Genomic DNA, 54,742 nt, shown 5'->3' with positions numbered 1-54,742 from the left:
CACGATCTGTTTAATGATCGTGACTGCGATGCTTCCTTATATCTTCCTGAACTTAGGTTTCCCACTAGGTCGTCGCTTTAAGATCTTCATGGGTGATGCAGGCAGTATGTTCATCGGCTTTACCGTGGTCTGGATGCTAATTCGCGGCACGCAAGAACCAGGAGCGGTAGCCTTCAAGCCAGTCACAGCACTGTGGTTAATAGCTTTACCGTTGATGGACATGGCAACCATTATGATCCGTCGTATTCGTAAAGGTCAGTCACCATTCCAACCAGACAGAGAACATCTACACCATATTTGTCAGCGTATTGGGCTTTCTCCAGGTGCAACGTTAATTTTCATCTGTTCGATGGCATCAATTTGTGCTGCTATCGGTTTGTGGGCTGATTTTGTTGGTATTGGTGAATCAATAATGTTTATTGCTTTCTTGATTTTGTTTGCATGCTATTTTTCGGTCATTAGCCATATTTGGCGCATTTCTTCTAGGTTCAATAAGCTATTTCATACTTTAGGACTTCAGTTTACGTCTAAGTAGAAGTTAATAGCCTATTGGGTTATAGAAACCCAAGTAGATAAAATCAAATAATTGCAAGTAGTTAGTAAGGATTTGTAGTCTCAAATTGAATCAAAACTGTTTCAAGCTCATCCGAAGTCTGATATGGAATGTGGAAAGATCTCACGATTTAAGTTTAAGAGTTATATGGATCGCTGGAAAAGCCGCTTCAATAGCACAGGCGGTGATGCGATTTAGCGCAGACCAAAATTAGATAAGAAAAATTCTGGTTACAAATACCAACTTTGTTAAAGCTGATGCGTTCATTGTACGTGTCTCGTGTTGATAAATATAAATCATTATATGTCCCTTATATCTAGGGACATTAAGTTGTCTAGGAAAAAATATGAAATACTTAGTAACAGGCGCTGCTGGATTCATTGGCAGTGCTGTGGTCGAGCGCCTGACAGAAATGGGTCACGATGTCATTGGTATAGATAACATTAACAACTATTACGACGTTAACTTGAAGCACGCTCGGTTAGAGCGAATCGAACACCCTTTATTTAAGTTTATCAAACTGGATATTGCCGACCGTGTGGCCATCCCAGAGCTATTTGCCAACGAGCAATTTGATCGCGTTATCCATTTAGCAGCGCAGGCAGGTGTACGTTACTCTTTGGATAATCCGCTTGCTTATGCCGATAGTAATTTAGTGGGACACCTAAATATTTTAGAAGGGTGTCGCCATAATAAAGTTAAACACCTCGTTTACGCCTCATCAAGCTCGGTTTATGGTCTAAATGAAAAAGTACCTTTCAGCACAGATGATTCAGTTGACCATCCAGTCTCTCTATATGCTGCGACCAAAAAGTCTAACGAGTTAATGGCGCACACCTATTCTCACCTTTACGACATTCCAACTACCGGATTACGTTTCTTTACTGTTTATGGACCATGGGGCCGCCCGGATATGGCCTTGCTCAAGTTCACCCATAAAATCGTAAAAGGCGAAACCATTGATATCTATAACAATGGCGATATGAGTCGAGATTTTACTTATATTGATGACATAGTAGAAGGTATTATTCGTATCCAAAATGTTATACCTGAAAATAACATTGCTTGGACTGTAGAAGACGGTTCGCCTGCAACCAGTTCTGCTCCTTATCGCGTGTACAACATTGGTAACGGTCAGCCGGTGAAACTGATGGATTATATTCAAGCATTAGAAGACACACTAGGAATTGAAGCGAAAAAGAACTTTATGCCGATGCAGCCTGGCGATGTATACCAAACCTTTGCAGATACGAAAGCGCTGTATGAAGCAACTGGATACAAACCTGAAATAGATGTGCGAAAAGGTGTGGCGGAGTTCGTCAAATGGTTTAATCATTTTTATAGAAATCAGTAATAATAAAGTTGTGTTATATAATGAAATTATTAAGGATTGTAGATTTTTTAAAATTGAAATTATCCATAAAACGTGGATTGAAACTAGGAAAAAATTGCAGATTAATGAAGGGAATTAACTTTGGAAGTGAGCCTTTTTTAATCTCAATATCAGATGAAGTGACGGTTTCATTTGATGTTACATTTATTACACATGATGGAGCTACTTGGGTTTTTAGAGATAAAGATTGTTCATTAACTAAGTTTGGCTATATAAAAGTAGAGGAACGTGCATTTATTGGTGCAAAAAGTATATTGTTGCCAGGTGTAACAGTTGGGAAGCGAAGTGTAGTAGCTGCAGGATCTGTTGTCACACGCAGTATACCTCCTGGTGAAGTATGGGGGGGGAATCCAGCACGCTTCATATGTAGCGTGGATGATTATTACGAAAAGACCAAGTTGTTAGAACAAAATAAAAATGCTACCACGTAAAATTATAAATGGAATATTTTCTCTCCAAGCATTGAAGGTATTTGAACTTATCGTTCCACTTCTCACGCTGCCTTTGGTTATTAAATCAATTGGCTTTGAAGATTATGGATATATAGCATTTTCTCAAGTGATCGCACAATATTTGATCATGGTTATTGAGTGGGGGTATTCTTCATCTGCAACTAAGTATTTGGCAATTGAAAAAAACATACAGATAAAAAAATATTTCTATCTATGGTCCTCTTTTTTTAAGTTGCTTGCTTTTCTTATATTTACATATCCACTATGTTTTGTTTTGAAAAAAAATGGCGTTGATAATGATGTTATAATTTTTACACTGGCATTTGTTTTATTTTCTTCACTGAACGGAATATGGGTACTACAAGCGGAATATAAGCTTTACTGGCAAGCAATTATAATGGCAATTGGTCGTTTGGTATTTCTTATTTCAGTTGTATTATTTAATGATTCAGTGCACTTTAAATATATATATTTGTTCACCTTATACAGCCCTCAGTTTTTAATGTTTATATTCTCAAATTTACTTATCTTAAAACTTTACGCTTGTGATGTTGAGGTGGTTTTCAGGGATTCATTTCATTTGGTATCAAAAGAATTGAATAAACAACGTTGTGAAGGATGGAGTATATTGTCATACAGATTGATAAGTAGTGCTGCAAATCCATTTTTAGTGCTGATGTTAAATAATTATGTTGGAGGAGCGTCGGGAGTAACGATCCTTAATATCTTACAAAAAATGAATTCAGCTGTTACAGGGGTTATAATGCCGGTAATTCAATCAGCATACCCATATATGGCAGAAAAAAAACATGAAGCATTAGATAAATATTCTAAATTAAAGAAAAAGATTTATATTATTTTAATCTTTCTTTCAGTTTCGGCTTGTTCGGTGCTTATTCTTACATCTGGTTATATTCAAGAATATTTAAATATACCGCAATCAATTAATTTCACACTGTTAGTGTCAATTTTTTGCTTGAATATACCACTATCAACCCTATCGAGTCTTACATCTCATACGATTATACTTGGAAATATGGCTGAGAGAATCAAGTATGCCACAATGACTGGAATGATAGTGTTGATATCTACTTCACTTTTTCTTTCTGAGTATTTGGATTTGCTATTTCTGATTAAAATATACCTATTTTCACAATTTATAATCTATCTGATTCTTTTAAGGATAAAAATCAAATGCTGTCCAGATTGATGAAAATTTTATTGAAAAGGAAAATAAAAAGGTTTAACAGAAGTGCAATAGTGTCTGTTTATGGTTATTTTGAAATAATAAAACCAGAAAACCTTATTTTAAACGGAAGGTTATCAGTAAACGCATTTTGTTATATCAATGCAAGTGAAAAAATCATAATTGGAGATAATGTTTCACTTTCATCAGGATCTAAGTTGATTACAACAACGCTAGATAAAAATAATTTAGAAAGTTATAAACACATCCACTCAGGAATTGAAGTCGGTAATAATGTGCAAATTGGCGCAAACGCTATAGTACTTCCTGGAGTAAAAATTGGCAACAACGTTATTGTTGGTGCGGGGGCAGTAGTTACGAAAAACATTGAAGATAATTGTATTGTTGCAGGTGTGCCGGCAAAAATAATAGAGAGATTATGTACAAAGTAAGTTTGATTATGGCTATATATAAAGAGCCAATATCTTGGGTTATCTCATCACTAAATTCTTTAAAGAACCAAACTTGTCAAGACTTTGAATATATTATAGTTTTGGACAATCCAAAGAGAAAAGAAGAAATTTCGCAATTGATTGATGAACTAGATATAAGTTCAGATCGTCTTGTTTTAATTTGTAATGAGGTCAATTTAGGGTTGACAAAGTCTTTAAACATAGGTTTGAAATGTTGTCGAGGAAAATTCATAGCGAGACTTGATGCTGATGATATCTCAAAAGAAGAACGTTTTGAGAAACAGATTGATTTTATGGAATCCAACCCTAATTTGGTTGTCAGTTATTCATTAGTTACTTATATAAATGAAGTTGGGGACGTATTATTTGATTCATGGTTACCTAAGAGTTCTGGAAAGGTTTTGGATTCTTTGGATAAAATTAATCTTATAGCACATCCATCAGTAATGATGAGAAAAGATTATTTGATAGATAATAATGTAAAATATAATGAAGACTATGTAAGGGCTCAAGACAAGGCTTTATGGAAAGAGCTTGTTAGTAAGGGAGCTGATTTTGGTATGATAAGAGAGCCTTTAATATTCTATAGATTAAATCAACAAAGTGTCAGCACTAAAGACGAGTTCATTTATGAGAGGAGGCTAATCAATAGTGCACTTTTTTGTGGAGAAAACAAATTTGCTAGAAAATACATATTAAGTAATTTTCGCTTAACATTTATTGTATCGTTATTTAAAAGTTTTATCCCCGCTAAAATTCGAATCGCGATCAATGAAGCGAAACTATCATGAATATCTATATTATATCTCATGAATTACCACCGATTGGGGGTGGTGCTGGAACAATAGCTAAAACTCTTTACTCAGAAATGTTTTCAATCTCTGATGATAAAAAAAACGTTTACTTGATGACCAATAACAAAGCAGAAATTGAAAACGATATAATAACTAATGTGATAAAAGTAAAAGCTAGTAGATTTAAGCCTATAAAATATTTGTATAAAGTTTTCTTAAATAGAAAGAATGCAGACTTTTTTATATTAAATGATTTAAGGGCACATTTAGCTATGGCTTTTTTTCCGTTTAAAAAATATCAGAGTAAAGCTATATTGATAATACACGGCTCAGAGCCTGAGATGATAATTAGTTCTAAAATTATCTTTGTCAGACAAGCTTTAGTCTACTTGTATAAAAGGTTGATAGCTAATTCTAAGAATGTTGTTTTTGTTAGTGACTATGTCAAAAATAGGTTTTTGAACAAGCTTGAAATAATGCCTGAAAGTAAATTTATAGTTATTAATAATGGAGTTCCGAGTCTAGAGCTTAACTCTAAAACTAACCGTAGTTCTAACGTTATCTCAATACTAAGTGCTAGCCGTATAGTGGAAGGAAAGGGCTACGTAAAAATGTACAAATACTTAAGTGAACTTAGGAAGGATTTAGCTATTCAATGGCATATAGCAGGAGATGGCCCATTTCTTAAGAAGTTTAAAGATATAACGATCAATGATGAGTGGATAACATTCCATGGTAGGCTAAATAGTGGCTCACTACAAAACCTCATGGCTGCGTCTGATTGTTTTATTTTATTATCCGAATTGACAGAGGCACATCCATTATCTTACATGGAAGCCGCTATGGTAGGATGCCCAAGCATTGGCTACTCAAGGTATGGCACTTTAGATTCAATTATATCTGGTAAGACTGGTTATTTTGTTGATTATGAAAGTAGTCATGAAGGCTTACTCTCATCATTAAAAAAATCATTACTATTAGATCGTAACGAAATAGCAAACGTTGCAAGAAGTGAATTTAACATGAAAAATATGATCGACAAGTATCTTAAGCTAGTGGATTAGTCATGAATGAAATATTGGAATATCAAAGCTATTATATATTTTTAAATGCTTTTACATTAGTTTATTTTCTATTTAGAAAGTCTGAAATTAGACTTTATTCTGTATTTGTTCTTTCTTTTTTCCTTTATCACTCTCCTTTCCTTTTTGGTGAATCTATTTGGAAGGTCAGTGGTATTTCCTATGAGATATCATTTTCTGAAGCATCATATCTAATTCTTTGTTTTAATTCAACTTTCTTGTTGTTAATGCTTTTGCTCAGTGATTTATATTATAAGAGTGAACGATCCGTAAGTTACTCCTATGATTTAAGTAAAGCAAATGTCCAATTTTTTTGGATAATGTTGTTTTTTACGTTAATGTTAATACTAACATACTATATTTCTAGTGACTTTGAAGCTTTGAAAGTTTCAACGAAAGTTGTTCCGAAGTCACATGCTTTCAAGTTGGCTGTCCCTGCACTTATTATGGCTACTATTATGTCATTCTGGTATAGAAATAAGCTTTATATTTTTCTCTTGCTCTTATGCCATTTTTCTATTTTTATTGTAGGGAACAGATTACCAATTGTGATATCAATAATAGCTATATCATACCTTTATCTATCTGGAACAAGAGTTCGATTTATAAATAAGTGGAAGTTTTTATTAGTCTCATTGTTTTTCTTAATGGTAATTATTCATTTTAAAATACTTTACCATGCGTTTGTTCATCAGAAATATGATATGTTAATTGCCGTATTAAATGGCGAGTTCTTAATGTATTCTATTCAGAATGCAGAACCAACGCACGTTAGCGCTGTATATAATGAAGTAGTTACAAATGAATTCAAAATTAGTATAGGTTATTTGTTTCAATTAATATTTGTGTTAATTCCATTTATTCCATCTCTATTTGGTTTTAAGCCAACATCGTTTGCTAGTTTATATAAGGGCTACCTGTTTGGTAATGAGGGTGATTCATTCGCAAGTAACTTTTGGGCTGTTGGTTACTCCTTGTTTGAAGTGTATGGAATATTTATCTCCTTATTTATGGTTGTAGCTCTTGTTTTATATATTGATATGTTACAAAAGCGATTTATATCAACTTCATCTTTAAAGAAGTTGACCCTAGTATTGTCTTTCTCATGTACTCTTGTATTTTACATTCATAGGAATGATTATACCTTTATAATATCATTGTTAAGGTCATTCTTTATTGTTTGGTTCATGGCTTATCTTGTTCATTATATTGTTTTAAAGTTAGGAAGTAAAACTAATTGATGTGTTAGAACAGTGTTCAAAACAGTATTACAAGATATAGTTAAAACAGCATGCCGGTATTATTTCTTGGTGTGGTTAATAATTTTATTTAAGTTAGGTTGAGAATTAAAATGACAAAAGCAATACTTATTAATGACCTACGTAATGGTGGCGCAGAGAGAGTTGTTGCTAATATCGTTAACAATTCCACTGAAGAAGTTTTACTTATAAAGATTTGGCCCGATGAATTTAATAAAATAAATTCAATTAATAAGCTCAATCTATTAAAAAGAAAAAGGTTTTTACCTCTAGATCTGATAATTGCATTTTTTAGACTGATAGTTTTGATTAGAAAAGAAAAGTTATCAACTATAAATAGCCATTTGTTTTGGGCTAACTACTTAAATGTTTTTGTATCATTGTTTTTAAAGCAAAAAACCATATGTACACATTGTGTGTCATTGGAGTCAAAATTCGAAAAAAATAAAAATTTAAAAGCATTCCATTCGTTCCTTGTGAAAAGGTTATTAAAATATGCTTCATTTCATACTTACAAATCCCTTGATATGAAAAGAGAATATGAAGAAGGCTTATTTCTTACGAATGGAAGTGTTATATATAATCCTTTAGATATTGACAAAGTTAATATTCTTTCTAATGAATACGAAGCTTTTGATTTTAAAAATGACACGATATATGTTTTAGTCGTAGGTAGATTTCACAAGACTAAAAATCAAATAGCAATAATCGAGTCTATTCCTAAGATGCCTGACGGTGTTGTATTTCTGTTTCTAGGTGATGGTGAAGAGTTGGATAAATGCAAAAAAAAATGTGTTGAATTACAAATTGAAAGTAAAGCTTTTTTTCTTGGTCAGATTGAAAATCCATATCCTTTTTACAAGAGGTGCAGATATTACTTGTCTGTTTCTAATTCAGAAGGATTTCCCAACGCTCTTATTGAAGCAATAAGTTTAGACTGTTACCCTATTCATTTAGATTGTAAGACAGGGCCAAGGGAAATATTAAGCTGTCTTTATAGTTCAAATGATTTTGAAAGGTTTGATTTTTGGGAAAAATATAAACTAGGAATACTTTTGAATAGTGATTCAATTGAGTCTATATCATCCGTAATTGATTATTGTATTTCAAGTGATCCTATTATAGATGCTAAGGATAAGACACGTTTACTAGGAGAGATTACTAATAATATTATAATTAGTAAATACATTGGTGTTATGGATTGAATATGTGGTGTTAATTTTATCAAACAATTTTCTTCTTTTTATTTGTGGTGTTTTAATAAATGTCAATAGTAGCTATAACATCTAATACAAGTTGGTATCTTTATAATTTCCGAAAAAATACAATTATTTCTTTGCTTAACGAAGGATATCAAGTCATTGCTATTGCTCCGCAAGACGAATATTCAAAGAAGTTAGAAGGTATAGGTGCGCGTTATATTAATATTAATATTGATCAAGGTGGAACTAATCCTATCAAAGATTTAAAAACACTCTTTTTCTTTTATCGGATTTTTTCAAAAAATAATGTAGATATAGTGCTAAACTTTACTCCTAAGAACAACATATATGGTACTTTAGCTGGGCATTTTGTCGGGGCTAAGTCAGTGAATAATATTGCTGGTTTGGGTATGGTTTTCATTAATGAATCCATTACGGCAAAGTTAGCTCGTTTTCTTTACAAAGTTAGTCAACGCAAAGCCTATAAGATATTCTTCCAAAATGAAGATGATAGGGAGTTATTCTTAAATAACAAACTTGCAGATGTTTCTATTACTGATAGGTTACCAGGCTCAGGTGTAGATTTAACTCGTTTTACTCTCAAGCCTGCTGCTGACGACGGAGTTGTTCGGTTTCTATTAATTGCTCGTATGCTCTATGACAAAGGCATTGGTCATTACGTCGATGCTGCGAGAAAACTTAAAGCTAGTTATGGCGACGGTGTTGAGTTTCAACTGCTTGGTTTTGTTGGAGTAAATAATCCATCAGCTGTCACCGAATCTGAAATGCAAGCATGGGTTGATGAAGGCATCGTAAATTATCTTGGCACTTCTGACTGTGTCGAAGAGGAGATTGCGAAGGTAGATTGCATGGTGCTTCCTTCATTCTACCGAGAGGGAGTACCTAAATCGTTACTTGAAGCGGCGGCAATGGGGAAACCCATAGTAACAACTGACAATGTTGGTTGTCGTGAAACGGTTGACGATGGCGTCAATGGTTATTTATGTGCTCCTCGCTCGACAGAGAGTTTGATTGAAAAACTGGATTTGGTGATTAACCTCACTCATCAAGAAAGGTTAACAATGGGACAATTCAGTCGTCAAAAAGTTGAACGAGAGTTTGATGAGCAGTTAGTCATACAAAAATACTTGGACGCAGTGGAAGATTGCTTTCAAAAAGAAAAAACTCAAGCAGAAGGCCTAAGTGCCAGCTAGCAAAACTAAATAAAATAAAGAGTTATGATCAAAAAGATTTCAGTGGATGAAGTAACGATAATTACCCTATCGTTGGCTTTTAGTTGTGGCGTCGCGGCAAACGAATTGCAGACGCTAAATTCTAACCAAAGCTTTAGTGGACTGGTTTTTAACCCTAATGCTCAAGTGAAAGAGTATGGCGACTTTGGTGTATCTTTTGCCCAAGGGCGCCCTTGGCTTGACGAGGTGCAAGGTTTAGATTCTATAAAAGTATCTTTCGGCCTCATTGAAGGGTTAGAGGCTCATGGTAGTATCGTTACTTATGATTATAACTCGAACTGTTTTAAAACAGGCTGTGGCGGTATTCGAGATTTATCACTATCACTGAAGTATCAGGTTCCCAATTTTTGGGGGAATGAGAACTTAGATTTTGCTTTAGGTATGCAAGATGTCGGTGGTGCTGCAACTAAGCTCATGACTAATTTTGCCGTCGCTGATTATACGTTTAATGTACTTCCCTTAAGGGTTTCTGCTGGTTTCGGTCAGTCAGAAGAGCGTTTGATGGGTGTTCTAGATGGCCCTTTTGGTGGCTTTGAATACCAACCTTTTGACTTTGTTCAACTAGTAGGAGAGTACGATTCAGTAGAATTCAACTCTTCTATAAAAGTGTTTACTCCCGATAATTTACTGCCTAATGATATAACCGCCTCATTAAGTTACCAGATTTATTCTGGTCATGAATCGGATGGTTCAAGCGTTTGGAGTGCTGCACTCTCGATGCCATTGATAACGGAATACTCTCGCTCTCGCGACTACGCGAAGAATAATATGACGTTAATGGATCGTTTAGTCGTTGAGCAAAACAAAGCGCAACAAGCGTCAATTTCCTCTTTGGTTAGTGCGTTAAAAAATGAAGGCTTCGTTAATGTTCAAGTGGGCGTATCAAATGACAAAGTTGTGGTGGCTGTAGAAAACCGCCGCTACAACCATAACCAAGTTGACGGACTAGGTGTCGCTCTGGGTATTGTGTCGAGTCATTTAGGTCAAAATGCGGCGCAAGATATAGGCGCTGCATCGGATCAATTTGAACTTGTGATGCTTGCCAACCAAAAACCAGTGGTCAGCGTTTTGTCTGACGCTAACTGTTACCAAAGTTTTGTCAATGGTAGCGCAGCTTGTGATGACATTCAGTTTATCACGCGCGATTTACCGGAAAGATTAGACATGGTTGATTGGAAAACGGAGCGAGTTAATTCAGGCACTTTAGATTCGCAGATCGTGCTTTCTCCTATGGTAAGGCATGGTTTTGCAACCGAGTACGGTGTGTATGATTACTCTTTTGCTATGTCTAGCAACTTATACACCTACCTATGGTCTGGCGCGGCAATTGATGTTCGTCATATTTTACCTTTAGCAGAAAGTGACGATTTTGAAGAAGGTGGGTATTTCGAAGACAGCGCGTACGAGAACGAGATTGATCGTGCAATGGTGCATCAGTTCTTCCGTTTACCATATGTCGATATTGCTAACCAGGTCTCTCTAGGCTTGGTTAAGTCGGATTATATCGGTGCGCGCAGCGAATCAGCTTGGTTCTCTCAGTCGGGCAACCATGAGTTGGGACTAGAGATGAGCTACTTCCAACATCAAGACGAAAAAGACAAAAATGGTTATGCGAATCCAGACCGCCAAACCTTTTTAACTCGTTACACATTCTCTATGCCAGAGTGGGATTGGCAGTTTAACGCAACTGCTGGCGAGTTTTGGAAAGGGGATGTTGGCGCAAAATTCACGACATCACATTGGTTTGAAGACATAGAAGTATCAGCAAGTTATCAGGTGACAAAGTTTAATGATACAGACGAAGAGCAGTTTGTCACTGTGTCAGTAAAGCTGCCATTAACGCCATGGCGTGATATGTCACCGGGAGTGATACAAGTTCGTGGTAACGAGGCTTATGATTTCAACGTTACGACACGAGTTGGCAACGATACAAACTATTTGGCAGCAGGCCAGGGTGATGAACTCGTGATGGATAATAGTATGCTTCGCCGCTACTTTAACCGAGGCCGTTATGGTCAAGAGTACTTTGAGCAGAACAAGCTGCGCATTCGCAATGCTTATTTGCGTTACTTGGGTACTCAATTAAATTAAGTTGTGTTGCTAGTTAGGCTTTTAGTTAATCACCGCACTCTACCGAGAGTGTCGGTGTTTTGATATGCTAGCGTCAGTTAAATAATAGGAAATAAAAATGAAAATTGCTGTAGCAGGCACGGGCTACGTCGGTTTGTCCAATGCCATGTTATTGTCACAAAACCATGAGGTTGTGGCGGTTGATATTATCCAAGAAAAAGTGGACTTGTTGAATGACAAGAAATCTCCAATTGTTGATGCGGAAATCGAACATTTCCTTGCAAACAAAGAACTCAACTTTGTCGCGACGCTAGATAAAGAGCGAGCTTACAAAGACGCAGAGTTTGTTGTTATTGCCACACCAACGGATTATGACCCTCAAACGAACTACTTTAACACCTCTTCAGTTGAAGCAGTGATTAAAGATGTGATGACGATTAACCCAGATGCGGTTATGGTCATTAAGTCGACTGTACCTGTGGGTTATACTGCGCGTATTAAAGAGGAGCTCGGTTGTCAGAATGTTATGTTCTCTCCAGAGTTTCTTCGCGAAGGCAAAGCTCTTTACGATAACCTACACCCGTCTCGCATTATCGTTGGTGAGCGTAGCGAACGTGCAGAGAAGTTCGCTAACCTTTTAGTTGAAGGTGCAGTAAAAGAAGACATCTCGGTTTTGTTTACTGACTCTACAGAAGCAGAAGCGGTTAAGTTGTTTTCAAACACGTACCTTGCGATGCGCGTGGCTTACTTCAACGAATTAGATTCTTATGCTGAAGCACATAACCTTGATGCGCGCCAAATTATTGAAGGTGTAGGCTTAGATCCTCGTATTGGCAACCACTACAATAACCCTTCATTTGGTTACGGTGGCTACTGCTTACCAAAAGATACCAAGCAATTGTTGGCAAACTACCAAGAAGTTCCTAATAACATCATTGGTGCTATCGTTGATGCAAACCGCACTCGTAAAGATTTTATTGCCGACTCCATTATCAAACGTCAGCCAAAAGTAGTGGGTATTTACCGCTTAATTATGAAAGCTGGTTCAGATAACTTCCGCGCTTCGTCTATTCAAGGCATTATGAAGCGTATTAAAGCGAAAGGTATTGAAGTAGTGGTTTACGAGCCGGTACTGCAGGAAGATGAGTTCTTCCATTCTGCCGTTATCCGCGATATTGAAGAGTTCAAACAAATGTCAGATGTCATTGTTTCTAACCGCATGGTTGAGGAACTTGCTGATGTGGCTGATAAAGTTTACACCCGTGACCTGTTTGGTAGCGATTAATTCGTCTTTATATTCAAAATAATATAACAGGCTCCCTCAGAGGAGCCTTTTTTTAGTTGGTAATGGTTATGATTAAAAAATGTTTATTCCCTGCTGCGGGTTACGGTACACGTTTCCTTCCTGCAACTAAGTCGATGCCGAAAGAAATGATGCCAGTGGTGAACAAGCCATTGATTGAATACGGTGTTGAAGAAGCGATTGAAGCCGGTATGGACGGTATGTGCATCGTCACTGGTCGTGGTAAGCACTCGTTAATGGATCACTTTGATAAAAACTACGAGCTAGAGCATCAAATTAGCGGTACAAGTAAAGAAGCGCTGCTTGATGATATTCGTTCTTTGATTGATTCTGCGAGTTACACTTACATCCGTCAGCGTGAAATGAAAGGCTTAGGTCACGCTATTCTTACGGGACGTGAATTGGTCGGTGATGAACCGTTTGCTGTAGTGCTTGCGGATGACCTTTGTGTGAATGAGGACAAAGGCGTTCTAGCGCAAATGGTTGAGCTGTACAAACAGTTCCGCTGTTCAATCGTTGCGGTACAAGAAGTGCCGGAATCAGAAACGCATAAATACGGTGTGATTGCTGGCGAGATGATCAAAGATGATATCTTCCGTATTGATAACATGGTTGAAAAGCCAGAGCCAGGCACTGCACCTAGCAATCTAGCGATTATTGGTCGCTATATTCTGACCCCCGATATCTTTGAGCTGATTGAAAATACAGAGCCGGGTAAAGGTGGCGAGATTCAAATCACCGATGCGCTGATGCAACAAGCTCAATCTGGTTGTGTTTTGGCATACAAATTTAAAGGTCAGCGCTTTGATTGCGGTAGTGTAGAAGGCTACATTGAAGCCACAAATTACTGCTACGAGAACCTTTATAAGAAGGATTCCAGTGCGGAGCTCGCGAAAAAACCAACCGTGAAAATTGCTGAGCCAGCATAATTCAGAACTTCCTATCGGTGTACTCCGAGTGGATAACACGCAAACAAAAAGGGATGCATGATGCATCCCTTTGTTATTTCTACTCTCAGTAAAAACGAGATTAAGCTTTTGCTTTAGCCGCTGCTTTAGCGATTGCCGCGAAGCTTTTCGCGTCTAGAGAAGCGCCGCCAACTAGAGCACCGTCGATGTCTGGTTGTGAGAAGTAAGCTTCAGCGTTTTCTGGCTTAACAGAACCACCGTATTGGATGATTACTTGTGCTGCAACTGCTTCGTCTTTCGCAGCGATAAGTGCGCGGATAGAAGCGTGGATGCGTTGTGCATCTTCAGCGGTTGCTGCTTTACCAGTACCGATAGCCCAGATTGGTTCGTAAGCGATGATTGCGCCGTTTAGAGCTTCAACACCGTAAGTGTCGATAACTGCGTTGATTTGACGTGCACATACAGCTTCAGTTTCGCCAGCTTCGTTTTGCGCTTCAGATTCACCGATACAGAAAACAGGAGTTAGGCCGTTTTCTTTTAGGAAGTTGAATTTCTTAGCGATAAACTCGTCAGATTCGTTGTGGTATTCACGACGCTCTGAGTGACCGATGATGATGTGAGTAGCACCGAAATCTTTCAGCATTTCTGGAGACATATCGCCAGTGAACGCACCGCTGTTGTTTAGGTCAGTGTTTTGAGCACCTAGGATGATCTTGTTACCGCCTTCAGCGATTACTCGCTCTGCTAGGTCGATGTAAAGTGCTGGTGGAGCGACTGCTACGTCAACACCTTCAACGCCTTCAAGTTCTGCGTTAAGACCAGTTAGCAGCTCAGTTACCATTGCTTTGCTGCCGTTTAGTTTCCAGTTACCCATCACTACAGGACGACGCATAGGAATATCTCCCTTATCTTTAATGTAAATAGTCAATTAATGTAAAAAATCTACGTAGGAATATAACAGAATAATGTGAACAGATCATGATTGGCGTCATGTCTTGTCCGGCTTTCTTTACTGATTCGACCAAGCATCGATCCTGTTATTTTTGTCAAAAGCAATCGATTGGTGATCACGTAGACAGAATGATAGTTCATTCCTCGGAAATTGCTGCTGAGATTGGTATTACTACGCGCTGGAATTAATTGTTGTAGAAAGGAATCAAAATGCCAAATCTCGTTTTAGAGTATTCAAACTCGGTGGAAGAGCGCGTCAACATTCAGGGATTGCTGGAGGATTTACATAAAAAGGCATTAGAGAGTGGTCTTTTTGAGCTCGCGTCAGTGAAATCTAGAACGCTCAGGTGCCACAATTGGTTAATTGGGGAAGAGGGCGATAGCCTCGACTTTATCCATATCAACTTTGATTTGCTATCTGGCCGTTCCCAAGAGCAGAAGCGAGAACTGTCACGAGCCTTGATGGCGACACTTCAAGAGCAAGCCAGTCACGTGCACAGCTTAACGGTCAACATCCGAGACATGGACGTAGACAGTTTCCAGAAGGTAGTGAATTAGGTTAAACCGAGTTTCTTGAGAATAGCGAGCAGGGTTAAGCACCGTGAGATGCAAGGGAGCTGAAAGCTAATAGGCCTTATCGAGAGTTTATCGTTGCTTGAGCTTAGTCGTGCTCTGCTTGTTATAACGGCGTTGTTGGCGCTTACACTGCCGGTGTGCTTTCCAAACCATATCGACTCGGCTAATCTATAACCTTTCTACTTTGGGGTAAAATTTGATGTCGATTAAAGAGTTACTGTTTTCTTTTCAAGGACGTATAAACCGTAAAACCTACTGGATTTGGAACGTCATTTACTATGTCTCTATTCTAGGTTTTGGTGCTGGAATCAGTAAGCTATTTCCTACTTTCTCCTATTTACTTCTCCCTATTTTCTTGGTGATTTTGTTAATCCCTGATTTGGCGATCACCACCAAGCGTTGGCATGACCGCGACAAATCAATCTATTGGCTAGCACTGAATATTCCGCTGATTATCGGACGAATCGCCACGCCAATGACCAGCCCTGTCGCACAAGAGCCGTCGACACCGCAAATGTTCGTTGCATCCATTTCTCTGATTTGTGGTTTATGGATTCTAATTGAATGTGGCTTCTTAAAGGGGACATCAGGACCAAACCAATATGGCCCTGAGCCTGAGTAATCGCTCTAAGTAACGTGCTCGCTGAAAGTAGATTCTTAGTCTCGCTAAGGCTCGCTAGAATGACGAACTCTTTTGATTTAGAGACTGTTAAAGCCACTGTCATTCTGAACAACGAGGAACGAGGTGATTCAGAATCTATCATCCGGTTGAGCAGTGGCTAAGGTGAGTGCGAAAGAATAGGAGCTTGCTGTTACCAGATTTTTAGTCTCGTTTGAGCTCGCTAGAATGACGAACGCTTTTGACCTAGAGCTTATTAAAGTCACCGTCATTCTGAACAACGAGGCACGAGTGGGATTCGAATCTAGCGCCCGGTTGTACAGCGGTGAAGGTGAGTGGGAAAGAACAGGAGTTTGTTGCTACTCGATTCTTAGTCTCGCTGGAGCTCGCGAATTACAATGGAAAAGTAACAGCGAATAATGAAGGAGAATGAATCATCGATAAGACACCTTGCGTTTATATCCTAACGTCAAATAACAACGCCGTTCTTTACATAGGTGTTACCAGTCAGCTGCCCCAAAGAATATGGCAACATAAAAACGGAGTAGTGGAAGGATTTACTAAGAAATACAACGTTCATAAGCTCGTTTACTTTGAGTTATTCGACGATATGGCTACGGCTATAAACCGAGAAAAGCAGCTCAAGCAGTGGAAGCGTGAGTGGAAGTTAGCCTTGGTAAGAGAAACGAACCTTAACTTTCTCGATCTATCTACTGAGTATCAGTAAAAATCATCCCTATCTTTAAACGCATTTAAGCTAACCACATCCGCTTTTTGTGTCGGTGCCGCTTCCCCTTCTAGCGCTGCTTTGAACTTCACGACCTGTTTTTGCAACTCGTTCATCAATACCACATTGGTGTGATGAGGGTTTTTACACGTGCTGATGACTCTATCGATGTGGCTTTGTTGAGCCCACAATCTTTCTTTCATATTTTCTGATGCACTTTCGATCATCTCTTTCGCCATCTCATGACGAAATTGCTCAAAAGCTTCTGGGTCTCGCTCTGCCATTCGAACCATTTCATCGAATGGAGGAAGCGTTTGGGATGGGATATGACGTAGAGTAGACATTTATGCTCTCCAAATCCTTATGGAAATTGCCTTTAGTTACTAAAAGCCTATACCACTAGAAAGAGGAGAGAGGATGAATTCTTCAGCCGTCTCACTTATAAGAGAAGCTTTCAAGCTTGAGGTTGAATAAGTGCGGCATGTCGATGTTTGGTTGTGGTGGTTACTGCGGTGGTTGGATGCGGTAAACGCAGCGTCTTTGGCCGCTAATGATGTGTTCGGTACGTTCTACTTTGGTGTCATGTCCAAGTAAAGACTGAAAGACACTCAATTCTGATTGGCACAAGCTTGGGCAGCGAGTTGCGGCTTTACAAATCGGACAGTGATTTTCGATCAAGATAAATCCGTTCTCATCTTTCTCGAGCTCGGCCATATAGCCTTCTTGCTCTCTTAATGTGACGAGTATTTCTAGTTTGCTTTGCAGAGAGTCGCATTGCTCAAGATGCTGACGATAACTTTGTAATGTGAGTTTTTCCCTTTCTGATGTGACTTTTTCCAGTCCATCTTTGCCAAAGATATGTTCGACAGCTTCTATAAACTGAATGGTCAACTCACCGTGACGGTCAGCAAATTGCTCATGACCTTTTTGAGTGAGAGACCAATGACGAGCAGGGCGACCTACTTTGACTTTGACGTCATGAATAGACAGGATGCCATCATCTTCTAAACTTTGCAGGTGCTGACGCGCCCCCATAGTTGTCATACCCAGCTCAGAAGAGAGTTGTTTTGCAGTGACGGAACCATCACGCTTAACGATTTGCAATATCCTATCTACGGTCTTCATATACCCACCATTTATACGTCAGTACATATTATGCGCGATAGGGTTAGTAAAGAAAAGTGTTGACTTAGTTTGAGTGGGGATCTGTTGGGTCTATGTTCATGCGAACCAATATATATCGCCACTCTGAACAGCGAGAAACGAGGTGATTCAGAATCTATCGTTCGGTTGTGCAATGGTTATGGTGAGAGGGAGAGAATAGGAGTTTGCTGTTACTGGATTTTTTAGTCTCGCTGGAGCTCGCTAGAATGAGGAGTTCTTTTGATTTAGAGTTTATTAAACTCACCGTCATTCTGAACAACGAGGAACGAGTGTGAGAAAGAAAGGCTCCAACTCAGATTGGCTAGAGCCTCGAGAAATGCTTAAAGAATAATATCACGCACTTCTGGATCTTTACGATCTAGGTAGTGAGTCGACTTAATGCGACGAATAGTACGGCATCGACCACGCACGAGCAGCGTTTCTGTCGTTGCGATATTGCCTTGGCGAGAGATGCCTTCTAGCAAGTCACCTTTAGTAATGCCTGTTGCTGAGAATACCACGTTGTCGCTGCGTGCCATGTCTTCCATTTTGAGGACAACATTCGCTTTTACGCCCATTTCATCGCAGCGTTTTAGTTCGTCTGCGCCGTAAATGCGGTTTTCTTCAGTATCGCCTTTTACTTCGTGACGCGGAAGTAGACGACCGTGCATGTCACCGTCTAGCGCTCGAATCACCGCAGCTGAGACGACCCCTTCTGGCGCGCCGCCAATACAGTACATCATGTCCACTTCACTGTCTGGCATACAAGTCAGAATAGAGGCAGCCACGTCACCATCAGGCACCGCAAAGACACGTACGCCCATTGCTTGCATTTCTGCAATAACGTCATCGTGGCGAGGTTTCGCAAGGGTAATAACGACTAGGGTATCAAGTGGTTTGTTCAGGGCTTTTGCTACGTTCTCTAGGTTCTCTTTTAACGGCTTTTCTAAGTCAATCACGCCTTTTGCACCTGGGCCAACAACCAGTTTTTCCATGTACATATCTGGCGCTTTAAGAAAGCTGCCTTTCTCACCTGCGGCAAGTACGGCTAGTGCGTTCGATTGTCCCATTGCCGTCATACGCGTCCCTTCAATCGGGTCGACAGCGATATCCACTTCATCACCACCAATACCCACTTGCTCACCAATGTATAGCATTGGCGCATCATCGATTTCACCCTCACCAATGACAATTTCGCCACTGATATCTGTTTTGTTCAGTAGCGTGCGCATAACTTCAACAGCTGCGCCATCGGCTGCGTTTTTATCGCCACGGCCAAGCCATTTGTAACCAGCCAAAGCTGCACCTTCAGTCACACGGGAAAATGCCATTGCTAAATCGCGTTTCATGATGTCTCCAAGTAAGCAAGAGGGAAGAAGAATTTGCGCGGCGATTCTATCACAACGTAGGGTAAACGTTTGCCTTTTTGCGGAGCTTTTACTTTATCTAACTTGAATTTGATCAATACTTAGGGCGATTTTCAGCGTGGCGAGAGGCAAAATCCTTGCTCAAAAATGCTTCGGCGATAAGAAAAGTCAGCGTTTAGTGAGATTGCGCCGATTTTTTGACCGAATGATGCAAAATATCGAATATAGTGAGTGTTTCTCATCGCGACGCTGAGTAGAATGAACCTTATATAGGTTAGGTGTGCGTCAATCTCGCACATCGTCCCAACGGAATAACATAGGTAGGCCAAGATGTCTTTTGAAGTACTAGAACAACTAGAATCTAAAATTCAAACTGCAGTTGACACAATCACTCTTCTTCAGATGGAAGTCGAAGAGCTGAAAGAAGATAAAGCAAAACTTGCGGAAGAAGCGAACGAGCTTCGCTCTCAACGAGAAGAGCTAGAGCAAAAAGCACAACAAGCACAGCAAGAGCATGCGCAATGGCAAGAGCGCATTCGTGCACTACTTGGCAAAATGGACGAAGTGGAATAATCCGGCTTCTTCATTCCAAATTAAAAACACCCGCGTTAAGCGGGTGTTTGTGTTTTGGGCAAGTTGAAAATCGTTGGGACAAGCTCGATGCTGATAGCCAAGAGAAGGTCCTAAACTTAGGTACCTAAGACTCGTTATTCTTCTTCTTCATCCAACTCTAAATCAATATTCAATGGCTCAGGCGACAGGATGATCCCAGTGCTATCAGCATAAATATAATCTTCAGGTAAAAAGCTGACGCCGCCAAAGTTGACTGGTACATCTAATTCGCCGATACCCTGGCTGGTCGCTCCAACAGGAATAGAAGCGAGGGCTTGAATGCCTAAGTTCATATCTTCAAGTTCATCTACTTCACGAACACAGCCGTAAACGACAATGCCTTCCCACTCGTTTTCTTCCGCAATAGTTGCGATTTCTGCATCGATAAGGGCTTTACGTAGGGAACCGCCACCGTCAATTAACAAAACGCGACCAAGTCCATCTTGCTCTAATGTCTCGCGGATCAACGAATTATCTTCAAAACACTTGATGGTGGTGATTTGCCCGGCAAATGAAGCGCGACCGCCAAAATTACTGAACATTGGTTCAACCACATCTACCTGATCGAGGTAGATATCACAGAGTGCTGAGGTATTGTATTCCATAGCGTACCTTTCTAAACAGAAATTGGTTGTCTTTGAGTATATCTAGGCATTAAGTCAATGCAATGACAATCCTTTTTTAACTTACTAGAGTTTGAGCTACCACAATTGTTGCAAACAAAACGTTGGTGACTAAAGAGCATTTCACGATGACAGGCATCATTGGTGCTATCTGAGCGGGCTTTTGTGTATGCCAAACCGCTTTACCATGATCGGCCACGAAATAAATACTAAGTAAAAATGGCAAGCTAATCCAAACGGGTTTGTCTTGAATTAACAAGTAAGCCGCAAAGGCAAGAATAGCACCGCCAAGTAAAACAAAGTGGTACTGCTTGGCTTTGCGTTGACCCAAACGCACTGCGACCGTGCGTTTACCACACTCTCGGTCGTTTTCGATATCACGCATATTGTTGATGTTGAGTACTGCAACGGCGAGTAAACCGCAGCCTAGAGCAGGTAAGAATAGCGTGGTATCTACGTGACCAGTATGCAAGAAATAGGTACCGGATACGCCGAGTAAACCAAAAAACAAGAAAACTGAAATATCGCCAAGCCCCACGTAACCGTATGGTTTGCTACCCATGGTGTAAGCAATCGCCGCGAGGATGGCTAAAATTCCCAGCCCGATAAACGTCACAATGCTTTCCAGTGAGCTTAGTGAATAGAAAACTAACACTAAGCCAGAAATAGCGGTCAGAACGATGTTAAAGATAATCGCCTGTTTCATCTGTTTCGCACTTACCGCGCCAGACTGCATCGCTCGTAATGGGCCAAGGCGTTTGTCGTTATCTGTACCTTGAACGGCATCGCCATAGTCGTTCGCAAGGTTGGATAGAATTTGCAGCAACGTCGCGGTTACGAAAGCCATGATGGCAATTGTCGGTGAAAAATGACCCGCCGAGTAGGCGAGTACGCTACCCGTTAAGATAGAGACTAACGCCAGAGGTAGTGTTTTTGGGCGAGCGGCTTCAAGCCAGATCTGTAAAGATTGTTTCATGGAAATTTCGTGCTAGTAACCAATGTGCCCAGTATAAGCACAAAGAGGCAGATACGCTATTGACCTAAAACAACTCAACTAAAAGTCAAAGGGTGAAGGAGAAGGAAAGCAGTTTCGATATTTGAGGCGATAAAATAGCCCTCTTTTTGGAAAGTGGAGGGTACGGAGAACGCTGCTATTAGATTCTTAGTCTCGCTGGAGCTCGCTAGAATGACGAGATCTTTTGATTTAGATGTTGTCAAAGTCACCGCCATTCTGAATAACGAGGAACGAGTGTGATTCAGAATCTATCGTCTGGTTGTGCGGTGGTTAAGGTGAGAGATGAAGAGTAAGCGTCTGCTGTTAGCAGATTCTTAGTCTCGCTTGAGCCGGCTAGAATGACGAGACCTTTTGATTTAGGTGTTGTCACAATGACCGTCATTCTGAACAACGAGGAACGAGCGTGATTCAGAATCTATCATCCGATTGTGCGGTGGTTAAGGTGAGAGATGAAGAGTAGGCGTCTGCTGTTAGCAGATTCTTAGTCTCGCTTGAGCTCGCTAGAATGACCAGACCTTTTGATTTAGGTGTTGTCACAGTAATCGTCATTCTAAACAAAAAAGCCCAGAAACAAGGTTCTGGGCTTTGGTAAAATAGATTGCGATTAAAGAATAAAGCGGCTTAGATCTTCATCTTCAATCGTGTCGCCTAGGCGCTCTTTCACATAAGCGGCATCGATAACAAACTTCGCGCCAGATTGCTCCGCTGCGTCGTAAGAGATTTCATCCATCAAGCGTTCCATTACGGTGTGTAAGCGACGAGCACCGATGTTTTCTGTGCTTTCGTTGACCGTCCATGCCGCTTCCGCGATTTGCGTGATGCCGTCTTCTGTGAATTCGATGTCCACATCTTCCGTTTTCATCAACGCCACGTACTGCTCTGTTAGAGAGGCTTTTGGTTCTGTCAGAATGCGTTTGAAGTCGTTGCTGCTTAGTGCTTCTAGCTCAACACGAATTGGTAGACGACCTTGCAATTCTGGGATCAAGTCAGATGGTTTTGCCACTTGGAATGCACCAGATGCAACAAACAGAATGTGGTCTGTTTTTACCATGCCGTGCTTGGTTGATACCGTGCTGCCTTCAATCAATGGAAGTAGGTCGCGCTGAACACCTTCGCGTGAAACGTCTGGGCCTGAGCTCTCGCCGCGTTTACAGATTTTGTCGATCTCATCGATAAATACGATGCCGTTGTTTTCAACGTTGAAAATCGCTGCTTCTTTTAGCTCTTCTTGGTTTACCAGTTTTGCCGCTTCTTCTTCCGCTAACGCTTTCATTGCGTCTTTGATTTTCAGCTTACGTTTTTTCTTAGTGTCGCCTGCCAGGTTTTGGAACATGCCTTGCAGCTGGTTAGTCATCTCTTCCATACCAGGAGGCGCCATGATCTCTACGCCCATCTGTGGTGCGGCTACGTCGATTTCAATTTCTTTATCGTCTAGCTGGCCTTCACGCAATTTTTTACGGAAAATCTGGCGAGTGTGAGAAGACTCTTCCGTTTGCTCTGCTTGACCCCAGCTATCACGTGCTGGTGGCAGTAGCGCATCAAGAATGCGTTCTTCCGCTTGCTCTTCAGCGCGGAATTTTACTTTTTCCATCGCTTGTTGATGCGTCATTTTCACAGCGACATCAGTCAGGTCACGGATGATGGTTTCAACTTCTTTACCAACGTAACCCACTTCGGTGAATTTTGTCGCTTCAACTTTGATGAAAGGGGCATTTGCCAGTTTTGCTAGGCGGCGTGCGATTTCAGTCTTACCAACACCAGTAGGACCAATCATCAAAATGTTTTTTGGCGTCACTTCGGCACGCAAACTTTCTTCAAGCTGCATACGGCGCCAGCGGTTACGAAGTGCAATCGCAACCGAACGCTTGGCTTTTTCTTGACCGATAATGTGGCGGTTCAATTCATGAACGATTTCGCGAGGCGTCATTTCAGACATATTCTTTCCTTACTTCGTTACGATTACGCGGTTGGTTTTTCAGGCTCTACCGTTGAGTCTAACTCTTCTACTGTGTGGTTGTGGTTGGTGAAGACACAAATATCACCCGCGATATTGAGAGCTTTTTCCGCGATCTCACGAGCATCTAGATCTGTGTTTTCTAGTAGGGCGGTTGCGGCAGCTTGTGCGTAAGCACCACCAGAGCCAATCGCAATCAGGTCGTGTTCTGGCTGTACGACATCACCATTACCGGTAATGATTAACGATGCGGTTTCGTCGGCAACGGCAAGTAAGGCTTCGAGCTTGCGCAGAGCACGATCGCTACGCCAGTCTTTGGCTAGCTCAACCGCAGCCTTAGTAAGGTGGCCTTGGTGCATTTGCAGCTTGCTTTCGAAGCGCTCAAAAAGGGTGAAGGCATCCGCAGTGCCGCCAGCAAAGCCCGCTAGTACTTGGTTGTTATATAAGCGGCGAACTTTGCGCGCATTACCTTTCATTACGGTATTGCCTAGAGATACTTGGCCATCACCCGCGATGACGACTTTATTATTTCGACGTACAGATACAATGGTAGTCACAGTCGACCTCTTGATTATTTCTCTTTGGATTTAATTCAGTATATGGGGGAGGGGAAATAGGGATTCAAGGGGGCAAAAAGAAAGGCCCTAGGATCTTAGCTCCTAGGGCCTGAGTTTAAAGATTTTCTTTCCAAATCGCACATGGCTCGATTTTCGCGCGTTGCAGTTTATGACGGTCACGTTCTGCATCACGTTTGAACTTATACGGACCTAGCACCACGCGATACCATGAACTACCTTCTTTCTTACGAATCTTGCTCGACATTCCTTGGAACGCGATTGCAAGCTTGCGCTCTTCTGCTTGCGCCTGGGTTTTGTAAGCGCCACATTGCATGATGTAAGGAATTTTAGAAACTTCAATTTCTTTGGCCACAACTTCAACTTCACGTTTCGGTAGTGACTCAACATATTCCCACTTTTCTTCTGGTGGTGGCGGCAAATCTTTTTTCGGCTTTGGTTTGCTCACAGTGGTTGTTGGCTGTTTTACGACAGGTTGTTTTGGTTCTGGGTCGCTACTCAAAAGGTAAAGACCATAGCCAAAACCGCCCACAAGCAAGATAGCGAGCAGGCCACTACGCCAAGGTTTTTTTCTTCTCGGCGGCTGTTTTTTTGTCGACTTTTTTGGGGCGCCTCGCCCCCGTCTTACATAATCTCTATTTGCCACGGTTATTTCTGGTCATCAAGGATTCTTGCAAATATGTTAATCCAGAACGAGTTGAGAAAACACCCTATTGATAGAATCTTGATAGCTAAAGCGCGACAACGTCGGAGTGTGTTTCCGTTCGAGCTTATATTTGTGCGGGATAAACAAAAAGCAGATGGGGTAAATAAAAAGCGGCGCCTTAGCACCGCTTTGGGTATGAATACCTAATCTTTAGGTTAAGGGCGCTGTGGTGGCGCTGCACTTCCGCGAATGACGAGGTTAGTTTCAAGCAAACGCGAGCCTGAATGCACGTCGTGGCCTTTTAACATCTCGAGCATCATTAGCATTGCTTGTCGACCAATCTCATAGCGAGGCTGAGAGATGGTGGTCAACGGTGGATCGCAGTACTGAGCGAAGTTAATGTCATCAAAGCCCACAACAGAGAGATCTTGCGGTACTCGTAAGCCAAGCTTTTTCGCTTCTTGAATTGCGCCGATGGCCATTGTGTCACAGTGACAGAAAATAGCCGTTGGTGGCTCAGGCAATTCGAGCAGTTTGCGAACGGCTTTTGCTCCGCCATCAAAAGAGAACTCAGTAATGACACTATATTGTGGATCTTTATTGATGCCGGCACGGCGCAGGGCTTGTTGGTAGCCTTGCTGGCGGAACTGACACAATATTGCCGTATCTGGCCCCGAGATTTGCGCGATGCGTTTATGACCTAGTTGGGTTAGGTAATTCACCGCTTCAAATGCTGAGGTCAGGTTGTCAATATGTACTGTCGGAAGTTCTAACTCTGGCGCAAATTCACACGCCATTACCATCGGAGGTAAGTTCTTTTGTTCTGGCTTACTGACATCGAACGGTAGATCTGTGCCAAGCAGTAGCATTCCATCCGCCTGCTTAGTAAATACGAGGTTAACGAAAGAACTTTCGCGTTTCTTCTGTTGTCCGCTATCGCCCAGCAGGACTAGATAGCCATGTTCCATGGCAGCATCTTCAATGCCGCGAATAATTTCAGAAAAATAAGGATCACAGATGTCGGGAACGATAGTGACAATGGTTTTTGATTCGTTTCTACGTAAGTTACGCGCTAATGAGTTTGGAGAATAACCCGCTTCAAGTACGGCATCTTCTACTCTTTTTCTCGTTGAAGAAGAGACCTTCTCTGGGTTCATTAATGCTCGAGATACCGTAGCCGTAGACACTCCCGCAAGCTGGGCAACATCCTTCATTGTCGCCATAGTTTTTAACCTCTCGTTTATTTTTTGCCAAGATGACGTTATTCCGGTTTGAAATCATAGTAATCACGCTGAGTTAGAGCAGCGTTTGCTCTTCGCTCAGTTCGTGTTAACAAGTGGAAAAATGGATTCTTCACTGCGACATCAATTTGTGGGAATAGTCATTGTTTTAATCTAAGCCTGTGCGAACAAGTCACTTTAGACTTTTCTAATTTGGATAGTCTATTCATTTCTAAAGTGAAAGTTACGGTCTGTTTAACAAAAATTGCAATCCCGTCGTGATGCTCGTCACATTAAATGGTAATTCATTACATAGTTAAACGTTTGCTAGCTGAGATCTTGTGGCTCTATGTCTAAATTCCAGCGAACTTTCTTGGCATTTGGCAACAACTCAATAGCAGGTTTGGCACTGGTTAATAACTTTTGCATCAATGAACGATGCTGGGTTTGAAGTAACAGCTGCCAGCGGTATTTACCAGCCCGCTTGGCCAAAGGTGAAGGAGTGGGGCCTAACACCATGCAGGAATCATCGAACAGAGGGTGTGATTCTAACGTAAAGCGAACCTGACGCAGGAAGTCTTCAACTACCTCACTTTGGTTTGCTTCTGCTTTAAACAGAGTCAAGAAACTATAAGGCGGAAGCTGAGCCAGTTTGCGTTCTTCCAGAGCTGTCATAGCAAAGTGACGATAGTCTTTTTGAAGTAGGGCTTGCAGCAAGCTGTGCTCAGGATGGTGAGTTTGCAGGATCACTTCGCCAGGTTTACTTGCTCGGCCAGCACGACCTGCGACCTGAATAAACAGCTGAGCTAATCGCTCCGAAGCGCGAAAATCACTACTATACAAAGAGCCATCAACATCCAAAAGAGCTACGAGCGTTACATTTGGAAAGTGGTGCCCCTTAGCCAGCATTTGAGTGCCTATCAGTATTTGGTATTCACCTTTACGAATCGACTCAAGGGCATCTTCCAAGCTACCTTTGCGACGTGTGCTGTCTCTGTCGATGCGAATGGCTTTGTATTCTGGAAACAACTGAGCCAATTGTTGTTCGAGCTGTTCCGTTCCTACGCCGACGGTAACCAGTTGAGTTGAACCACACCCCTGACACTGATGAATGACAGGTTGTTGTGAACCACAGTGATGGCAGCGTATTTCGTTGCTGTAATGGTGGAACGTATAGTACGCATCACAGCGTTTACATTCTGCAATCCAACCACATTCATGGCACATCAAAGCGGGCGAGAAACCTCGGCGGTTAAGAAACAACATAACCTGATTGCCCATTTTTAAGTGTTTGCGCATTTCGGCAATCAGTTGGGCGGATAAGCCACTTTCTAAATACTGACCTTTTACATCTAACACTTTATTGGTGGTTGGTACGGCAGAGCCAGCTCGTTGGGTGAGTGTTAAATGGTGATATTTACCAGACAGTGCATTATGTAGGGTTTCTAACGCTGGCGTCGCTGAGCCAAGGACAATCGGCACTTGCTCTTTATGGGCGCGCATGACAGCAACATCACGAGCGTGGTAACGCAAGCTGTCTTGTTGCTTATAAGAGGAGTCATGCTCTTCATCAACGATAATAATCCCCAAATCAGCAAAAGGTGTCAGTAGGGCTGAGCGCGTACCAATGATGATCCCCGCGGCTTTATCGCGAGCCGATAACCAGGCGTTCAAACGCTCTGTTTCATTCAAACCGGAATGAATCACATCTACCGGGACATTAAATCGATGCTTAAAGCGGTTGATGGTTTGGGGCGTTAGACCGATCTCTGGTACTAAAACTAATGCTTGTTTCCCTTGCTCTAGAACGGGCTTGATAAGGTTTAAGTAAACTTCGGTTTTACCGGATCCCGTGACCCCTTCTAATAAATAGCAAGCAAAGCCCGTTTGGCTATTTACGCTGGCAATCGCGAGTGCTTGTTCGTGGTTAAGCTTTGGTTTCTCTACCGCACACTCTACATTTTGACTCCATTTCGTAATAACCGGCTTTTTCTCGATGCGCTCGACCCAACCTTTTTCTTCGAGGTTTTTTAAGATGGTTGAGTTTACTTCTTGATCCAAGAGCTCTTGATGCGGGATCGGTCCGTTGATCATCATTTGGAGTGCACGCTGTTGTTTTATCGCACGTCCAAGCCCTTGCATGAGCTTATTTCTTCCTGCTTCTGTCAGTTGCCATTCTTGTAGCGTTGCAAAGTCGGCCGGTTTGCCTTTCCTCAGCGCGGCAGGCATTGCATTGTGTAGAGTGTCACCTAGAGGGTACTGATAGAACTGGCTGCACCAATTTAGCAGAGAATAAAGCGTCTCTGGCCATATCGGTTGGGAGTCTAATACCGCTTTGATTGGCTTAAGTTGATCTTTAGGAAAGTCGGAGTGGTTCACCATGGCGGTGACGATGCCGACTAAGGTTTGGCGTCCAAAAGGTACGGAAACGCGTCCACCAATGATCGGAAACAGGTGCCCCGGAATGGCGTAATCAAATTGTTTGTCGAGCGGAACGGGTAATGCCACTCTAGCAATGGTTGGACGCATAAATTCTTAGCTATTAAAAAGAGGGAAAGGAAATGAGAGTCTATTAAAATCGGTATGGAAATTCGAGTAAAGCTATGTGATTCAGCGTGAATCGTGCCTCTATGATTAGTCTGGTTAAAAAAGTGGCGAAAAAGTTGCCAAATGTGTTGATCCGAGCAATGTGATTCTTTACTATATCGCGCCTTGAGATATGGCTTCGGCAATTAGTTGATGCGGTATCCCATTTTATTATTAATTGCGTGTGGTGTGCGGCTTAGATTCGTATAGCGACACGGCCTACTATTGAGGTTATCCCATGAAAGCTGGTATCCACCCAGAATACAAAGCAGTAAAAGCGACTTGTTCTTGCGGCAACTCTTTTGAGTTCAACTCTACTCTAGGTAAAGAGTCTATCCACCTAGACGTATGTGACAAGTGTCACCCATTCTACACTGGTAAGCAACGTATCGTTGATACAGGCGGCCGTGTTGATCGCTTCAACAAGCGTTTCGGTGCACTATCAAGCGGTAAGAAATAATAGCAGCCGCTATTACGATTACAGTTTAGAAAAGGACGCTTCGGCGTCCTTTTTGTTTAATGGCTACCAAGCGAAGAGGGATGTATAGGGTTTGGAATATTCCCGATTATTTTTCACTCAGCGCTTGCAACCTAAAGTGTGATCTGTATAATGCAGCGCACTGGTTAAGCCAGTTGTGAACCAATGAGCAGTGAGGAGCGAGCAAATCTAAGGATTTGCTAGGTAATGTATACTCAGCTTATGTTCGCGGTTAATACAATTAGCTATCTTTTCTTCGGAAAAACTATCCTCAAAGGTGACTTTGGCATATAGGGATAGTTAATCGAAAATTAACTGACAATGCGTCCTAATCTTGGATGCTACGGTTTCACATAAATCAATCGGCATTCTCTCGTCTTGACGAGTTTGAGTGGCGATATTGTTTGTGTAATTTATTAAATTTGGAGCTCTGTCTCATGCAGAACCAACGTATCCGTATCCGCCTAAAAGCTTTCGATTACAAACTAATCGATGCTTCTACAGCGGAAATCGTTGAAACAGCTAAGCGCACTGGCGCACAGGTTCGTGGTCCAATCCCACTGCCAACTCGTAAAGAGCGTTTCACAGTTCTTATCTCTCCACACGTTAACAAGAAAGCACGTGACCAGTACGAAATCCGTACTCACAAGCGTCTAATCGACATCGTTGAGCCAACAGACAAGACTGTTGATGCTCTAATGCGTCTAGACCTTGCTGCGGGCGTTGACGTTCAAATTAGCCTAGGTTAAGGGAGATTAGAAGTATGATTGGTCTAATCGGTCGTAAAGTGGGCATGACCCGCGTATTTACTGAAGAAGGCGTTTCTATCCCAGTAACTGTTGTTGAGGTTGAAGCTAACCGTGTTTCTCAAGTGAAAACTCTTGAAACTGACGGCTACGCAGCAATTCAGGTTACAGCTGGTTCTAAGAAAGCTAACCGCGTAAACAAAGCTGAAGCAGGTCACTTTGCTAAAGCTGGCGTTGAAGCTGGTCGCGGTCTTTGGGAATTCCGTTTAGAAAACGGCGAAGAGTTCGAAGTTGGTTCAGAACTAACTGTTGAACTATTCAACGAAACTAAGAAAGTAGACGTTACTGGTACATCTAAGGGTAAAGGTTTCCAAGGCGCTGTTAAGCGTTGGAACTTCCGTACTCAAGATATGACTCACGGTAACTCATTGTCTCACCGTGCTCCTGGTTCTATCGGTCAATGTCAGACTCCAGGTCGCGTATTTAAAGGCAAGAAAATGGCAGGTCACATGGGTGCTGAGCGTGTAACGACTCAAAACCTAGAGATCGTACGTGTTGACGCTGAGCGCAACCTGCTTCTTATTAAAGGTGCAGTCCCAGGCGCAACTGGCGGCAACGTGATCGTTAAACCAGCTGTTAAAGCATAACGTCTCAGGAGTAAGTAATGGAACTAATGGTTAAAGGTGCCGATGCACTAACTGTTTCCGAAACTACTTTCGGACGTGAGTTTAACGAAGCTCTTGTACACCAAGTAGTTGTTGCGTACGCAGCAGGTGCTCGTCAAGGTACTCGTGCTCAAAAAACACGTTCAGAAGTTTCTGGCGGTGGCGCTAAGCCATGGCGTCAAAAAGGTACTGGCCGTGCGCGTGCTGGTACAATCCGTAGCCCAATCTGGCGTACAGGTGGTGTTACTTTTGCTGCGAAACCACAAGATCACAGCCAAAAAGTAAACAAAAAAATGTACCGTGGTGCTATGAAGAGCATTCTTTCTGAGCTTGTTCGTCAAGAGCGTCTAATCGTTGTTGATAACTTCTCAGTTGAAGCACCAAAGACTAAAGAGCTAGTTGCTAAGCTTAAAGAGCTTGAGCTAACTGACGCTCTAATCGTGACTAGCGAAGTAGATGAGAATCTATTCCTAGCTGCTCGTAACCTATACAAAGTTGACGCACGTGATGTTGCTGGTATCGATCCAGTATCTCTAATCGCGTTTGACAAAGTTGTAATGACTGCAGAAGCAGTTAAGCAAGTAGAGGAAATGCTAGCATGATCACTGAAGAGCGTATCCTAAAAGTTCTACGTGCACCGCACATCTCTGAAAAAGCAACTATGGCAGCTGAGAAAGCGAACACTATCGTTTTCAAAGTAGCTAAAGATGCGACTAAAAAAGAGATCAAAGCAGCTGTAGAAAAGCTATTTGAAGTTGAAGTTAAGTCTGTAAATACTCTTATCACTAAGGGTAAGACCAAACGTCAAGGTCTACGCCAAGGTCGCCGCAGCGACGTTAAGAAAGCGTACGTTACTTTGAAAGAAGGTCAAGATCTTGACTTCGTTGGCGGCGCGGAATAACAGGAGTAGTTAAAAATGGCTATTGTTAAATGTAAGCCGACTTCCCCTGGTCGTCGTCACGTTGTTAAAGTTGTTAACGCTGACCTACACAAGGGCAAGCCATACGCACCTCTTCTAGAGAAAAACTCTAAGAACGGTGGTCGTAACAACAAGGGTCGTATCACAGTACGTCACATCGGCGGTGGTCACAAGCACCACTACCGTGTAGTTGACTTCAAACGTACTAAAGATGGTATTCCAGCGACAGTTGAGCGTCTTGAATACGATCCAAACCGTAGCGCAAACATTGCTCTAGTTCTTTACAAAGACGGTGAGCGTCGCTACATCCTAGCACCTAAAGGTGTTGTAGCTGGTGATGTTATTCAGTCTGGTGTTGATGCACCAATCAAAGCTGGTAACACTCTACCAATGCGTAATATCCCAGTAGGTTCAACAGTACATAACGTTGAACTTAAGCCTGGTAAAGGTGGTCAGCTAGCTCGTTCGGCTGGTGCTTACGCTCAAATCGTTGCTCGCGACGGTGCGTACGTAACTATCCGTCTACGTTCTGGCGAGATGCGCAAAGTTCTTTCTGAAGGCCGTGCAACAATCGGTGAAGTTGGTAACTCTGAGCACATGCTACGTGAACTTGGTAAAGCAGGTGCATCACGTCATCGCGGTATCCGTCCAACGGTTCGTGGTGTTGTAATGAACCCGATTGACCACCCACACGGTGGTGGTGAAGGCCGTACTTCTGGTGGTCGTCACCCAGTATCTCCTTGGGGTATGCCTACTAAAGGCTTCAAGACTCGTAAGAACAAACGCACTGACAAGTACATCGTACGTCGTCGTAACAAGTAATCTATATAAAGAGGAATCGCCATGCCACGTTCTCTCAAGAAAGGTCCTTTTATTGACCTACACTTGCTGAAGAAGGTAGAGAAAGCGGTGGAAAGCGGAGACAAAAAGCCTATTAAGACTTGGTCCCGTCGTTCAATGATCATCCCTACGATGATCGGTTTGACCATCGCTGTCCATAATGGTCGTCAGCACGTACCAGTATTTGTAACTGATGAAATGATCGGTCACAAACTGGGTGAATTCGCACCAACACGTACTTACCGCGGTCACGCTGCGGATAAGAAAGCTAAGAAGCGCTAAGGAGTAAATAATGGAAGCAATTGCTAAACATAACTTTGCTCGCATTTCGCCTCAGAAAGCTCGCTTAGTTGCGGATCTAATCCGTGGTAAATCTGTTGACCAAGCTCTAGAAATCCTAACGTTCAGCAACAAAAAAGCTGCTGCACTAGTTAAGAAAGTTCTAGAGTCTGCTATCGCTAACGCGGAGCACAACGAAGGTGCAGATATTGACGATCTGAATGTCGCAAAAATCTTTGTAGATGAAGGCCCAACCATGAAGCGTATTATGCCTCGTGCTAAAGGTCGTGCGGATCGTATCTTGAAGCGTTCAAGCCACATCACTGTTGTTGTAGCAGATCGCTAGAGACTAGGAGAGTAAGCAATGGGTCAAAAAGTACATCCAAATGGTATTCGTCTAGGCATCGTTAAGCCTTGGAATGCTACATGGTTTGCTAACACCAAAGATTTCGCTGACAACCTAGACGGCGACTTCAAGGTACGTCAGTTCCTTACAAGTGAACTGAAAAAAGCGTCTCTATCACGTATCGTTATCGAGCGTCCTGCTAAGAGCATCCGTGTGACTATTCACACTGCTCGTCCAGGCGTTGTTATCGGTAAGAAAGGTGAAGACGTTGAGAAGCTACGCGCAGCTGTAGCTAAAATTGCAGGTGTACCAGCGCAAATTAACATCGCTGAAGTACGTAAGCCTGAACTAGATGCGCAACTTGTTGGTGACAGCATCGCGTCTCAGCTAGAGCGTCGTGTTATGTTCCGTCGTGCTATGAAGCGCGCAGTACAAAACGCAATGCGCCTAGGCGCTAAAGGTATCAAAGTGGAAGTAAGCGGTCGTCTAGGCGGCGCTGAAATCGCACGTTCAGAGTGGTACCGTGAAGGCCGTGTGCCTCTACACACTCTACGTGCTGACATTGATTACGCAACTTCTTCGGCTCACACTCAATACGGTGTGATCGGCATTAAAACTTGGATCTTCAAAGGTGAAATCCTAGGTGGTATGCCAGCAGCTAACGCTGTAGAGCCTAAAGGCGACAAGCCTAAGAAGCAGCGTAAAGGCCGTAAGTAAGGAGTCGACAGATGCTACAACCTAAACGTACTAAGTTCCGTAAGGTTCAGACTGGTCGTAACCGTGGTCTAGCTAAAGGTACTGATGTAAGCTTCGGCGAATTCGGTCTTAAAGCTGTTGGCCGTGGTCGTCTAACTGCTCGTCAAATCGAAGCGGCACGTCGTGCAATGACACGTCACGTTAAGCGTCAAGGTAAAATCTGGATCCGTGTGTTCCCAGACAAACCAATCACAGAAAAACCACTTGAAGTTCGTCAAGGTAAGGGTAAAGGTAACGTTGAGTACTGGGTAGCCCAAATCCAACCTGGTAAGGTCATGTACGAAATGGGTGGTGTACCTGAAGAATTGGCACGTGAAGCGTTCCGTCTTGCGGCACGTAAACTGCCTTTCAAAACTACATTTGTAACTAAGCAGGTGATGTGATGAAAGCACAAGATCTACGCGAGAAAAGCGTTGAAGAGCTTAACGCTGAGCTAATGAATTTGCTACGTGAACAGTTCAACTTGCGCATGCAAGCTGCGACTGGTCAACTACAGCAAACTCATACTCTGAAAGCTGTACGCCGTGATATCGCACGTGTGAAAACTGTTTTGACTGAGAAGGCAGGCGCATAATGAGCGAAGTAAAACGTACTCAACAAGGTCGTGTTGTTAGCGATAAGATGGACAAGTCTATCACTGTTGCTATCGAACGTTTCGTAAAACACCCAATCTACGGTAAATACGTAAAACGTACGACTAAAGTACACGCACATGACGAGAACAACGAGTGTGGCCTAGGCGACACAGTTGAAATCGCAGAGTGTCGTCCACTGTCTAAGACTAAGTCTTGGACTTTGGTAAAAGTTCTAGAAAAGGCGAAGATTTAATCTCGTTAATTCTATGAAACTAAAGCGGCTCCAAAATATTTTTGGAGCCGTTTATTTTTTGACTACCCAATCACAAAAAAGGGTGGTACAATTCGCGTCCCTTTTAAAGAGGCAGCCCGACCCGTGATGGGTCTAGTTATTAATATTTAGCGGAGCACTAACATGATCCAAATGCAAAGTATGCTGGACGCAGCTGATAACTCAGGCGCACGCAGCGTAATGTGTATTAAGGTTCTGGGTGGCTCTCACCGCCGTTATGCACATATCGGTGACGTCATCAAAGTTACTGTGAAGGAAGCAATCCCTCGCGGTAAAGTTAAAAAAGGTGATGTTCTGAAGGCGGTGGTAGTGCGCACCCGTAAAGGCGTACGTCGTCCTGACGGTTCTGTCATTCGCTTCGACCGAAATGCTTGCGTATTGCTAAACGACAATACTGAGCAACCAATCGGTACACGTATCTTTGGTCCTGTGACACGCGAACTTCGTGGCGATAAGTTCATGAAGATCGTTTCACTGGCTCCAGAAGTTCTGTAAGGAGCACGTAGAAATGGCAGCTAAAATCCGTCGTAATGACGAAGTAATCGTTCTTGCTGGTAAAGACAAAGGCAAGAAAGGTAAAGTAACTAAGGTTCTAGCAACTGGTAAAGTTATCGTTGAAGGTATCAACCTAGTTAAGAAGCATCAGAAACCTGTTCCAGCTATGGGTATCCAAGGCGGTATCGTAGAGCAAGAAGCAGCAATCGACGTTTCTAACGTGGCGATTTTCAACGCAGCTACTGGTAAAGCTGACCGTATCGGTTTCCGTTTTGAAGACGGCAAAAAAGTTCGTTTCTTCAAGTCTAACGGCGAAACCGTTTCTAACTAATAGAAGTAATTTGGAGTTCTACTATGGCGAAACTGCATGATTACTACAAGTCGTCTGTAGTCGCTGAACTGACCAAACAGTTCGGTTACACAAGCGTCATGCAAGTCCCTAGAATCGAGAAAATCACCCTAAACATGGGTGTTGGTGAAGCAATCAACGATAAGAAACTGCTAGAAAATGCAGCGTCTGATATGGCAACGATCTCTGGTCAAAAGCCACTTATCACAAAAGCGCGCAAATCTGTTGCAGGTTTCAAAATCCGTGAAGGCTACCCTATCGGTTGTAAAGTAACCTTGCGTGGCGAACGTATGTGGGATTTTCTTGAGCGTTTAATTAACATCGCTCTTCCACGTGTACGTGACTTCCGTGGTGTTAGCGCTAAGTCTTTTGACGGTCGCGGTAACTACAGCATGGGCGTTCGCGAGCAAATCATCTTCCCGGAAATCGACTTTGATAAAGTTGATCGTGTACGCGGTTTAGACATCACTATTACGACGTCTGCTGGTACTGATGAGGAAGGCCGTGCTCTGCTGGCTGCCTTTAACTTCCCATTCCGTAAGTAAGGTGAAGGGTTACTGTTATGGCTAAACAATCAATGAAAGCACGTGAAGCTAAACGTGCACAGCTAGTAGCTAAGTTCGCTGAAAAGCGTGCAGCGCTAAAAGCTATCATCAGCGATGTAAACGCATCTGAAGAAGATCGTTGGAACGCGGTTCTTACACTGCAATCTCTTCCACGTGATTCAAGTGCATCACGTCAGCGCAACCGTTGCAACCAAACTGGTCGTCCACACGGTTACCTACGTAAGTTCGGTCTAAGCCGTATTAAGGTTCGTGAAGCTTGCATGAAAGGCGAGATTCCGGGTCTTCGTAAGGCTAGCTGGTAATTGCCACTTAATCATTTGGAGTAAATCATATGAGCATGCAAGATCCGATTTCGGATATGCTGACCCGCGTTCGTAACGGTCAGGCAGCAAACAAAGTTGCTGTAAAAATGCCTTCTTCAAAGCTTAAAGTTGCAATTGCTGCACTACTAAAAGCTGAAGGTTACATCGTTGACTTCGCTGTTGAAGGCGAAGCAAAACCTGAGCTAGAAGTTACACTTAAGTACTTCCAAGCTAAACCAGTAATCGAGCAACTTAAACGTGTTTCTCGTCCAGGTCTACGTGTTTACAAGAAGAAAGATGAACTTCCTTCTGTAATGGGTGGTCTTGGTATTGCTATCGTTTCAACTTCCAAGGGTCTTATGTCAGACCGCGCTGCACGTAAAGCAGGTCTTGGTGGTGAAATCATCGCTTACGTAGCTTAATAAGGAGTAGACTATGTCTCGTGTTGCAAAAGCACCTGTCGCTATTCCAGCTGGCGTAGAGGTGAAACTAAACGGCCAAGAAATCACTGTAAAAGGTGCGAAAGGCGAACTAACTCGCGTTCTTAACGATGCAGTTGTAATCGCTCAGGAAGAAAATAACCTGACTTTCGGTCCTAAAGAAGGTGTTGCTAACGCATGGGCTCAAGCAGGTACTGCTCGCGCTCTAGTTAACAACATGGTTGTTGGTGTTACTGAAGGCTTTACTAAGAAGCTAACTCTTAAAGGTGTAGGTTACCGTGCTGCTATCAAAGGCAACGCTGTAGGTCTAACACTAGGCTTCTCACACCCAGTTGAGCACGAGTTGCCAGCGGGTATTAAAGCTGAATGTCCAAGCCAAACTGAAATCGTGATCACTGGTGCTGACAAGCAACTAGTTGGTCAAGTTGCGGCTGACATTCGTTCTTACCGTGAGCCTGAGCCATACAAAGGCAAAGGTGTTCGTTACGCAGATGAAAATGTGCGTACTAAAGAAGCTAAGAAGAAGTAAGGTAACACTATGGATAAGAAAGCATCTCGCATCCGTCGTGCTACACGTGCACGTCGTAAGATTGCAGAACTGGGTGCGACTCGCCTAGTTGTACACCGTACTCCTCGTCACGTGTACGCACAGGTTATCGCGGCTAACGGCTCTGAGGTTATCGCAGCAGCTTCTACTGTAGAAAAAGCGATCCGTGAGCAAGTGAAATACACTGGTAACGTTGATGCAGCTAAAGCAGTGGGTAAAGCTATTGCTGAGCGCGCTCTTGAGAAGGGCGTAACTGCAGTTGCATTTGATCGTTCTGGTTTCCAATACCACGGTCGAGTAGCGGCGCTAGCAGAATCTGCTCGCGAAGCTGGTCTGAAATTCTAAGGTAGGGTTGGAAGATGGCTAAAGAACAACAAGTTCAAGCGAATGATTTGCAAGAAAAGCTAATCGCAGTTAACCGCGTATCTAAGACGGTTAAAGGCGGTCGAATCATGAGCTTCACTGCACTAACAGTAGTTGGTGACGGTAATGGTCGTGTAGGTTTCGGTTACGGCAAAGCTCGTGAAGTACCTGCAGCGATTCAAAAAGCAATGGAAAAAGCGCGTCGTAACATGACTACGATCGCTCTAAACGAAGGCACTCTTCACCACCCAGTGAAAGGTCGCCATTCGGGCTCTAAAGTTTACATGCAGCCTGCTGCAGAAGGTACTGGTGTTATCGCAGGTGGTGCGATGCGTGCAGTACTAGAAGTTGCTGGTGTACACAACGTACTATCTAAAGCGTACGGTTCTACGAACCCTATCAACATCGTTCGTGCAACGATCGATGCACTAGGTAGCATGAAGTCACCAGAAATGGTTGCTGCTAAACGTGGTCTAACTGTTGAATCTATTTCGGAGTAAGAACACCATGGCAACTATTAAAGTAACTCAAACTAAAAGCTCAATTGGTCGTCTGCCAAAGCACAAAGCTACTTTGCGCGGTCTAGGTCTTCGTAAAATCAACCACACAGTAGAACTTGAAGATACTCCGTGTATTCGCGGTATGATCAACAAGGTTTACTACATGGTTAAAGTTGAGGAGTAATCAGAATGCGTTTGAATACTCTAGCACCGGCTGCTGGCGCGAAAACTTCTGCGAAGCGAGTAGGTCGTGGTATCGGTTCAGGCCTAGGTAAAACTGGTGGCCGTGGTCACAAAGGTCAAAAATCACGTTCTGGCGGCAGTGTTCGTCCAGGTTTCGAAGGCGGTCAGATGCCTCTGAAACAACGTCTACCAAAATTCGGTTTCACTTCTCGTAAGAGCCTAGTGTCTGCTGAAGTTCGTCTAGCTGAGCTAGCGAAAGTTTCTGGTGACGTAGTTGATCTAAACAGTCTTAAAGCTGCTAACATCATCACTAAGAACATCGAATTTGTAAAAGTTGTTCTTTCTGGTGAAATCAACAAAGCAGTGACTGTGAAAGGTCTACGTGTGACTAAAGGCGCTAAAGCTGCAATCGAAGCTGCAGGCGGTAAAATCGAGGAATAATCTCGAGGAACGAGGTACAGATGGCTAAGAAACCAGGACAAGATTTTCGTAGTGCTCAGAGCGGCTTAAGTGAACTAAAGTCGCGCTTGTTATTCGTAATTGGTGCACTTTTAGTATTCCGAGCCGGCTCCTTTGTGCCGATTCCTGGTATTGACGCTGCTGTACTTGCCGATTTGTTCGAACAGCAAAAAGGTACCATCGTTGAAATGTTTAACATGTTCTCCGGTGGTGCTCTTGAGCGTGCATCTATATTAGCATTGGGCATCATGCCGTATATTTCGGCATCTATTGTTGTCCAATTGCTAACTGTAGTTCATCCAGCGTTAGCTGAACTCAAAAAAGAGGGTGAAGCAGGCCGTCGTAAGATCAGCCAATACACACGCTACGGCACGCTTGTACTTGCAACCTTCCAAGCTATAGGTATTGCAACTGGCCTACCAAACATGGTCGACAATCTGGTTGTTATCAACCAAACCATGTTTACGCTAATTGCTACCGTAAGTTTAGTAACCGGTACCATGTTCTTAATGTGGTTAGGTGAACAAATTACAGAGCGAGGAATTGGTAACGGTATTTCGATACTGATTTTTGCAGGTATTGTTGCTGGATTGCCTTCTGCAATCGGTCAAACAATCGAGCAAGCGCGTCAAGGTGAATTGCATGTACTTCTTCTGTTGCTAATCGCGGTATTAGCTTTTGCAGTCATTTACTTCGTTGTTTTCATGGAACGTGGTCAACGCCGAATCGTCGTTAACTACGCGAAGCGTCAACAAGGTCGTAAAGTATTTGCTGCACAAAGCTCGCATTTGCCTCTTAAAATTAACATGGCAGGTGTTATTCCAGCGATTTTTGCATCAAGCATTATCTTGTTCCCAGGAACATTGGCTCAGTGGTTTGGTCAAAACGGCGAGAGCAGCGCGTTCGGTTGGTTAACTGACGTGTCTTTGGCTCTTAGCCCAGGTCAACCGTTGTATGTAATGCTTTATGCAGCAGCAATTATCTTCTTCTGTTTTTTCTACACGGCGTTGGTTTTCAACCCGCGTGAAACAGCAGATAACTTGAAGAAGTCTGGTGCATTCGTACCCGGTATCCGCCCAGGTGAGCAGACAGCGAAGTACATTGATAAAGTAATGACACGTTTAACCCTTGCTGGTGCACTGTACATTACCTTTATCTGTCTGATTCCCGAGTTCATGATGGTCGCGTGGAACGTACGTTTCTACTTCGGCGGTACATCGCTACTAATCGTAGTTGTTGTAATTATGGACTTTATGGCACAGGTACAGACTCATCTGATGTCTCAACAGTATGATTCTGTGTTGAAGAAAGCGAATCTGAAAGGCTACGGCCGTTAATCCGGCGGTAGACTCAGTTTCATTTACGGAGTTTAGCAATGAAAGTTCGTGCTTCCGTTAAAAAAATCTGCCGTAACTGTAAAGTAATCAAGCGTAACGGTGTCGTTCGCGTGATTTGCAGTGAGCCAAAGCACAAACAGCGCCAAGGCTAATTAGCAGAAATTTTTACTTGAAAATGAAGGTTGGGTCGAGTATATTCCTCGGCCTACCTTTTGCGTGCAAAAGAAGTAGTATTCCGCAGCGTATCCATAACGGGCTTTGCTGCGGCTAATTCTTTTATAGAAACACTTAGGAGTGAATAATGGCCCGTATAGCAGGCATTAACATTCCTGATCAGAAACATGCAGTAATCGCTCTAACAGCGATCTACGGCATCGGTAAAACTCGCTCTCAAGCTATCCTAGCTGAAGTGGGTATTGCTGAAAATGTTAAGATCAGTGAACTAACTGAAGAGCAGATCGATCAACTGCGTGATGGTGTAGCTAAGTACACTGTAGAAGGTGATCTACGTCGTGAAGTATCTATGAACATCAAGCGTCTTATGGACCTTGGCTGTTACCGTGGTCTTCGTCATCGTCGCAGTCTACCACTACGTGGACAGCGTACTAAAACCAACGCTCGCACCCGTAAGGGTCCGCGTAAGCCGATCAAGAAATAATCGGGAAGGTAGAGTACAATGGCTAAACAACCAACTCGCGCTCGTAAGCGCGTACGCAAGCAAGTTGCAGATGGCGTTGCGCACATCCATGCTTCTTTCAATAACACAATCGTAACCATTACTGACCGTCAAGGTAACGCTCTTGCATGGGCTACTGCAGGTGGTTCTGGTTTCCGTGGTTCTCGTAAGTCTACTCCGTTCGCTGCACAGGTTGCTGCTGAGCGTTGTGCTGAAATGGCTAAAGAATACGGCCTAAAGAACTTGGAAGTTATGGTTAAGGGTCCTGGTCCAGGTCGCGAATCTACTGTTCGTGCACTAAACGCCGCTGGTTTCCGCATCACAAACATCGTTGATGCTACACCAATCCCTCATAACGGTTGTCGTCCACCTAAGAAACGTCGCGTATAACGTTTCTAGGACAATTGGAGAAGAATCATGGCAAGATATTTGGGTCCTAAGCTGAAGCTTAGCCGTCGTGAAGGCACTGACTTATTCCTTAAGTCTGGTGTTCGCGCGATCGATACCAAGTGTAAAATTGATAACGCACCAGGTGTACACGGCGCTCGTCGCGGTCGTCTATCTGAGTATGGCGTTCAGCTTCGTGAGAAGCAAAAAGTACGTCGTATGTACGGCGTTCTAGAAAAACAATTCCGTAACTACTACAAAGAAGCTGCTCGCCTAAAAGGCAACACTGGTGAAAACCTACTTCAGCTTCTTGAAGGTCGTCTTGATAACGTAGTTTACCGCATGGGCTTTGGTGCAACTCGCGCAGAAGCACGTCAGCTAGTTAGCCACAAAGCTATCCTAGTAAACGGTAAAGTTGTAAACGTTCCTTCTTTCAAAGTAGCGGCTAATGACGTTGTTTCTATTCGCGAGAAAGCTAAACAGCAAGCTCGTATTAAAGCGGCTCTAGAAGTTGCTGAACAACGTGAAAAACCAACTTGGATTGAAGTAGATGGTGGCAAGATGGAAGGTACATTCAAGCGTATGCCTGAGCGTTCTGATCTATCAGCTGACATCAACGAACAATTGATCGTCGAGCTTTACTCTAAGTAAGGTTTAAACTAAAGAGAGGACACAATGCAGGGTTCTGTAACAGAATTTCTTAAGCCACGTCTAGTTGACATCGAACAAATCAGCTCGACTCACGCAAAAGTAACTCTTGAGCCATTAGAGCGTGGCTTTGGTCATACTCTGGGTAATGCACTTCGCCGCATTCTTCTATCTTCTATGCCTGGTTGTGCAGTGACAGAAGTAGAAATCGAAGGCGTACTTCACGAGTACAGCACTAAAGAAGGTGTACAAGAAGATATTCTTGAAATCCTTCTAAACCTTAAAGGTTTGGCAGTGCGTGTTGCTGAAGGCAAAGATGAAGTGTTCATTACTTTGAACAAATCAGGCTCGGGCCCTGTGGTTGCAGGTGACATCACCCATGATGGTGATGTAGAGATCGCTAACCCTGAACACGTTATTTGTCACCTAACGGATGACAACGCTGAAATCGCAATGCGTATTAAAGTAGAACGTGGTCGTGGTTATGTTCCAGCTTCTGCGCGTATCCATAACGAAGAAGACGAGCGTCCAATCGGTCGCCTACTAGTAGATGCTACTTACAGCCCAGTAGACAAAATTGCCTACGCTGTAGAAGCAGCTCGTGTAGAACAGCGCACTGATCTAGACAAGCTTGTTATCGATATGGAAACAAACGGTACTCTAGAACCTGAGGAAGCAATCCGTCGTGCAGCTACAATCCTAGCTGAACAATTGGATGCATTCGTAGATCTTCGTGATGTACGAGTTCCTGAGGAGAAAGAAGAGAAGCCAGAATTCGATCCGATCCTACTGCGTCCTGTAGACGATCTTGAACTAACAGTTCGCTCTGCTAACTGTCTGAAAGCAGAAGCGATTCACTACATCGGTGATCTAGTACAACGTACTGAGGTTGAGCTACTTAAAACGCCTAACCTTGGTAAAAAATCTCTTACTGAGATTAAAGACGTACTTGCGTCACGTGGTCTGTCTCTGGGCATGCGCCTAGAAAACTGGCCACCTGCATCAATCGCTGAAGATTAATCGATACTAGTTAGAAGGATTAGGTCATGCGCCATCGTAAGAGTGGTCGTCAACTCAACCGCAACAGCTCACATCGCAAAGCGATGTTCAGCAACATGGCTAGCTCTCTAGTACGTCATGAAGTTATCAAGACTACTTTGCCAAAAGCAAAAGAGCTACGTCGCGTAGTTGAGCCTTTGATTACACTAGCTAAGACTGACAGTGTTGCTAACCGTCGTCTAGCATTTGCACGTACTCGTGACAACGAAGTAGTTGCAAAACTATTTAACGAACTAGGTCCACGTTTTGCTGCTCGTCAGGGCGGTTACACTCGTATCCTAAAAGCTGGCTTCCGTGCTGGTGATAAAGCTCCAATGGCTTACATTGAGCTTGTAGATCGCCCAGCTGCTGAAGAAGCTGCTGAGTAATCAGTTCGTAAGAACGAGAAAGCCGAGCGTTAGCTCGGCTTTTTTGTATCTGCGATTCAGTAAATCTTTATATCCAGCCTGCATTTATTTTACTCCATGCAGACTGGCAATTTAAAAAGTGATTATCACTTGCGCTTATTTACTAGTATTCCACAACCCGCCCAACGAACTTAGAAGTCCCTCGCTAGCGCCTTGCTTGTTCAAGTAATCCAAGATTACTGGAGCAAACTGACTGATCATAGAGGGATCCAAACCCAACGTATCGAATGCACTTTTTACTGCACTGATATTCTCAATATTCCCCAGTAAGCTTTGTGCTCCTTGCAAGTTTGAAAGCCCAGGAATCAAAGACTGTAATTCACTGCTATTTTCTTGTGAAAGCTGGCTTTGAGCCAAAGCGAGTAGTGCGCCACTACCTCCAGCCGCTTGTTCTGTAGATACAGGTAATTGGCTAGTTAGCATGTCTGTTAATGGAGATGATTCAGTGTTCAGGCTACTACCTACCATATCCATTAGGCCACTTTCTTTACTTTTTTGCGTGACGGAATCTAAGAATGCGTGTGCACTACCAATGTTCATTGATAAGAGTGCCAGAGTCAGGAGTGTTTTACGCATAGTACCTCCGAAGGTTGAGCGTTTTTAACGTGATTTTATTGTTTTAAAGGCTATCAGAATGAAATGTTTAGAGGTGAGAAAGTCTATTCAGTTTAGACAAAAAAACGGCGCTAATGCGCCGTTTTATTAAATCATAATTGAAAATGGTTTCAATTAAAGAATATCTAGTAGTTCTACTTCGAAAACTAGTGCTGCGAATGGAGGGATAGCTGCACCAGCGCCACGCTCACCGTACGCAAGGTCTTGTGGTACGTATAGTTTCCACTTAGAACCAACAGGCATTAGTTGTAGTGCTTCTACCCAGCCTTTGATTACGCCTGTAACAGGGAATTCAGCTGGTTGACCGCGAGATACAGAGCTATCGAATACAGTACCGTCAGTTAGCTCACCGTGGTAGTGAACGCGAACTGAGCTTTCTGCTGTTGGAACTGCACCAGTACCTTCAGAAATGATTTCGTACTGAAGGCCAGAGTCTAGAACGTTAACTTCAGGGCGTAGTGCGTTGTCTTTTAGGAACGCTTCGCCTTCTGCTGCTGCAATTTTCGCTGCTTCTTGGCGAGCGGTTTCTGCACGAGTGTGAAGTTCTTGTAGTGCTTTGTTGATTTCATCAATTTCGATTGATGGCATGTCACCAGTTAGTGCTGTTGCAATACCCGCTGCGATAGCATCAACGCTAAGACCTTCAAGACCAGAACCTGCAAGTTGCTGACCCATTTGCAGACCAATGCCGTAGCTTGCTTTTTGTTCTGCAGTTTCAAATTTAATTTCAGACATGAATGTCGCTCTTGTTAGGAGTGATAAAGGCAACAGGATATCAGTTTCGAGCTTAGGTTTAAATGATTGCGACTGAATGCTTAATTGAGGCGGCCAGGGTGTGACTTATCTCTTACTCCAAGTGAAATTTCTGCTAATTTAATCCAAATTCCATTTTAGTTTAGTGAAAAACATATACTCTCCGCGTCGGTATTTTTATACTGGCAGTAGAAGTATTAAGGGACTCATTAAAATGAATCGTCGCAGAAAGAAAAAGCAGCAAGTCGACTATGTCGAATTGGTTAAACAAAAATTCGCTGCTATCGACTGGAAGCAGCCGTTCAACAAAGAGCAGTGGTTGGAGCGTATACAGCCTGTTAAGCAGTTTTGGCTGCGCCTACCGAAATTCCATCAACGAGCTTTGATGGTTTTAGTACCATTGATTCTGGTACTCCTTGTTATTCCTTTGCCGAATAAAACAGAGCAATCAGTTGAGCAAGCTGAGGTCGATCATCAGCGCGTAGCGATTCAGCTGAACGCACAGAGTTTAAGCCAGCAAAGAACCTCTCAGAATTCTGGGCCGAAATCCGAAGACTGGAAAGAGTACACGGTTAAAAATGGCGACACGTTAGCGCAGGTTTTCAGAAGTAATAAGCTCTCGATGGCGGATCTTAGCGCTCTAGTAAAAATCGAAGGCAGTGATAAGCCGCTGAGCCAAATTAAACAAGGACAATTGATTCGCTTTAAGCTTAGCGATGAAGGCGAGTTGGATATGCTGCAACTAGAAAAAAGCGGCCGGTCCGTCATGTTTTTCCGCTTATCGGATGGGACCTTTGGGCGCAACAAGTAGATGCTTCAAATGAACTAAAGACGCGAAGGTATCGCGTCTTTTTAGTTTATCTATAAATTAGTTAACCTAGCAATGAACGCGTTATATCGCTACGGCTTCTTTTCGCATATCCACATGAGGAATACCATCCTCTAGGTAGCTATCAGAAATAACTTTGAATCCATGACTAGCATAAAACTGGATGAGATGCTCTTGAGCTCCTATATCAATCGTCTGTCCTGGCCACAATATTTCACACTGTGTTAATGCCTCTTCCAGCAACTTATGTCCCAGACCATCACCACGCGCAGTTTGTTTGGTGACGACTCGACCAATGCTCACATTGTCATACGTCGTGCCAGCGGGTAGCAATCGTGCGCAAGCAACAAGTTCATCACCGTGGTAACCTATTAGATGATAAACACCTTCCAGTGTGTCTTTGCCATCCAGTTCAGGATAAGGGCAGGTTTGTTCAACGACGAATACATCCACACGTAATTTCATCATTGTATACAATTGTGTGGTTGTCAGTTGAGCAAAGGGCAAAGTAATCCAAGTGAGCATGTTGTCATCCGTCATGAGAGTAGAGTGACTGACTTTACTTTGTTTTGTACTCATACTCATTAACAAAGGTTAATTATCACTGGTTTTCCCACCAAATCTGGTGATAATGTGCCCTCTTTTCATCTCACCTGAGGATATTCCCGTGAGCAAACAAACTTTTGATCAAGTCGGGCTAAACCCAGCGTTACTCGCCACACTTGATTCCCTGAACTACACCCACATGACGCCAATTCAAGCTTTGAGTTTGCCTGCAATCCTAAAACATCGTGATGTCATCGGGCAGGGTAAAACGGGCTCAGGTAAAACCGCTGCATTTGGTTTGGGTGTTTTATCGAACCTTAACGTCAAACGCTTTCGTGTCCAGTCATTAGTATTGTGTCCAACTCGTGAGCTTGCGGATCAAGTCGCGAAGGAAATTCGTACTTTAGGTCGTAGCATTCATAATATTAAAGTGCTTACTCTCTGCGGTGGGATGCCAATGGGGCCACAAATTGGTTCTCTGGAGCATGGCGCGCACATCCTAGTCGGCACACCTGGCCGTATTTTGGATCACCTTGAGAAAGGCCGAATTAACCTTAGCGAGCTGAATACCTTGGTGCTAGATGAAGCTGATCGCATGTTGGACATGGGTTTCCAAGACGCATTAGATGCGATTATTGATGCAGCGCCAAAGCAGCGTCAAACTCTACTTTTCAGTGCTACTTTCCCGGAGAAAATTGAGCAAATTGCGCAGCGTATTATGCAGACGCCTGAAGTCATTAAGGTGGAATCGACTCATGATACCTCAAGCATTGCTCAGCATTTCTACAAAGTTGAAGGTTCGGAAGCGCGTGATGAAGCGTTGGCGAACTTGCTACTGACTCACCAACCAGAGTCCGCTGTGGTTTTTTGTAATACCAAAAAAGAAGTGCAAAGTGTCGCAGATGAGTTGCATCGCAAAGGGTTCAGCGTTATCGATATCCATGGGGACTTAGAACAGCGTGAACGCGATCAAGCATTGGTGCAGTTTGCTAACAAGAGTGTTTCTATCCTTGTCGCAACAGACGTCGCGGCGCGTGGTTTGGACGTAGATAACCTTGATGCAGTCTTTAACTTTGAGCTATCGCGCGATCCTGAGGTTCATGTACACCGTATCGGTCGTACAGGCCGTGCGGGTAGTAAAGGTTTGGCGTTCAGCTTCTTTGGAGAGAAAGACGGTTTGCGTGTAGCTCGTATTGAAGAATACCTGGATATGGACGTGGTACCAGCAACATTGCCTGCCAAATCAAATCAGCAGCCATACCAAGCGAAGATGGTGACGATTAACATTGATGGCGGTAAGAAACAGAAAGTACGACCGGGTGATATCTTAGGGTGTCTGACGGGGAAAAATGGTATCCCAAGCTCTCAAGTTGGCAAGATTCACCTGTTCCCGATGCGCGCCTACGTTGCGGTCGAGAAGTCAGCTGCCAAAAAGGCCCTACAAACCATTAGTAATGGCAAGATGAAAGGGCGTCAGTTCCGGGCGCGGCTTCTTAAATAGCATAGAAAGGCTCTTCGTTTGAAGAGCCTTTTCTTTTTCGAGTTTATTTGGATGTGTGATCTTTAGTTAAGCGCGCTTTAATTCGGCTCAAACTGATAGGCGTGATCCCAAGATAAGCAGCTATTTGGCTATCGGTAATACGTAGCTTTAAGTCTGGGTAATGGGCGCAAAATAGTTGATATCGTTCCTCTGGGGAGTAGAGCAGCATAAAGCGTTCTTTGTTCTCTTTATTAACCAGTTGGTTTTCGAGTAGCTTTAAGTAAATGGCGTGTTTTTCTGCTCGCCATTGATGCAGCGTTTCAATTGGTAAGCAAAATAGCTGACAAGCGCTCAGCGTTTCCAATAAGTAAGGCGAAGGTTGGTTCTTAATTATGCTCTCAAAGCCGATAACCCAGTCTTTCTCCCAATAAAACTCTTTATTGAACTCTTTGCCCTGCTCAGTGAGATAGCTTGCATGGCATAACCCTTCAATAATGAAGTAAAGGTGCGAGCTAAACTCTCCTTGGTGGCTAAGAATGTGGCGCGTAGGCAGTTCGAGTAACTCACCATTTTCGATAAGTTGGTTTGCTTCTGTGTCTAAGAAGCCATGATTGACTAAGTCTGAAAAAAGATCGCTGTGCATGTGATAACTCAGAAACGGTTTTCTTTATTCTAACGGGTTTTATTGATAACAAAAAAGCGGCTCATGAGAGCCGCTTAGCGTTGTTGTCAAATCAGCCTTACTTATTCAGATCGATTTGGTAAATCGCGAAACCGATGTCGTCAGTCGCGACACGTTTCATTGGGTATTGACCTTTATCTTTAATGAATTGCGCCGCTTTATCGCTAGGAGACGTTTCGAAGCGAATATCTAGCTTTTTATCGGATTTAATCGGTGCGAAAGACCAGTTGTTGTCAGCGCTTGGTGTCACTTCACCTTTTTCTTCACTCACGCGAGAAATATAAGCGGCGACGACAGAGCGGTTTTCATCTGGTGCGTCAAACGCAATAAAGTCTGGGCCCGTACCAGGGAAGGTATTGCTATAAGCACGGTAGTTATTGGTTGCGATGATGAAGTCCTGCTTCGAATCAACAGGCTTACCATTGAATGTCAGATTCACAATACGCTGAGAATCTGGATTGATCACTTTGCAACTCGCATCGTATTTGGGCGGTTGGGTGATATCGATCTGGTAGTTCACCCCATCAATGACATCGAAGTTGTACGTACGGAAATTATCCCAATCAACCAAAGATTGCGGTTCAGGATTGTTGATGTCGATGTGGTTGAATTGACCCGCGCTGCACTCTAGCCATTCGCGAACCTCTTTACCTTTCACTTTCATCGCGACCAAGGTGTTGGGATATAAATAAAGATCGGCAGCATTACGGAAGGTGAGCTGACCGGATTCGACTTCTGTAAAGTTATTCGGATCGTTCTTACGCCCCCCGACTTTAAATGGTGCTGCCGCACTCAATACTGGAATGTCAGCGAGATCTGGGTCGCCTTGAATAAAGCGTTCCACGTAATCTTTCTGAGCCAGGTTAACGATCTGAATGGTTGGGTCGTCCTGCACTAATGCCAAGAAGCTGTACATGACATCATTTGCTTTGCCGATTGGTTGGTTTACAAATTCACGAGTGCCTTTGTGATCCTCTTCTAACGCTTTCACAATATCTTCATCGGCTTTAGCCAATGACTTCTTATTTACTTTATCGAAGATAGGGCGTGCTTCTGCTTGGCCTTCAACAACTTGCCATCTGCCGTCTTCCTCTTTCAGCATCAAATCCATCACACCTACATGACTTCCCCAGCGACCAGGCATCACTGACGTCACACCATTGATGGTCCCTTTCTCGGTATCAACACCAGGTAGGTTTGCAAAGTCTTTCCCTGGGAAGACTGCGTGAGAGTGTCCAAAAGCAATGGCATCAATCCCATCAACTTGCGTTAAGTAATAGACAGAGTTTTCTGCGCCAAGCTTGTATGGGTCAGTAGAAATGCCCGAGTGTGGAATCGCCACAATCACGTCTGCGCCTTCTTTCTTCATTTGAGGAATCAGTTTCTCTGCTGTTTCCTTAATGTCTTTAGCAAAGACTTTGCCTTCTAAGTTCTTCTTATCCCACACCATAATTTGTGGTGGTACAAAGCCGATGTAACCCACTTTTATCTGATGCGCTTCGCCGTTTGTGTCTTTAAAGGTGTGAGTTTTGATCAGGTAAGGCTTGAAGTAATGCTCACCGGTTTTTTTATCAAATACGTTTGCGTTTATGTAAGGGAAGTTAGCGCCCGCCAACGTCTTTTGTAGAAAACCTAAGCCATAGTTGAACTCATGATTGCCAATGTTGCCCACATCGTAGTCTAGTTGGTTCATCGCCTTGTAGACTGGGTGGACATCACCAGCGTTAATCCCTTTCGCCGCCATGTAATCACCCATTGGGCTGCCCTGAATTAAGTCGCCGTTATCAACTAATACAGTGTTTTCTGCCTCGGACTTTGCCTGCTTCACTATGGTCGCAGCGCGACTAAGACCGATTTGCTGTGATGGTTGGTCTTTATAGTAATCGTAATCCATCACGTTGGTGTGAATGTCGGTGGTTTCGATAATACGAAGCTTGATGGTATCGGCCATCGCAGGGCCCGCAAGCGTTAGCATGCCACTTAACACTGCGAGGGAAATAGGGTGAACTGCCACTTTCATTTGGTGCTCCAATTCAATGGGAAGGGGGAATCGTACCGCGTAATGTATCAAACGCTGGTGCAACTTAATGATAAAGATACAGAAAACTGTGAACAGAAATCAGTTTACTGAACCTTATTCATATTAACCGCCGACTTTTTCACGCTTTTGAATGAGACCAAACAAAAACTTCTTAGCAGATTTTTGAATAAAAAATGAAATTTTAGAATTTCAGGTAATATAAACGCCCCGCCATAATGCTTGCATAACGATATCAATGGACGATGAGCAAGCACATGGCAACGAACGATTCAGTCACTTCTTTTCCTAAACCAAAGCCCCGGTTAGTTTTTGACAACTCAGTAGCTGGTGTTACTCGTTTTGCAAAGCAATCGCTACAGCCTGGTGAAGTCGCCTTAGTGGGGGCGGGGCCGGGTGATCCTGAACTTTTGACAGTGAAAGCACTGAACTGTTTGCAGCAAGCCGATGTGGTTTTGTACGACTACTTGGTGTCTGAAGAAATCATGGCCTTGATCCCTAGCGATACGATTTTAGTGTGCGTTGGGAAACGAGCTGGGCATCACAGTGTGCCGCAGGAGAAGACGAACCAGCTATTGGTGGACTTTGCCAAACAGGGCTACAAAGTAGTGCGCATTAAAGGTGGTGATCCATTTGTATTCGGTCGTGGCGGTGAAGAGCTGGAAGTGCTTGCTGATGCAGGCGTCCGTTTTCAGGTCGTCCCTGGCATTACCGCGGCAGCTGGCGCAACGGCCTATGCTGGGATTCCACTGACTCATCGCGATTACGCGCAATCGGCCATCTTTGTGACCGGCCACTTGAAAGAAGAAAGCGATGAGATGGATTGGTCCACGTTGGCGCGTGGGAATCAGACTTTAGTGATCTACATGGGGCTGATGAAATCACACTATATTCAGAATCAACTCATTAAGCATGGTCGTTCTGCGTCGACTCCGATTGCCATTATTGAGCGTGGTACGCAGATTCAACAAAAAGTATTTACGGGAGATCTCTCCCAACTCTCTGATTTATCGAAGGAAGCACAATCGCCATCTTTGATTGTTGTCGGAGAGGTAGTGCGACTGTCTCAAAAGTTAGACTGGTTTTTGTCTAGTACTGAATTCAACAAAAGTGCTATTGCCAACTCCATATAATTTCAGACCAAAGATTAGAGACGTAATGCGCCTTCAAGCTTAAAAAGGAAATACAAAACATGGACCAACAACGTTTAACTCACCTTAAACAACTCGAAGCGGAGAGTATCCATATTATCCGCGAAGTTGCGGCTGAGTTTGATAACCCAGTCATGATGTATTCGATTGGTAAAGACTCATCAGTGATGCTGCACCTAGCGCGTAAAGCGTTTTATCCGGGCAAAATTCCATTCCCACTTTTGCATGTCGATACGGACTGGAAATTCCGCGAGATGATTGAGTTTCGCGATCGCACCGCTGCCAAATACGGCTTTGAGCTTTTGGTACATAAGAACCCAGAAGGTCTAGCAATGGGCTGCAGTCCGTTTGTTCATGGCTCGTCAAAGCATACGGACATCATGAAAACGCAAGGTCTTAAGCAGGCGCTAAACAAATATGGCTTCGATGCTGCTTTTGGTGGCGCTCGTCGTGATGAAGAAAAATCACGCGCAAAAGAGCGAGTGTATTCGTTCCGTGACAAGAACCATACCTGGGACCCTAAAAATCAACGTCCAGAGCTGTGGAAGACGTACAACGGTCAGGTCAATAAAGGGGAGAGCATTCGTGTATTCCCACTTTCGAACTGGACGGAGCTTGATATTTGGCAATACATCTATTTAGAAAACATCGAGATCGTACCGCTTTATCTCGCTGACAAACGTCCAGTTGTTGAACGCGACGGCATGCTAATCATGGTTGATGATGATCGTATGGAGCTTCAACCGGGTGAAGTGATCGAAGAGAAGAGTGTGCGTTTCCGTACTCTTGGTTGTTATCCATTAACTGGGGCTATCGAGTCTGAAGCGAATACTTTGACCGGCATTATCGAAGAGATGCTGGTGGCAACGTCGAGTGAGCGCCAAGGTCGAGCGATCGACCACGATCAGTCAGGATCGATGGAGCTTAAAAAACGTCAAGGTTACTTCTAAAGGATCTAAGGAAAGATAATGAACAGTGCAGTTGAAGCTCAATTAGCCGAGCTTGGTATCGAAGGCTATTTAACACAACACCAGTACAAGTCGTTACTTAGATTCTTGACTTGTGGCTCGGTAGATGACGGTAAAAGTACACTAATCGGTCGCTTACTCCATGACTCAAAACAAATTTATGAAGATCAGCTAGCGGCAGTGCACTCAGACAGCCAACGTGTGGGCACCACGGGTGAAAAGCCTGACCTTGCGTTGTTGGTCGATGGCTTACAAGCTGAGCGCGAGCAGGGGATCACGATTGATGTGGCTTACCGCTATTTCTCGACGCAGAAACGTAAGTTCATCATCGCCGATACTCCTGGACACGAGCAGTACACGCGTAATATGGCAACAGGCGCATCGACGTGTGACTTAGCGGTGATCTTAGTTGATGCACGTAAAGGCATTCTTGATCAAACTCGTCGTCACTCTTTTATTTCCAACCTACTGGGTTTGAAACACTTTGTTGTGGCGATCAACAAGATGGATTTAGTGGATTACTCGCAAGAGCGCTTTGAAGAAATCCGCGATGAGTATCTTAAGTTTTCTGAGAACCTGACCGGGGATATTGATATTCAAATCATCCCGATTTCGGCGCTTGAAGGTGACAATGTGGTGGATAAAGGGCAAAACCTAAGCTGGTTTAAAGGCCCGTCATTGCTTGAACTTCTTGAAACGGTCGATGTGGATCAAGAAAAAGGTGCGGGTGAGTTCCGCTTCCCAGTGCAATACGTTAACCGTCCTAACCTCGATTTCCGTGGTTTTGCGGGGACGATTTCTTCAGGTTCGATCAAAGTCGGTGATGCCATCAAAGCATTGCCATCGGGGAAAACGTCAACTGTTGCACGCATTGTTACGTTTGATGGTGATATTGAGGAAGCTCGTGCTGGGTTAGCGGTCACTCTGACGCTAAGCGATGAGATCGATATTAGCCGTGGCGATTTGATTGTCCTAGACAATGCTCAAGTGGAAACCACAAACCACTTGCTTGCCGATGTGGTATGGATGACAGAGCAACCTCTGCAACCGGGTCGTGACTATGACATCAAAATCGCAGGTAAGAAAACCGTAGGTCATGTTGAAGCGATTCGTCACCAATATGATATCAACAACCTATCAACTCATAGTGCGGCAGAGCTGCCATTGAATGGTATTGGCTTGTGTGAATGGTCTCTCAATGAGTCAGTTGCGCTGGACAATTACCAAGATTGTGCTGATACCGGCGGCTTCATCATTATCGATCGTCTGACGAACGTGACGGTCGGTGCAGGCATGGTCAAAGAAAGCCTCGCGGTGGTTGAGCGCGATTTGACGGACATCTCTGCGTTTGAAGTTGAGCTGAATGCACTTGTGCGTAAACACTTCCCACACTGGGAAGCAAAAGACGTCAGCCAATTGCTGAAAAAGTAATTGGCGCGCCCGAGCACGATAAGCTCTGATTCTGTCTGTTGTTGTGCTTGGGGCGTCGCTGCCTAACTGAGTTGCGAAATGCAGTTAGGTTATTCTCCTAATACCAGAATGCTTCGGTGAAGCCCAAGAAAACCGAGCATTCTGATGTTCTTTTCGCTTACGCTGATTTTGGTCTGTTTACTCGTTTGTCTGGTGTCTCACGGATAAATGAGCCGTTGTTGTGCCCTTTGGGCGATTTGGTAAGGAAAGGCTATGTGGGAACAAGGGTTTGTATTAGCGATTTTGCTTGGCATTATCACTTGTTTGCTTGTCACAAAAATTAAGCCTAGTTATGTCTTTGCGGGTGCCGCTTTTATTGCATTTATGGCGGGAATGATGGATTCAGCCACGATCGCATCCAACTTTACCAACTCTTCGTTATTGACTCTGGTTCTGTTGATTCTTGCATCGTGTGCTTTAGAAAAAACGTTACTAATCAGTTGGGTGAGCCGTAGTATTTCTGAAGGCCAGTTAGGCAGTGTGATCGCTAAGCTCGGTGTATCAACGGCCTTGCTCTCTTCATTTACGAATAATACCGCTGTGGTTGTCTCATTGATTGGGGCGATTAAGCGTAATCAGCAGCATGCACCTTCGAAATTACTTATCCCATTGTCTTACGCCGCCATTTTTGGTGGCACATTAACTTTGATTGGTACGTCGACTAACTTAATCATCAACAGCTTTGTCGAAGACGCAGGCTTACCGAGCCTGAGCTTTTTTACACCTACTATGATAGGTTTGGCTGTGCTGGTGGGAGGGATGCTGATTCTTATCCCACTGAGCTACTTGCTACCGAATTATGATGATCAAAACCAAGAAGATTTACCGTACTTTCTTGAGTCTCGCGTAGAGCCTGGTTCACCGTTAGTTGGGCGCACGGTCAGCGAGAATAATTTACGTGCGCTGCGCAAACTGTTTCTTGCGGAGGTTGTACGAGATGGCGTGACGGTTTCCTCTGTAGGACCGGATTTCGTACTCAATGCGAAAGACCGATTGTTGTTTTGTGGTGATGTTGAGAGCGTCGCGACCCTGCAAGAAATTCCGGGCCTCAAGC

The 54,742-nt window shown here is 43.3% G+C and carries 68 protein-coding genes (2 of these 68 running past the window's edge); 52 read left to right on the top strand and 16 right to left on the bottom strand.

Going from position 1 to position 54,742, the window contains the following annotated elements; all coding sequences use genetic code 11:
• The 13 genes from wecA to galU all read left to right on the top strand — a co-directional run.
• Positions 1 to 535, top strand: partial view of a UDP-N-acetylglucosamine--undecaprenyl-phosphate N-acetylglucosaminephosphotransferase gene (wecA, locus tag FKN16_RS07970; protein WP_170902435.1) — the 3' portion only. Its footprint begins 545 nt before the window's first position; the window shows 535 of its 1,080 coding nt (coding positions 546–1,080); the start codon falls outside the window, past its left edge; the stop codon is at positions 533 to 535.
• Between the two features lie 364 nt (positions 536 to 899).
• Positions 900 to 1,907: an NAD-dependent epimerase gene (locus FKN16_RS07965; RefSeq protein ID WP_170902434.1), complete on the top strand. Its 1,008-nt coding sequence runs from the start codon at positions 900 to 902 to the stop codon at positions 1,905 to 1,907.
• Positions 1,908 to 1,927: 20 nt separating this feature from the next.
• Positions 1,928 to 2,377 (top strand): acyltransferase, encoded by a 450-nt coding sequence (locus tag FKN16_RS07960; RefSeq protein WP_170902433.1) that lies wholly within the window; start codon positions 1,928 to 1,930, stop codon positions 2,375 to 2,377.
• Complete coding sequence (locus FKN16_RS07955; RefSeq protein WP_170902432.1) at positions 2,364 to 3,608, top strand: oligosaccharide flippase family protein; 1,245 nt, start codon at positions 2,364 to 2,366, stop codon at positions 3,606 to 3,608. Before FKN16_RS07960 ends, FKN16_RS07955 begins: the two co-directional genes overlap by 14 nt.
• Positions 3,593 to 4,036: an acyltransferase gene (locus FKN16_RS07950; RefSeq protein ID WP_170902431.1), complete on the top strand. Its 444-nt coding sequence runs from the start codon at positions 3,593 to 3,595 to the stop codon at positions 4,034 to 4,036. The genes FKN16_RS07955 and FKN16_RS07950 overlap by 16 nt, the downstream gene beginning before the upstream one ends.
• Positions 4,024 to 4,848, top strand: coding sequence for a glycosyltransferase (locus tag FKN16_RS07945; RefSeq protein WP_170902430.1), 825 nt, complete (start codon positions 4,024 to 4,026; stop codon positions 4,846 to 4,848). Before FKN16_RS07950 ends, FKN16_RS07945 begins: the two co-directional genes overlap by 13 nt.
• Entirely contained in the window at positions 4,845 to 5,915 is a 1,071-nt protein-coding gene (locus FKN16_RS07940; protein WP_170902429.1) for a glycosyltransferase family 4 protein, read from the top strand. Before FKN16_RS07945 ends, FKN16_RS07940 begins: the two co-directional genes overlap by 4 nt.
• A 2-nt stretch (positions 5,916 to 5,917) precedes the next feature.
• Positions 5,918 to 7,174, top strand: coding sequence for a hypothetical protein (locus FKN16_RS07935; RefSeq protein WP_170902428.1), 1,257 nt, complete (start codon positions 5,918 to 5,920; stop codon positions 7,172 to 7,174).
• Positions 7,175 to 7,284: 110 nt separating this feature from the next.
• Complete coding sequence (locus FKN16_RS07930; protein WP_170902427.1) at positions 7,285 to 8,397, top strand: glycosyltransferase; 1,113 nt, start codon at positions 7,285 to 7,287, stop codon at positions 8,395 to 8,397.
• 59 nt (positions 8,398 to 8,456) lie between these two features.
• Complete coding sequence (locus tag FKN16_RS07925; protein ID WP_170902426.1) at positions 8,457 to 9,608, top strand: glycosyltransferase family 4 protein; 1,152 nt, start codon at positions 8,457 to 8,459, stop codon at positions 9,606 to 9,608.
• A 24-nt stretch (positions 9,609 to 9,632) separates the two neighbouring features.
• Positions 9,633 to 11,738, top strand: a complete 2,106-nt coding sequence (locus FKN16_RS07920; RefSeq protein ID WP_170902425.1) for a YjbH domain-containing protein — start codon at positions 9,633 to 9,635, stop codon at positions 11,736 to 11,738.
• Between the two features lie 97 nt (positions 11,739 to 11,835).
• On the top strand, positions 11,836 to 13,002 hold the full coding sequence (locus FKN16_RS07915) for a nucleotide sugar dehydrogenase (RefSeq protein WP_140348006.1): 1,167 nt from the start codon (positions 11,836 to 11,838) through the stop codon (positions 13,000 to 13,002).
• 68 nt (positions 13,003 to 13,070) lie between these two features.
• A complete protein-coding gene (gene galU / locus FKN16_RS07910) occupies positions 13,071 to 13,949 on the top strand; it encodes a UTP--glucose-1-phosphate uridylyltransferase GalU (protein WP_005397961.1) in 879 nt (292 codons plus the stop codon).
• A 100-nt stretch (positions 13,950 to 14,049) separates the two neighbouring features.
• Here galU and tpiA read toward each other — a convergent pair whose 3' ends face one another.
• Positions 14,050 to 14,820 carry a triose-phosphate isomerase gene (gene tpiA, locus FKN16_RS07905; protein WP_005384863.1) on the bottom strand — a complete coding sequence of 257 codons (771 nt, stop codon included), beginning with the start codon at positions 14,818 to 14,820 and terminating at the stop codon, positions 14,050 to 14,052.
• A gap of 269 nt (positions 14,821 to 15,089) precedes the next feature.
• Between tpiA and FKN16_RS07900 the strand changes: the two genes are divergently transcribed.
• The 3 genes from FKN16_RS07900 (at position 15,090) to FKN16_RS07890 (ending at position 16,801) form a co-directional block, all read left to right on the top strand.
• Positions 15,090 to 15,437: a 5-carboxymethyl-2-hydroxymuconate Delta-isomerase gene (locus FKN16_RS07900; protein WP_170902424.1), complete on the top strand. Its 348-nt coding sequence runs from the start codon at positions 15,090 to 15,092 to the stop codon at positions 15,435 to 15,437.
• A gap of 217 nt (positions 15,438 to 15,654) precedes the next feature.
• Positions 15,655 to 16,077, top strand: coding sequence for a DUF805 domain-containing protein (locus tag FKN16_RS07895; protein ID WP_170902423.1), 423 nt, complete (start codon positions 15,655 to 15,657; stop codon positions 16,075 to 16,077).
• 433 nt (positions 16,078 to 16,510) lie between these two features.
• Entirely contained in the window at positions 16,511 to 16,801 is a 291-nt protein-coding gene (locus FKN16_RS07890) for a GIY-YIG nuclease family protein (protein ID WP_170902504.1), read from the top strand.
• Here FKN16_RS07890 and FKN16_RS07885 read toward each other — a convergent pair.
• The 3 genes from FKN16_RS07885 to glpX form a co-directional block, all read right to left on the bottom strand.
• Positions 16,795 to 17,145, bottom strand: a complete 351-nt coding sequence (locus tag FKN16_RS07885) for a DUF3135 domain-containing protein (protein ID WP_170902422.1) — start codon at positions 17,143 to 17,145, stop codon at positions 16,795 to 16,797. The genes FKN16_RS07890 and FKN16_RS07885 overlap by 7 nt on opposite strands.
• A 160-nt stretch (positions 17,146 to 17,305) precedes the next feature.
• On the bottom strand, positions 17,306 to 17,926 hold the full coding sequence (locus FKN16_RS07880; RefSeq protein WP_170902421.1) for a metalloregulator ArsR/SmtB family transcription factor: 621 nt from the start codon (positions 17,924 to 17,926) through the stop codon (positions 17,306 to 17,308).
• Between the two features lie 359 nt (positions 17,927 to 18,285).
• Positions 18,286 to 19,293, bottom strand: a complete 1,008-nt coding sequence (gene glpX / locus FKN16_RS07875) for a class II fructose-bisphosphatase (RefSeq protein ID WP_005383180.1) — start codon at positions 19,291 to 19,293, stop codon at positions 18,286 to 18,288.
• 348 nt (positions 19,294 to 19,641) lie between these two features.
• Here glpX and zapB point away from each other — a divergent pair, with 348 nt between their 5' ends.
• Positions 19,642 to 19,884 carry a cell division protein ZapB gene (zapB, locus tag FKN16_RS07870; protein WP_005379536.1) on the top strand — a complete coding sequence of 81 codons (243 nt, stop codon included), beginning with the start codon at positions 19,642 to 19,644 and terminating at the stop codon, positions 19,882 to 19,884.
• Positions 19,885 to 20,018: 134 nt separating this feature from the next.
• Here the strand turns inward: zapB and rraA are convergent, their stop codons facing one another.
• From rraA to priA, 7 genes are all read right to left on the bottom strand, one after another.
• Positions 20,019 to 20,528: a ribonuclease E activity regulator RraA gene (rraA, locus tag FKN16_RS07865; RefSeq protein WP_170902420.1), complete on the bottom strand. Its 510-nt coding sequence runs from the start codon at positions 20,526 to 20,528 to the stop codon at positions 20,019 to 20,021.
• A 76-nt stretch (positions 20,529 to 20,604) separates the two neighbouring features.
• Positions 20,605 to 21,522 (bottom strand): 1,4-dihydroxy-2-naphthoate polyprenyltransferase, encoded by a 918-nt coding sequence (locus FKN16_RS07860; RefSeq protein WP_047009017.1) that lies wholly within the window; start codon positions 21,520 to 21,522, stop codon positions 20,605 to 20,607.
• Between the two features lie 643 nt (positions 21,523 to 22,165).
• Complete coding sequence (gene hslU / locus FKN16_RS07855) at positions 22,166 to 23,497, bottom strand: HslU--HslV peptidase ATPase subunit (protein ID WP_006742475.1); 1,332 nt, start codon at positions 23,495 to 23,497, stop codon at positions 22,166 to 22,168.
• Between the two features lie 23 nt (positions 23,498 to 23,520).
• Positions 23,521 to 24,072 carry an ATP-dependent protease subunit HslV gene (gene hslV, locus FKN16_RS07850; protein WP_170902419.1) on the bottom strand — a complete coding sequence of 184 codons (552 nt, stop codon included), beginning with the start codon at positions 24,070 to 24,072 and terminating at the stop codon, positions 23,521 to 23,523.
• A 115-nt stretch (positions 24,073 to 24,187) separates the two neighbouring features.
• A complete protein-coding gene (ftsN, locus tag FKN16_RS07845; protein ID WP_017820300.1) occupies positions 24,188 to 24,736 on the bottom strand; it encodes a cell division protein FtsN in 549 nt (182 codons plus the stop codon).
• Positions 24,737 to 24,951: 215 nt separating this feature from the next.
• Positions 24,952 to 25,980: a DNA-binding transcriptional regulator CytR gene (cytR, locus tag FKN16_RS07840; protein ID WP_254901949.1), complete on the bottom strand. Its 1,029-nt coding sequence runs from the start codon at positions 25,978 to 25,980 to the stop codon at positions 24,952 to 24,954.
• A gap of 303 nt (positions 25,981 to 26,283) precedes the next feature.
• On the bottom strand, positions 26,284 to 28,485 hold the full coding sequence (gene priA, locus FKN16_RS07835) for a primosomal protein N' (RefSeq protein WP_170902418.1): 2,202 nt from the start codon (positions 28,483 to 28,485) through the stop codon (positions 26,284 to 26,286).
• Between the two features lie 295 nt (positions 28,486 to 28,780).
• Between priA and rpmE the strand changes: the two genes are divergently transcribed.
• From rpmE to rplQ, 29 genes are all read left to right on the top strand, one after another.
• Positions 28,781 to 29,002, top strand: coding sequence for a 50S ribosomal protein L31 (rpmE, locus tag FKN16_RS07830; protein WP_005379546.1), 222 nt, complete (start codon positions 28,781 to 28,783; stop codon positions 29,000 to 29,002).
• A 455-nt stretch (positions 29,003 to 29,457) separates the two neighbouring features.
• Entirely contained in the window at positions 29,458 to 29,769 is a 312-nt protein-coding gene (rpsJ, locus tag FKN16_RS07825) for a 30S ribosomal protein S10 (protein ID WP_004410492.1), read from the top strand.
• A gap of 14 nt (positions 29,770 to 29,783) precedes the next feature.
• A complete protein-coding gene (gene rplC, locus FKN16_RS07820; RefSeq protein WP_005379555.1) occupies positions 29,784 to 30,413 on the top strand; it encodes a 50S ribosomal protein L3 in 630 nt (209 codons plus the stop codon).
• Positions 30,414 to 30,430: 17 nt separating this feature from the next.
• Positions 30,431 to 31,033, top strand: a complete 603-nt coding sequence (rplD, locus tag FKN16_RS07815; RefSeq protein WP_005379556.1) for a 50S ribosomal protein L4 — start codon at positions 30,431 to 30,433, stop codon at positions 31,031 to 31,033.
• Complete coding sequence (gene rplW, locus FKN16_RS07810) at positions 31,030 to 31,332, top strand: 50S ribosomal protein L23 (RefSeq protein WP_004398471.1); 303 nt, start codon at positions 31,030 to 31,032, stop codon at positions 31,330 to 31,332. The genes rplD and rplW overlap by 4 nt, the downstream gene beginning before the upstream one ends.
• Before the next feature lie 15 nt (positions 31,333 to 31,347).
• Entirely contained in the window at positions 31,348 to 32,172 is an 825-nt protein-coding gene (gene rplB, locus FKN16_RS07805) for a 50S ribosomal protein L2 (protein WP_005383168.1), read from the top strand.
• 21 nt (positions 32,173 to 32,193) lie between these two features.
• Positions 32,194 to 32,472, top strand: a complete 279-nt coding sequence (rpsS, locus tag FKN16_RS07800; RefSeq protein WP_004394525.1) for a 30S ribosomal protein S19 — start codon at positions 32,194 to 32,196, stop codon at positions 32,470 to 32,472.
• 10 nt (positions 32,473 to 32,482) lie between these two features.
• Positions 32,483 to 32,815 carry a 50S ribosomal protein L22 gene (gene rplV, locus FKN16_RS07795; RefSeq protein ID WP_005383164.1) on the top strand — a complete coding sequence of 111 codons (333 nt, stop codon included), beginning with the start codon at positions 32,483 to 32,485 and terminating at the stop codon, positions 32,813 to 32,815.
• Between the two features lie 18 nt (positions 32,816 to 32,833).
• Complete coding sequence (rpsC, locus tag FKN16_RS07790; RefSeq protein WP_005383161.1) at positions 32,834 to 33,532, top strand: 30S ribosomal protein S3; 699 nt, start codon at positions 32,834 to 32,836, stop codon at positions 33,530 to 33,532.
• A gap of 11 nt (positions 33,533 to 33,543) precedes the next feature.
• Complete coding sequence (gene rplP, locus FKN16_RS07785; RefSeq protein WP_005379577.1) at positions 33,544 to 33,954, top strand: 50S ribosomal protein L16; 411 nt, start codon at positions 33,544 to 33,546, stop codon at positions 33,952 to 33,954.
• On the top strand, positions 33,954 to 34,145 hold the full coding sequence (gene rpmC / locus FKN16_RS07780) for a 50S ribosomal protein L29 (protein WP_005379576.1): 192 nt from the start codon (positions 33,954 to 33,956) through the stop codon (positions 34,143 to 34,145). The genes rplP and rpmC overlap by 1 nt, the downstream gene beginning before the upstream one ends.
• Positions 34,145 to 34,399: a 30S ribosomal protein S17 gene (gene rpsQ / locus FKN16_RS07775; protein WP_005379575.1), complete on the top strand. Its 255-nt coding sequence runs from the start codon at positions 34,145 to 34,147 to the stop codon at positions 34,397 to 34,399. The genes rpmC and rpsQ overlap by 1 nt, the downstream gene beginning before the upstream one ends.
• A 162-nt stretch (positions 34,400 to 34,561) precedes the next feature.
• Positions 34,562 to 34,933 carry a 50S ribosomal protein L14 gene (gene rplN, locus FKN16_RS07770; protein ID WP_004410450.1) on the top strand — a complete coding sequence of 124 codons (372 nt, stop codon included), beginning with the start codon at positions 34,562 to 34,564 and terminating at the stop codon, positions 34,931 to 34,933.
• 13 nt (positions 34,934 to 34,946) lie between these two features.
• Positions 34,947 to 35,264 carry a 50S ribosomal protein L24 gene (rplX, locus tag FKN16_RS07765; protein WP_005379574.1) on the top strand — a complete coding sequence of 106 codons (318 nt, stop codon included), beginning with the start codon at positions 34,947 to 34,949 and terminating at the stop codon, positions 35,262 to 35,264.
• A gap of 23 nt (positions 35,265 to 35,287) precedes the next feature.
• Positions 35,288 to 35,827 (top strand): 50S ribosomal protein L5, encoded by a 540-nt coding sequence (rplE, locus tag FKN16_RS07760; protein ID WP_005379573.1) that lies wholly within the window; start codon positions 35,288 to 35,290, stop codon positions 35,825 to 35,827.
• A 17-nt stretch (positions 35,828 to 35,844) separates the two neighbouring features.
• Positions 35,845 to 36,150: a 30S ribosomal protein S14 gene (rpsN, locus tag FKN16_RS07755; protein ID WP_012841173.1), complete on the top strand. Its 306-nt coding sequence runs from the start codon at positions 35,845 to 35,847 to the stop codon at positions 36,148 to 36,150.
• A 29-nt stretch (positions 36,151 to 36,179) separates the two neighbouring features.
• On the top strand, positions 36,180 to 36,572 hold the full coding sequence (rpsH, locus tag FKN16_RS07750; RefSeq protein WP_005379572.1) for a 30S ribosomal protein S8: 393 nt from the start codon (positions 36,180 to 36,182) through the stop codon (positions 36,570 to 36,572).
• Positions 36,573 to 36,585: 13 nt separating this feature from the next.
• Positions 36,586 to 37,119 (top strand): 50S ribosomal protein L6, encoded by a 534-nt coding sequence (rplF, locus tag FKN16_RS07745; RefSeq protein WP_005392377.1) that lies wholly within the window; start codon positions 36,586 to 36,588, stop codon positions 37,117 to 37,119.
• 9 nt (positions 37,120 to 37,128) lie between these two features.
• A complete protein-coding gene (gene rplR / locus FKN16_RS07740) occupies positions 37,129 to 37,482 on the top strand; it encodes a 50S ribosomal protein L18 (protein ID WP_005379568.1) in 354 nt (117 codons plus the stop codon).
• Between the two features lie 14 nt (positions 37,483 to 37,496).
• Positions 37,497 to 38,000 carry a 30S ribosomal protein S5 gene (gene rpsE, locus FKN16_RS07735; protein ID WP_004745894.1) on the top strand — a complete coding sequence of 168 codons (504 nt, stop codon included), beginning with the start codon at positions 37,497 to 37,499 and terminating at the stop codon, positions 37,998 to 38,000.
• Positions 38,001 to 38,007: 7 nt separating this feature from the next.
• On the top strand, positions 38,008 to 38,184 hold the full coding sequence (gene rpmD, locus FKN16_RS07730) for a 50S ribosomal protein L30 (RefSeq protein ID WP_005379565.1): 177 nt from the start codon (positions 38,008 to 38,010) through the stop codon (positions 38,182 to 38,184).
• 5 nt (positions 38,185 to 38,189) lie between these two features.
• Positions 38,190 to 38,624, top strand: a complete 435-nt coding sequence (gene rplO / locus FKN16_RS07725) for a 50S ribosomal protein L15 (protein WP_005383155.1) — start codon at positions 38,190 to 38,192, stop codon at positions 38,622 to 38,624.
• Positions 38,625 to 38,644: 20 nt separating this feature from the next.
• Positions 38,645 to 39,979 carry a preprotein translocase subunit SecY gene (gene secY / locus FKN16_RS07720; protein ID WP_005379562.1) on the top strand — a complete coding sequence of 445 codons (1,335 nt, stop codon included), beginning with the start codon at positions 38,645 to 38,647 and terminating at the stop codon, positions 39,977 to 39,979.
• A 38-nt stretch (positions 39,980 to 40,017) separates the two neighbouring features.
• A complete protein-coding gene (gene rpmJ / locus FKN16_RS07715; RefSeq protein WP_000868186.1) occupies positions 40,018 to 40,131 on the top strand; it encodes a 50S ribosomal protein L36 in 114 nt (37 codons plus the stop codon).
• 149 nt (positions 40,132 to 40,280) lie between these two features.
• Positions 40,281 to 40,637: a 30S ribosomal protein S13 gene (gene rpsM, locus FKN16_RS07710; protein WP_005383154.1), complete on the top strand. Its 357-nt coding sequence runs from the start codon at positions 40,281 to 40,283 to the stop codon at positions 40,635 to 40,637.
• An 18-nt stretch (positions 40,638 to 40,655) separates the two neighbouring features.
• Complete coding sequence (rpsK, locus tag FKN16_RS07705; protein WP_001118870.1) at positions 40,656 to 41,045, top strand: 30S ribosomal protein S11; 390 nt, start codon at positions 40,656 to 40,658, stop codon at positions 41,043 to 41,045.
• 27 nt (positions 41,046 to 41,072) lie between these two features.
• The gene (gene rpsD, locus FKN16_RS07700) at positions 41,073 to 41,693 is read left to right on the top strand and encodes a 30S ribosomal protein S4 (protein ID WP_005383146.1); all 621 of its coding nucleotides are present in this window, start codon (positions 41,073 to 41,075) and stop codon (positions 41,691 to 41,693) included.
• A 24-nt stretch (positions 41,694 to 41,717) separates the two neighbouring features.
• Positions 41,718 to 42,710 (top strand): DNA-directed RNA polymerase subunit alpha, encoded by a 993-nt coding sequence (gene rpoA, locus FKN16_RS07695; protein ID WP_005383143.1) that lies wholly within the window; start codon positions 41,718 to 41,720, stop codon positions 42,708 to 42,710.
• 26 nt (positions 42,711 to 42,736) lie between these two features.
• On the top strand, positions 42,737 to 43,117 hold the full coding sequence (gene rplQ, locus FKN16_RS07690; RefSeq protein WP_005383141.1) for a 50S ribosomal protein L17: 381 nt from the start codon (positions 42,737 to 42,739) through the stop codon (positions 43,115 to 43,117).
• Between the two features lie 135 nt (positions 43,118 to 43,252).
• Here rplQ and FKN16_RS07685 read toward each other — a convergent pair whose 3' ends face one another.
• Together FKN16_RS07685 and FKN16_RS07680 are read right to left on the bottom strand one after the other, a co-directional pair.
• Positions 43,253 to 43,732: a DUF2780 domain-containing protein gene (locus FKN16_RS07685; RefSeq protein ID WP_012841172.1), complete on the bottom strand. Its 480-nt coding sequence runs from the start codon at positions 43,730 to 43,732 to the stop codon at positions 43,253 to 43,255.
• Positions 43,733 to 43,885: 153 nt separating this feature from the next.
• On the bottom strand, positions 43,886 to 44,506 hold the full coding sequence (locus FKN16_RS07680; RefSeq protein ID WP_005392370.1) for an FKBP-type peptidyl-prolyl cis-trans isomerase: 621 nt from the start codon (positions 44,504 to 44,506) through the stop codon (positions 43,886 to 43,888).
• 232 nt (positions 44,507 to 44,738) lie between these two features.
• Between FKN16_RS07680 and FKN16_RS07675 the strand changes: the two genes are divergently transcribed.
• On the top strand, positions 44,739 to 45,335 hold the full coding sequence (locus FKN16_RS07675; protein ID WP_047009022.1) for a LysM-like peptidoglycan-binding domain-containing protein: 597 nt from the start codon (positions 44,739 to 44,741) through the stop codon (positions 45,333 to 45,335).
• A gap of 81 nt (positions 45,336 to 45,416) precedes the next feature.
• Here FKN16_RS07675 and FKN16_RS07670 read toward each other — a convergent pair whose 3' ends face one another.
• On the bottom strand, positions 45,417 to 45,878 hold the full coding sequence (locus tag FKN16_RS07670; protein WP_048626712.1) for a GNAT family N-acetyltransferase: 462 nt from the start codon (positions 45,876 to 45,878) through the stop codon (positions 45,417 to 45,419).
• Between the two features lie 142 nt (positions 45,879 to 46,020).
• Here FKN16_RS07670 and dbpA point away from each other — a divergent pair, with 142 nt between their 5' ends.
• Positions 46,021 to 47,400 (top strand): ATP-dependent RNA helicase DbpA, encoded by a 1,380-nt coding sequence (dbpA, locus tag FKN16_RS07665; RefSeq protein WP_170902417.1) that lies wholly within the window; start codon positions 46,021 to 46,023, stop codon positions 47,398 to 47,400.
• Positions 47,401 to 47,443: 43 nt separating this feature from the next.
• Here dbpA and FKN16_RS07660 read toward each other — a convergent pair whose 3' ends face one another.
• Together FKN16_RS07660 and cpdB are read right to left on the bottom strand one after the other, a co-directional pair.
• Entirely contained in the window at positions 47,444 to 48,022 is a 579-nt protein-coding gene (locus FKN16_RS07660; protein WP_170902416.1) for a Crp/Fnr family transcriptional regulator, read from the bottom strand.
• A 97-nt stretch (positions 48,023 to 48,119) separates the two neighbouring features.
• Positions 48,120 to 50,081, bottom strand: a complete 1,962-nt coding sequence (gene cpdB / locus FKN16_RS07655; RefSeq protein ID WP_170902415.1) for a 2',3'-cyclic-nucleotide 2'-phosphodiesterase — start codon at positions 50,079 to 50,081, stop codon at positions 48,120 to 48,122.
• 275 nt (positions 50,082 to 50,356) lie between these two features.
• On the opposite strand from cpdB, the gene cobA reads away from it, so the two are divergent.
• The 4 genes from cobA to FKN16_RS07635 all read left to right on the top strand — a co-directional run.
• Positions 50,357 to 51,232, top strand: a complete 876-nt coding sequence (gene cobA / locus FKN16_RS07650; RefSeq protein ID WP_170902414.1) for a uroporphyrinogen-III C-methyltransferase — start codon at positions 50,357 to 50,359, stop codon at positions 51,230 to 51,232.
• A gap of 59 nt (positions 51,233 to 51,291) precedes the next feature.
• Positions 51,292 to 52,200: a sulfate adenylyltransferase subunit CysD gene (gene cysD, locus FKN16_RS07645; protein WP_005379592.1), complete on the top strand. Its 909-nt coding sequence runs from the start codon at positions 51,292 to 51,294 to the stop codon at positions 52,198 to 52,200.
• An 18-nt stretch (positions 52,201 to 52,218) separates the two neighbouring features.
• Positions 52,219 to 53,649 (top strand): sulfate adenylyltransferase subunit CysN, encoded by a 1,431-nt coding sequence (gene cysN / locus FKN16_RS07640; RefSeq protein WP_046874053.1) that lies wholly within the window; start codon positions 52,219 to 52,221, stop codon positions 53,647 to 53,649.
• 252 nt (positions 53,650 to 53,901) lie between these two features.
• On the top strand, positions 53,902 to 54,742 hold the 5' portion of the coding sequence (locus FKN16_RS07635; RefSeq protein WP_170902413.1) for an SLC13 family permease. It continues 884 nt past the right edge of the window; 841 of the gene's 1,725 nt are visible here — the first part of the coding sequence; the start codon lies at positions 53,902 to 53,904; its stop codon lies beyond the right edge, outside the window.

This window comes from Vibrio sp. 11-4(1), assembly GCF_013048625.1.
GTDB lineage: Bacteria > Pseudomonadota > Gammaproteobacteria > Enterobacterales > Vibrionaceae > Vibrio > Vibrio diabolicus.
The sequence above is the reverse complement of the archived record's forward strand: the minus strand, read 5'-3'. Positions and strand labels throughout refer to the sequence as shown.

Bases quoted from the DNA above. Each gene is read 5' to 3' on its own strand.
- secY (WP_005379562.1), top strand. From the start codon at position 38,645: ATGGCTAAGAAACCAGGACAAGATTTTCGTAGTGCTCAGAGCGGCTTA.
- FKN16_RS07960 (WP_170902433.1), top strand. From the start codon at position 1,928: ATGAAATTATTAAGGATTGTAGATTTTTTAAAATTGAAATTATCCATA.
- rpsD (WP_005383146.1), top strand. From the start codon at position 41,073: ATGGCAAGATATTTGGGTCCTAAGCTGAAGCTTAGCCGTCGTGAAGGC.
- rplP (WP_005379577.1), top strand. From the start codon at position 33,544: ATGCTACAACCTAAACGTACTAAGTTCCGTAAGGTTCAGACTGGTCGT.
- FKN16_RS07950 (WP_170902431.1), top strand. From the start codon at position 3,593: ATGCTGTCCAGATTGATGAAAATTTTATTGAAAAGGAAAATAAAAAGG.
- FKN16_RS07895 (WP_170902423.1), top strand. From the start codon at position 15,655: ATGTCGATTAAAGAGTTACTGTTTTCTTTTCAAGGACGTATAAACCGT.
- FKN16_RS07880 (WP_170902421.1), bottom strand. From the start codon at position 17,926: ATGAAGACCGTAGATAGGATATTGCAAATCGTTAAGCGTGATGGTTCC.
- FKN16_RS07680 (WP_005392370.1), bottom strand. From the start codon at position 44,506: ATGTCTGAAATTAAATTTGAAACTGCAGAACAAAAAGCAAGCTACGGC.
- cysN (WP_046874053.1), top strand. From the start codon at position 52,219: ATGAACAGTGCAGTTGAAGCTCAATTAGCCGAGCTTGGTATCGAAGGC.
- FKN16_RS07965 (WP_170902434.1), top strand. From the start codon at position 900: ATGAAATACTTAGTAACAGGCGCTGCTGGATTCATTGGCAGTGCTGTG.
- rpsH (WP_005379572.1), top strand. From the start codon at position 36,180: ATGAGCATGCAAGATCCGATTTCGGATATGCTGACCCGCGTTCGTAAC.
- FKN16_RS07900 (WP_170902424.1), top strand. From the start codon at position 15,090: ATGCCAAATCTCGTTTTAGAGTATTCAAACTCGGTGGAAGAGCGCGTC.
- rpsC (WP_005383161.1), top strand. From the start codon at position 32,834: ATGGGTCAAAAAGTACATCCAAATGGTATTCGTCTAGGCATCGTTAAG.
- rraA (WP_170902420.1), bottom strand. From the start codon at position 20,528: ATGGAATACAATACCTCAGCACTCTGTGATATCTACCTCGATCAGGTA.
- rplE (WP_005379573.1), top strand. From the start codon at position 35,288: ATGGCGAAACTGCATGATTACTACAAGTCGTCTGTAGTCGCTGAACTG.
- cysD (WP_005379592.1), top strand. From the start codon at position 51,292: ATGGACCAACAACGTTTAACTCACCTTAAACAACTCGAAGCGGAGAGT.
- hslU (WP_006742475.1), bottom strand. From the start codon at position 23,497: ATGTCTGAAATGACGCCTCGCGAAATCGTTCATGAATTGAACCGCCAC.
- FKN16_RS07935 (WP_170902428.1), top strand. From the start codon at position 5,918: ATGAATGAAATATTGGAATATCAAAGCTATTATATATTTTTAAATGCT.
- tpiA (WP_005384863.1), bottom strand. From the start codon at position 14,820: ATGCGTCGTCCTGTAGTGATGGGTAACTGGAAACTAAACGGCAGCAAA.
- rpsN (WP_012841173.1), top strand. From the start codon at position 35,845: ATGGCTAAACAATCAATGAAAGCACGTGAAGCTAAACGTGCACAGCTA.
- FKN16_RS07670 (WP_048626712.1), bottom strand. From the start codon at position 45,878: ATGCTCACTTGGATTACTTTGCCCTTTGCTCAACTGACAACCACACAA.
- FKN16_RS07930 (WP_170902427.1), top strand. From the start codon at position 7,285: ATGACAAAAGCAATACTTATTAATGACCTACGTAATGGTGGCGCAGAG.
- galU (WP_005397961.1), top strand. From the start codon at position 13,071: ATGATTAAAAAATGTTTATTCCCTGCTGCGGGTTACGGTACACGTTTC.
- cobA (WP_170902414.1), top strand. From the start codon at position 50,357: ATGGCAACGAACGATTCAGTCACTTCTTTTCCTAAACCAAAGCCCCGG.
- rplV (WP_005383164.1), top strand. From the start codon at position 32,483: ATGGAAGCAATTGCTAAACATAACTTTGCTCGCATTTCGCCTCAGAAA.
- rpsM (WP_005383154.1), top strand. From the start codon at position 40,281: ATGGCCCGTATAGCAGGCATTAACATTCCTGATCAGAAACATGCAGTA.
- FKN16_RS07675 (WP_047009022.1), top strand. From the start codon at position 44,739: ATGAATCGTCGCAGAAAGAAAAAGCAGCAAGTCGACTATGTCGAATTG.
- FKN16_RS07860 (WP_047009017.1), bottom strand. From the start codon at position 21,522: ATGAAACAATCTTTACAGATCTGGCTTGAAGCCGCTCGCCCAAAAACA.
- rplF (WP_005392377.1), top strand. From the start codon at position 36,586: ATGTCTCGTGTTGCAAAAGCACCTGTCGCTATTCCAGCTGGCGTAGAG.
- rpoA (WP_005383143.1), top strand. From the start codon at position 41,718: ATGCAGGGTTCTGTAACAGAATTTCTTAAGCCACGTCTAGTTGACATC.
- FKN16_RS07915 (WP_140348006.1), top strand. From the start codon at position 11,836: ATGAAAATTGCTGTAGCAGGCACGGGCTACGTCGGTTTGTCCAATGCC.
- priA (WP_170902418.1), bottom strand. From the start codon at position 28,485: ATGCGTCCAACCATTGCTAGAGTGGCATTACCCGTTCCGCTCGACAAA.
- rplD (WP_005379556.1), top strand. From the start codon at position 30,431: ATGGAACTAATGGTTAAAGGTGCCGATGCACTAACTGTTTCCGAAACT.
- rplB (WP_005383168.1), top strand. From the start codon at position 31,348: ATGGCTATTGTTAAATGTAAGCCGACTTCCCCTGGTCGTCGTCACGTT.
- FKN16_RS07660 (WP_170902416.1), bottom strand. From the start codon at position 48,022: ATGCACAGCGATCTTTTTTCAGACTTAGTCAATCATGGCTTCTTAGAC.
- FKN16_RS07945 (WP_170902430.1), top strand. From the start codon at position 4,024: ATGTACAAAGTAAGTTTGATTATGGCTATATATAAAGAGCCAATATCT.
- rplO (WP_005383155.1), top strand. From the start codon at position 38,190: ATGCGTTTGAATACTCTAGCACCGGCTGCTGGCGCGAAAACTTCTGCG.
- rplN (WP_004410450.1), top strand. From the start codon at position 34,562: ATGATCCAAATGCAAAGTATGCTGGACGCAGCTGATAACTCAGGCGCA.
- cpdB (WP_170902415.1), bottom strand. From the start codon at position 50,081: ATGAAAGTGGCAGTTCACCCTATTTCCCTCGCAGTGTTAAGTGGCATG.
- rplQ (WP_005383141.1), top strand. From the start codon at position 42,737: ATGCGCCATCGTAAGAGTGGTCGTCAACTCAACCGCAACAGCTCACAT.
- rplR (WP_005379568.1), top strand. From the start codon at position 37,129: ATGGATAAGAAAGCATCTCGCATCCGTCGTGCTACACGTGCACGTCGT.
- rpmJ (WP_000868186.1), top strand. From the start codon at position 40,018: ATGAAAGTTCGTGCTTCCGTTAAAAAAATCTGCCGTAACTGTAAAGTA.
- FKN16_RS07685 (WP_012841172.1), bottom strand. From the start codon at position 43,732: ATGCGTAAAACACTCCTGACTCTGGCACTCTTATCAATGAACATTGGT.
- rpsQ (WP_005379575.1), top strand. From the start codon at position 34,145: ATGAGCGAAGTAAAACGTACTCAACAAGGTCGTGTTGTTAGCGATAAG.
- rplW (WP_004398471.1), top strand. From the start codon at position 31,030: ATGATCACTGAAGAGCGTATCCTAAAAGTTCTACGTGCACCGCACATC.
- rpsK (WP_001118870.1), top strand. From the start codon at position 40,656: ATGGCTAAACAACCAACTCGCGCTCGTAAGCGCGTACGCAAGCAAGTT.
- rpmC (WP_005379576.1), top strand. From the start codon at position 33,954: ATGAAAGCACAAGATCTACGCGAGAAAAGCGTTGAAGAGCTTAACGCT.
- FKN16_RS07920 (WP_170902425.1), top strand. From the start codon at position 9,633: ATGATCAAAAAGATTTCAGTGGATGAAGTAACGATAATTACCCTATCG.
- rpmE (WP_005379546.1), top strand. From the start codon at position 28,781: ATGAAAGCTGGTATCCACCCAGAATACAAAGCAGTAAAAGCGACTTGT.
- rpsS (WP_004394525.1), top strand. From the start codon at position 32,194: ATGCCACGTTCTCTCAAGAAAGGTCCTTTTATTGACCTACACTTGCTG.
- FKN16_RS07940 (WP_170902429.1), top strand. From the start codon at position 4,845: ATGAATATCTATATTATATCTCATGAATTACCACCGATTGGGGGTGGT.
- FKN16_RS07955 (WP_170902432.1), top strand. From the start codon at position 2,364: ATGCTACCACGTAAAATTATAAATGGAATATTTTCTCTCCAAGCATTG.
- glpX (WP_005383180.1), bottom strand. From the start codon at position 19,293: ATGAAACGCGATTTAGCAATGGCATTTTCCCGTGTGACTGAAGGTGCA.
- rpmD (WP_005379565.1), top strand. From the start codon at position 38,008: ATGGCAACTATTAAAGTAACTCAAACTAAAAGCTCAATTGGTCGTCTG.
- rplX (WP_005379574.1), top strand. From the start codon at position 34,947: ATGGCAGCTAAAATCCGTCGTAATGACGAAGTAATCGTTCTTGCTGGT.
- rpsE (WP_004745894.1), top strand. From the start codon at position 37,497: ATGGCTAAAGAACAACAAGTTCAAGCGAATGATTTGCAAGAAAAGCTA.
- zapB (WP_005379536.1), top strand. From the start codon at position 19,642: ATGTCTTTTGAAGTACTAGAACAACTAGAATCTAAAATTCAAACTGCA.
- FKN16_RS07925 (WP_170902426.1), top strand. From the start codon at position 8,457: ATGTCAATAGTAGCTATAACATCTAATACAAGTTGGTATCTTTATAAT.
- FKN16_RS07885 (WP_170902422.1), bottom strand. From the start codon at position 17,145: ATGTCTACTCTACGTCATATCCCATCCCAAACGCTTCCTCCATTCGAT.
- rpsJ (WP_004410492.1), top strand. From the start codon at position 29,458: ATGCAGAACCAACGTATCCGTATCCGCCTAAAAGCTTTCGATTACAAA.
- rplC (WP_005379555.1), top strand. From the start codon at position 29,784: ATGATTGGTCTAATCGGTCGTAAAGTGGGCATGACCCGCGTATTTACT.